This window comes from Paenibacillus sp. EB106-04-04-XG159, from assembly GCF_058791835.1.
Genome location: NZ_JBYTDY010000002.1, coordinates 151,126 through 208,796, shown reverse-complemented (window position 1 = coordinate 208,796; position 57,671 = coordinate 151,126). Strand labels below are relative to the sequence as shown.

The window sequence follows — 57,671 nt, the reverse complement described above, 5'->3', positions numbered from 1 at the left end:
TTCGCTTGCTCGAAGAGCTCGCCAAACTCGTTCACGACGCCGACCAATGTCTCCATCACAGGCGCTATCTGATGCAATTCAAGTAGAAATTGCTCCGGTGCTCGCTGGAACAGATCATCCTTGAGCTGGGCAAATTTAGCTTTCGCCTGATCGCGAAGTCGCTTCGTCTGCTCCTGCATCGACTTATCGTATTGATCTCCGCGGCATGCCGGCAGCCTGCCGAAGCCAAGCTGTTCGAACACGGCGGACATCTCATGCCAAGGCAGCACCTGAGCCTGCTCTTGAATGGCTTTCGCTGCAACCCATTCAGATTCGATCAGCTGCCCATACGGCTCTGGCCCTCCGGGTGAGGTCGCAAGCATTGCTGCTTGCCTTAACAGTTCAGCAACTCCAGACAGCCCCAGCCTCGTATCCTGCATAATGCCTTCCGCCCATGGCGAACGCGAGAGTTCCTCCACTGTTGATACACGGAATGCAGCAGACATCTGTTCCAACCACAGCTCCGGCCATGGATGGCTTCGCGAGAAATCATACAGCCGTTGCACGAGCTTGAATGCAGCCTCGTCGTTCCGCTCGCCGCTGAACCAATCCACAAACCGACGGAACGGTTCATCCTCATTGCCGTAGCGATCCTCGAATACACCCTCCAGCACGTCCTGGCGCATCACTTCCGTCTCCGTTTCATTCGCCACGCGGAACGCCGGGTCTAAGCCGATCGTTTGAAAATGCCGCTGAATCACCTCTAAGCAGAAAGAGTGCAGCGTCGTAATCGATGCGCGGTTCAGCAGTGCGAGCTGCCGCTCGAGATGCTCTGACTCCGGATTCCGCTCAAGTGCTTGTTCCAAGGCGATGCGAATCCGCTCGCGCATCTCCGCTGCAGCCGCCTTCGTGAACGTGGCCACTAGAAGCTGGTCCACATGAATGGGCTGCTGCTCATCGCTTATTTTGCGAATGATTCGTTCAACGAGAACCGCAGTCTTACCTGAGCCTGCAGCCGCGGCAACGAGCATATTGGCTCCGCCGTCAACGACAGCCCGCCATTGATCATCCGTCCATTTGGACCCTTCGGGCTTCGATGGAAGGGCTTGCTCCTCACTGACGCCATGCGCTTGTGTGGCAATAAGCTCCGCCGCTTGTTCCCGCTCCGGCAGAGGCTCAGCTGTTAATGGATTATTGTGCTGTGTCACGTGAGTTCACTCCTTCCTGCATCTTGATCCACGCCTCATCCTTGCTAAGCCGCGGCAATTGATTGTATTGATTGCCCTCTATCAGCTCATCGAACTGGCAGACCGGCTTATAGGAGCAGAAATCACACGCCTTGCTGGTACCCATACGGTACGGTTCAATATTTACGTCACCGTTCGTAATGCGCGTACCGATCTGTTGAATGACTTGACGCGCTGTCGTCCGCAGCGTATCCCACTGCTCCTTCGTCGCAACGCTGGCGTTGCTGTAGAAGGTGCCGTCCTGCTTAACGGCAACAGGGAGAATGTCGGAGTACCCCTTTTCAAGCGGTCCGTCCATCTTGGCAACAGCCTCTCGGTCAGCCAGTACAAGTCCCTTCATCTTGAACTTCTTCAACAGCTGCTCTGCTGCCTGATCGGCAGGCATTCCGTTCGCAGCAGCTAGCAGTGGATTATGCACATGGAAATACAGCGTCCCCGCAGGCAGAGCTTCTTGACCGATCCACTCCTCCGCATTGGACAGCAGCACATCAAGATAGGTCAGCATCTGCAGCGACAAGCCGTAATACACCTCATGCAGCTTCAGATCAGTCGCGCTCGATTTATAATCGATGACGCGCAGCAGAATGCCTTGATCGCCATCTGCGCAATCCACACGGTCGATACGGCCGACAATCTCCATCGTGCAGCCGTTCTGCAGCGTGAAGCGCAGAGGCGGAAGCGGCTTGTCCGGCCCAAAATCCATCTCCAGCGCAAGCGGCTCGAATTCCCCGCGCTTCGAATGCTCGCCGATGACTACTGCAGCCCGCTCCACGATCTGTTTGAGCTTGCGAGAGATGTGCTGATAGCGCTTCGTACTGAGCAATATTTCACCCTGCAAGCGAGGAGCCAGCAGGTCGACGATTCGGTCAGCTTCTGCCCGGCATTCCGCAGGCGTCAACGCTGCCCATGTACGACCGTCATCCTTGATGTCAGTGGCGAAGCGGCTTAGAGCCGCGTGGAACAGCTGCCCGATATCAGGCGCTTCCAGACGATACATCTGGCGCTCCTTCAGCTTCAATCCATGCGACGCAAAGTGTGAGAACGGACACGCCACGAATCGTTCCATCCGAGATACGCTCGTTCGCAGATTGCGTCCATACAGCTTGCGGCTCGTCTCCGCATCTAGGCTTTGCACTTGATTGCGATATTCCAATGAGCCTATCAGCGTTCGTAAGCGATCATGCCATACGGGCTGACGCTGAAACCAATTGTATACGTCCCACCAGAGCGGATCGATCTCTCGGCCGCGCTTCCATTCACGCAATTGCGCGATCAGATGCCGAAGCGCAGCTTCTGGATGAGCTACATATTCGAGCTGCAGCTCCGTATTCATAAATTCATTCGGCTCCGCCATTATGAGCTGTTCCTGAACATGCGGGAACATCGTACGCACCATACGAATAACCTCGGACGGCAATAGAGACTTGCCTTCTTCATCCGCCAGCGCATAGCTCACCCATAGGCTCTGACTTGGAGCCGTTAAGGCGTTATAGATCAAGAAGCGCTCGTCCAGCAGCTTGCGGCGAATACCGGGAGCCATCTCGAGTCCCATATCCATAAGCGTATCGCGTTCATTCTCTGTCAATACGCCGTCCTCCAGCGGACGCGCTGGAATGACTCCATCATTAACACCTAACATATAGAGATGCTGGATCTGACCCGAACGGGAGCGATCCATCGACGCGATCAGCACCTGATCCAACGCCGCTGGAACGAGAGCAAGCTGGATACTTTCCAGTCCGGTCTCCAGCATGCCGGCGAAGCGCTCCATCGACATCGCTTCGTCTCCAACCATTTCGACCATTTGGTCTAATATGTCCAATAAAGCGCCCCATATCTGACGATGCTCGCGCGCGCGTTCTACGTGCCCGCTGAGCATAGCCTCTGCGCTCATCCGTTCCAGCTTGTCCGACACCTGCAGCGACATCCAGAACTCATATAATCCTTCGCACATGCCGCGAACATTTTCGGCTTGAGATAATGCGCGTTCCAATCCACTAATCGGCTCAACAATTCGTCGTCTGCAGTCTTCTACCCACGCAGGAGCATGCTTGCGTCCTGTGTCCTCACTCTCTGGCGCATCAGCTTCTAACGATAAAGAAGGAATGTTCGGCCACGGCTTGCCGTTCGTCCAGCGGTAACCCTCGATACCGGTCGCCAGCACGATATTTTCCAGCTTATCGAAGTCCAGTCTTGTAACTGAACCATCCTCTGGAATAATAAATTCCGTCTTGACGAAGCGGAATACAGCGTCCGCCTTCCAGAATCCAAGCAGGATGTCGAGCGCGGCTCTAGTCATTTCCACAAATGGATGATGCAGCACTCCACGCTTCTGATCCATAAAGTGCGGAATGCCCAGATCGGTGAATACGGTACGAATAATATCTCCGTAATCCGCGATGTTGCGCACCATCACAGCCGAATCACGCCATCTTGCTTCACCGCTCTCCATCCGCTTCAGCATGTCGCGTGCAGCAGCCTCAACTTCTACACGTCGATTCACGGAGGCGTGCAGAGTGATCGCGTTCTGCTGTTTCTGCTGCTCGGTAGCACCGTTCCACACTTTGCGCCGCTCATATCCTCGCTCCATATGCCCAAGCAGCGGGGAGCTCATATAACGCGGCAGCTCCTGTTCTGCTGCAGCCCCCATTTTCGTAATCTCGCGAATTGGAACTGATAACGTATCCGCCATCTCGCGCAGCTTCATAAACGTAGTTGCTGTCGGATGGAACAGATTGAGCTCATGAGGCTCATCTCCTTGCTCATAAGCGCGATCCAGTGTTAAGGCTATGCGGACTTCACGTGCATGTACCAGCAGCGCGCCGATGACCGACAGCTCCTGCGGCGTAAAGCCGTGGAAGCCATCGATCCAGATCTCTGCGTTGCGAACATACTCGGAATGAGCCATCTGCTCTGCCAGCCGCATCAGCACATCTTCGCCGTCAAGATAACGTTCCGCGAGCTCAACTTCGAACTCCTGCATGACTCCCGCAATATCATGAAGCTTCGCTGTCAGCAGCGACTGACTGCGCACGCCCTCCAGAAAGGACAACTGCTCTGCCACATCCGATGCTTGTATGCGGTAACGCTTCATTTCGTCAAACAAGCTGTTCAGCTTGTCAATGAATCCGAACTGATCCGCCGCCCCTGCAAATAATGGCAGATCCGGCTTGCGACGCTGCAATATTTTGTAGAGCAGCATCTTCTTGCCTTCCTCCGTGATTGGAGTCAATGCGGTTCCACCCGTTTCCTGCATAACACGGTAAGCCAAGCGGCGAAACCCCAACACTTGAGTCCGCAGCATGCCATCCAAGCCTTCAGAACGCACAAGCTCATGCTCGACTTGAAAGGTGCCCTGCTCAGGCATCAGCAATATAATCGGGGACCCGATAGGCGCTTCTTGCATCTGACTGCGAATGCTGTCAAGTATATGGGCTGTCTTCCCGCTTCCAGAGCGGCCTATGATAAACGTCAATCCCATGACTTCGATATCTCCTCTCACATTTCCCACGATCCAACACACTGTATATTCACATCGTATCCAGATCAATTGCTCATCAATTGATCCAGTTCGATAATTCACCAAAGTTAGCTTATCGTAAGCTCCATTATACCATGCCAAACACGAGAACACACGTTTGTAAAATGGTCACCAGTGTTGTCCTGATTTCTCTCTGTATTAATTGACATTTCTGCTGTCACTTCTCACTTTCAAGAGCATTTGTCCCTCGATCGCCTCGGTCTAAGGCTGAGACTCACTCGGCGTGGCTCATTTTGCGGTTGAGACGTTAATTTACGACGTCTCAGCTGCTTTTTTGCCTTGTTCGAGGGCTGAGACGCTATTTTTCGACGTCTCAGGCCCTCCGACTCTCTCTACGAGGCGCATTTTGCGGCTGAGACGTTAATTTACGACGTCTCAGCTGCTTTTTTGCCTCGTTTGAGAGCTGAGACGCTATTTTTCGACGTCTCAGACCCTCAGACTCTCTTTACGAGGCGCATTTTGCGGCTGAGACGTTAATTTACGACATCTCAGCTGCTTTTTCACCTCGGCTGAGGGCAAAGACGCAAAATCGTTATCTATAAATATGAGAATACGGATTGACTACTCATTGGTAAAAATAGTATTCTTGCATGCAAGATCAAACTCTGAATGGTATCAACTGTGTCTAATATTACTTTTAAAATCATTAGGAACGGAGTGATTTAGATGAAAAAGGTATTGCTGCTCGGCGATTCCATACGGCTTGGCTACCAACCTTACATTCAAGAAGGGTTGAAAGGAGAGGCACATGTATGGGGATCTGAGGATAACGGTCGCTATTCCAAATACACATTATGGGGTGTAAATCTGTGGATTAAAGAGTTCGGAACTCCTGATGTCGTTCATTGGAACAACGGTCTATGGGATTTGCATCATGAAGCGCCGATGGTCGAAGCCTTAACTTCACTGGATGAATATGTGGAAAATTTAAAGCGAATTATTAACGAGCTGGAGCGAACTGGAGCTAAGATTATATTTGCCACTACCATTCCCGTACCTCCTGATACCGTCGTCAGAAGCAATGCTGAAATAGACCGCTACAACGATGCTGCGGTTGCTTTAATGCAATCGAAAAACATCGCGATTAACGATCTGAATCAATTGGTTCGAACGGACATGGAAGCCCATATCTGTGAAGATCGCCTTCATCTGACAGAGCTAGGCTACAAACGATGCGCGGATCAAGCAATCGCCATGATCAGACCATATTTATAGAAGCTCGGAGTAGACAGAATGCAAGGCTAAGATGTTTCATACCGCCAGAGATTCATCACACGATGTCCATGTAAAATGAAGAGCAACATTCCACGACAAACCCGCGTCGTAAACTGCTGCTCTTCATATCGAGTCACTATTTGCTTCTTACTTCGAACACGGCAAACTTCAGATAATGCCCTTCGTCCACACCCGCAATCTGCGGATGATCCTTGCCTGCTGCGCGCCACTCGATCAGGCGCAGCACCTTACCCGCATCCTGTGCCGCATCCAATATAGCTTCCATGAACTTATCCGGGCGCATATGGAACGAACAGCTTGCGGTCACCAGATATCCGCCTTCGTTGACGAGCTTCATCCCGTGCAAGTTAATATCCTTGTAGCCGCGATAAGCACCTTCAACCGCGCTGCGTGTCTTAGCGAACGCAGGAGGGTCGAGGATCACGACATCCCACGTACGTCCGCCGCCAGCGGTCAACGCTCTCGAGGTATCGATCTTCTTCTTGCCTTTTCCTTCTGCGCTGCCGCCCTCGCGCAGCACTTCAGCGCGCTCCGAACGCTCATCCTGACCACGCACCTGTTGACGCAAATAGTCAAATGCATCCGCTACAACGAATTCCACGCGATCTGTGAAGCCATTCAATTCCACATTGCGCTTCGCACTTTGAATCGCATGATCAGAGATGTCGAGGCAGGTTACTTTCTTCGCACCGTACTTGCAAGCATGCAAGGTGAAGCTTCCGGTATGAGCGAAGCACTCCAGCACCGTCGCGCCATCCCACCAAGGAAAGGTTACGGTCTTGCCATTCGCGTTCACTGGCAGCTTCTCGATCACACCTGCATCCGTCTCTACGTCCTGAAGCTGAATCCCACTTCTAGCTCCCCAGCCCGTCATCAACGGCGCGATCGAAGCTCGATTCTCACGCTGATCGAAGAAATATCCCGTCTTCTGGCCTTCCTCAATATCGACTTCGATAAGAAGCTCGTTCTCTCTCACCTGAACATGACGCGGGCATTCCCCGTACAACACGCCAGTGCGCTGCTCAAGGCCTTCCCGCTCACGAATCGGCACATCGCTGCGCTCATAGATTCCCTTCGGCTGCATCACCTGTACAAGCGCCTCTACGATCGCTTCGCGATGGACATCCATGCCGAGCGTGACAATCTGCACGACCAGCACATCGTCAAATCGATCCACAACGAGGCCCGGCAAAAAGTCTGCTTCACCATAAACAAGGCGATATGCGGTAGCACCAGGAAGGAATCGATTGCGTTGCGCAAGACAGTCTTGAAATTTCTTAATAAAGAACTCCGTATTCATTTCAATATCCGGTTCATAAGAAACAACTCGTACCGTTATTTGAGATGCCGCATTGTAATAGCCAGTCGCGACATACTTTCCTTTTTCATTCTGAACATCGACAAGCGAGCCTGGCTCCGGCTCCCCGATGACACGTTCAATTTCTGATTGATATACCCATGGATGCGAACGCTCAATCCGCTTCTTGCGCGATTTGACGAGCACCACTGCAGGGCGCTGTATATTGCTTTCGATAAGTTTCCCCTCCGCTCAGACTCCTGTCTGCACTCTGCCCAGAAAGGCTTGTCATGGTTGTCCCATGGAGCGCATACATATGTAACAATATCCTACTCAGTATACCTGCGGTATATCTAAGCACTATCTCTGTTCTTGAAGATATTTGGACAAGGAGCCTGCTATGTTTAAAGAACTGCTGCTGCCCATGTTGAGCGGCTTAACCCTGTTTTTATTTGGCATGAAAACGATGGAATTCGCACTGCATCTGTGGGCCGGTCCCTACCTTCAGCGCATGCTCCATCATTCAACCCGCACTCCGATTCGCGGTATGGTATTCAGCTCGATTATGACAGCTGTTATGCAGAGCAGCACAGCGATAACCGTCATCGCCATCGGACTCGTGAATGCTGGTCTCATGACCTTTCCACGAACGCTTGGCATCATCCTCGGAACCAACGTAGGAACGACGCTCACAACCGAATTGATCGGGCTTAATATTAATCAATACGCCGTTCCATTGATGATAGCTGCCGCTGCCTTATGGATATGGGGCGTCATCGCAGACGACATCGTCCCTAATCTGATTCCGCGCATGCAGCATTGGTGGAAGCCGATGCAATATGCAGCAATCGCAATCGCCGGTTTCTCGTTCATCCTGCTCGGAATCGAGTGGATGAAGATGGTGAGCGAACCGCTGCAAGCGCGCGGACTGTTCACCTGGTTCCTAGAGCGCTCTCAAGTCAGCTTGCTGTGGGCGCTCGCGGCAGGGATGGTCATTTCCGCCGTCGTCCACAGCAGTGCCGCTATCATCGCGCTTGCGATGGGATTGGCCGCTACCGGCGCGATGCCGGTCGAAGTCGGCATTGCCATCGTCATCGGTTCCAATGTAGGCACTTGCTTCACCGCGATCATTGCCTCCATCGGAGGTTCACGCAGCGGGCAATTCGTCGCCTGGAGCCATGTTGCGCTCAATGTAGGCGGCGCATTGATCTTCTATCCCCTGCTGCCGCAGCTTCATGCGGTTTCCTCATGGATATCCAGCAATGAAGCGGCTCAGGTCGCTCATGCGCAAACGATCTTTAATATTGCGAGTTCTCTGATTGCGCTCCCGCTGTGCTATCTCCAGGTGTGGAAGCGTGTCCGCTGACGATCTGTACGCCAGAGCTTGCTCCGATTCGGTTCGCGCCCGCTTCGATCATCGCCAGCACTGTTTCACGATCACGAACTCCGCCAGAGGCTTTAACCCCGATGGAAGGAGATACACTCGCGCGCATGAGACGAATATGCTCAACCGTTGCTCCGCCTTTACCGAAGCCGGTCGAAGTCTTCACGAAGTGCGCGCCGGCTGCTTCAGACAGGCGGCAAGCTGTTACAATCTGCTCATCTGTCAGCATACCGGATTCAAAGATGACTTTAACAATTGCTTTGCCTTGCACCATGTTAACAACTGCGCGAATGTCGTCTTCCACCAGCTTGTGATCGCCAGCCATCAATGGACCAATCTGCAGTACCATATCAATCTCTTCCGCACCGTCTTCGACCGCACGCGCAGCTTCAAACGCTTTCGATTGAGTTGAATTTGCTCCCAGCGGGAAGCCGACTACAACAGCGATCTTAACGCCTGATCCTTTTAGCAGCTCTGCACATGTGCGAACCCACACCCCATTTACACATACGCTATAAAATTGATGCTCGATCGCTTCCTTGCACAATTGCTCAATCTGCGCCTGATTCGCATCCGCCTTCAACAAGGTATGGTCGATATAAGAAGCTATTGCCTTCGGTTCCATCGTTGATCATCCCTTCACATTCAATTGTAATCGTTCGAATGCTTGTCGAACGATGCTATCGTTATTATCATACCCGAATTCCCTCTGTTGTTTCCATGCTTCTTCCGGCGTGAACCAGCTTACACCGCGTATTTCTTCAACCTGCGCCTGCAGATCGCCGCCCTCAGCTTCTACCAGAAAGTAGTGAACCTCTTTATCTACTGTGCCGTATTCAGGATGTACATACTCATACCGAATGACGTCGATCGGCGCGATAATGCGGCCGCGAATGCCTGTTTCTTCTACGATCTCACGGAGCGCCGTCTCTTCCACAGTCTCTCCTGCTTCCATCTTGCCTTTTGCAAGCGACACTTTGCCGTAACGATCCTGAATCAACTGAATCTCGACAGCACCTTCTCTTTCACGGTAAACGACACCGCCTGCTGATATTTCCTTCCGATTCATTCCGAATACCTCCTATCATCGATATGTATATCGTAACCGAACAGAAAGAGGATTTCATCGAGTCTCTCACAAGACAGCTGAAATCCTCCCCTTATGATTACATATTAACAGCTTGATCCATGCTCGAATCGAGAACGCGCACAAGTACGCCGCGATTCTCATTAACGCCTGACTCGGTTATCTTCACGCGGCACAGCTTACCGACCAATGACTCATCGCCTTCAAACATGACCTGCAAATAGTTGTCGGAGTGTCCCATTACATGGCCGGCTGGCAATGTTCCTTTGGAATTGCGTTCTGGTATGACATCCAGCACTTCTCCTACAAAATGCTTCGCATAATCGAGCTGCATCTTTTCGGAAAGCTCAATCAGCTCCTGAACATGCGCATGCTTCAGATCTTCATCAACTTGATCTTCCATACGTGCTGCAGGTGTGCCTGTACGCTTTGAATATGGGAATACGTGCATTTCAGAGAATCCGACACGCTTCATATACTCATAGCTCTCGCGGAACAGCTCTTCCGTTTCACCTGGGAATCCGACGATAACATCAGTTGTAATCGCCACATCCGGCATGGCCTCACGAATACGCGCCAATTTCTCAGCAAATTCTGCAGTCGTATACTTGCGTCGCATACGCTTCAGCACTTCATCCGTACCCGCTTGCAGCGGAATATGAAAATGGCGGCACATCTTCGAAGACTTGTTCAGCACCTCGATCATGCGCTCATCAATCTGGCTTGCTTCAATCGAGCTGATACGAACGCGCTCCAGGCCTTCAATCTTATCCAGATCCCAGAGAAGATCCGTCAGATCATAATTCTCGAGATCATCCCCGTACCCGCCAGTGTGAATACCAGTCAATACGATCTCCTTGTAGCCTGCAGCGACTAATTGTCGCGCCTGCTTGAGGACGCTCTCCGGTTCACGGCTGCGGGACAAGCCGCGCGACCAAGGAATGATGCAGAAGGTGCAGAAGTTGTTGCAGCCTTCTTGAATCTTCAGGAACGCACGCGTATGCTCCGCGAAATCCGGTACATCCAGCTCTTCAAATGCGCGCGTCTTCATAATGTTGCGCACCGCATTAATCGGTTGACGTTCCGCTTGAAGCTGACCAACATATTCCATAAGCTTATCGCGATCCTGAGTGCCAATTACGAGATCGACACCTGGAATGTCCATAATCTCAGCTGGAGAAGTTTGAGCGTAGCAGCCAGTTACCGCAACGATCGCGTCAGGATTGCGGCGAACAGCACGGCGAATGATCTGTCGGCTCTTCTTATCTCCTGTATTGGTAACGGTACATGTATTGATTACATATACGTCCGCTGTTTGTTCAAAGTCGACCTGCTCATAGCCAGATTGCTTGAACAACTGCCACATGGCCTCTGTATCAACGAAGTTAACTTTACAACCTAATGTATAAAATGCTACTGATGGCATTTGTTCACACTCCCCCCATTTCTCCAGATTCGTACAGCAAACAAGCGAGTGCCAGCATGCCTGCTGTTTCAGCGCGGAGAATGCGTCGACCGAGACCGACGCATATTGCGCCCGCTGCTGTTATTTCTTCTACCTCGCGCGGTGCGAACCCGCCCTCCGGTCCAACGACGATCAGCACGCGGCTATCACGCGCTTCTGCCTTGCGTTCGGCGACGAACGGCGCCGCCACATCGCGCAGCATCGTCCCTCGCTCATCCTCATAGCAGAACAACACTAGATCGAATTGCGCAGTTTCTTGCAGCAGCTGCTTCCAGCTCATGCAAGAATCGATAACAGGTACGCGATTGCGGTGCGACTGCTCAGCCGCTTCCTTCGCGATCTTGCTCCAACGCTCAATACGCTTGGCTTCCTTCTTCGCATCGTACTGCACGACTGTTCGTTCAGAGATGAACGGAATGAAGCCAGCCGCTCCAATCTCTGTGCATTTCTGAATAATAAGCTCCATCTTATCGCCCTTCGGCAAGCTCTGGGCAATGACGATATGATACACAGGCTCTCGGTCCCATGCCTTTATTTCGACGATTCGCGCTTTGACCATCTGATCCTCAAAGGATTCCAATTCTACCAGCGCTTCGCGCGTTTCCCCATCACTGACGAGAAACTTCTCGCCCGGCTTGGCGCGCATTACATTCTTCAAATGATGGGCATCTTGTCCCGTTATCTCAATCCCATGCTCTCCGAACTGCTCGGGAGCAACAAAGTATTTTTGCATCGTAATCAACATTCCTCATCATACACGTTTTGCACTGCCATCGCTACCATTGACATCTTTTTTCCAATTATAATTATCATCCACCGACCAAGAAATAAGCAGCCTTGCTGAAATTCATGTAGATCGGTTGAATGAGACTGAACAGTGGATCAAGCGTAACACTCCGTAAAGGCGGTATAAACACAATTAACATAAAGATGAAAATAGACCATTGCTCAAACTGTGTCAGCTTAGCTCGAATGCGGCGCGGCGCCAAGTCTTCGATAATTCGGTAACCATCCAGCGGCGGAAGTGGAATTAAGTTAAACAGAAACAGCAAGATATTGTATGTGATAAAGTAACTAAAGAATATATCCAACGCTTCCATCGGTCGAGTCATGGCAGCGAAGTCAATCCAGCCAAACTTCAAACATACATGAAGCAACAGTACACCAATAAAAGCCATCACGAGATTGCTAAGTGGTCCTGCCGCCGATACGACGATACTCATCCAACGCTCGTTCTTGAAGTTCGAGCGATTCACAGGAACTGGCTTAGCCCAACCGAATCCTACGATCACGAACAAGAGCGTCCCTAATACATCCAGATGCTTCGCCGGATTCAACGTCACGCGCCCGAGCATCTTCGCTGTCGGATCGCCAAACTTCCAAGCGAAGAAGGCATGTGCGAACTCATGCACCGTAAACGAGATCATAAGAACAAGCAGCAAGAAGGGAAGCGTTTCTAATGGGACAGCCAAAAAGCGATCCAAATTATCCATAATGTCAAGCCCTCCTATTATGGTTTACGAGCAATGAATGCCACCCAATTCTCTTCGCGCAACGTCTCTTCCATGATGAAGCCATGCTCCACCAGAGCATCATGCACGAGCTGTTCTTTGTTGTTGTAGATCCCAGACGTTATATAAAATCCGCCCGATTGAAGCGCAGCGTAAACATCATCAATGAACAGAACGATAATCTCCGCTAAGATGTTAGCTACCACGATCTTTACAGGCAATTGCACACCAAGCCCAGCTTCTGCGCTGTTCTCGCTAGTGTTCAAGATATGCAATAGATCGCCTTCGTGAACGGTTATAGAATCTTTCAAATGGTTTAACTCGACATTAGTAGAAGCACTTGTTACAGCTACTGGATCGAGATCAATCGCTAATACATGGCGAGCGCCAAGAAGCATAGAGCCAATCGCGAGCACGCCTGAACCTGTACCTACATCGATAACGTCCTCTCCGCCTTGAATAACGGATTCCAACGCCTTTAAGCACAAGGACGTAGTTGGATGGGTTCCGGTTCCGAACGCCATGCCTGGATCGATCTCAATGATGCGCTCATCCTCGGATTGCGCCGTATACGATTCCCAAGTCGGCTTAATCGTCAAGCGGTCCGTAATGCGCATCGGTTTAAAGTATTGCTTCCATGCAGATGACCAATCATCCTCGTTCACCGTACGCCAGCTCAATCTGCCTTCACCTGGATCAATATCATAGGTACGAAGCTCCTCTATGCGCTCCTTGATCTCGGCTTCGATTGCTGCTAGATCGGAGCCATCGGAGAAGTAGCCTTGCATCACCGCATGACCTTCCGGGATATCATTTAGAGGCGTATCATACAATTCTCCGTATGTTGTATCGCGCTGTTTGTTCAGCGTTCCTGATTCTTCAATACTTACACCGCCGGCTCCCGCTTCTAGAAGAAAGTTAGAGATCATCTCCGTCGCTTCTTCCGTCGTATGTATCGTTAATTCATGCCAATGCACGTGTGCATCCCCCTTCATCACTATAACTTGTTCTCTGTGACGCCTCTAGACGCAGACGTACCCACATCCTTACTATTGTACACAAAAAACAAACTCCTTACAACGACAGGAGTTGGCACCTAACCACCATCCAGCCGCGCAATGAGTTTGTATCGTTTCAAGCTTATTTGCTACCACTGTCCAGCATGGTCCGTAATGATAGCCTGCGCTATCGGCAGCATTCCAGCAGGTACATCTGCATGCAGAATATAGCCGCTCGCAGAAGCCGCTGTGTCTTCCGTCATCTCTACATGTGGAATCCGCAAGGCCTGCAGCTTTCTCTCGCAAGTCCTCGCTTCGTCAACGCCCGCAAATCTCGCTTCGAAGTAACTCATTTCTGCTCCGCGCGCGCATCCGCCGACTCTGCACGTTTCAAGGCGATCAGGTCTTCCGCGTCAGCAAGCTCTGGTGAAAACTCAACATCTTCCGCTTTCCCAATAGGCAATCGCCCCGCCGCCGGCTGGCCTTTCAAACCCGCTTGTGATGGAAGGTCTTGTTTCGGTCTGTTCATTGCTGATAAATACCTCCTTCATGTATGTTCTGAGTTACTTTGTGTTGTTCTGTTCTTTTTATTCTTAACTATAGGGCTGTCCTCGATCCTCACGAATACTTCCTGCATACTCCAAGGTTTTGTCTACCAACGGAAAGGGAATACTTCTTGTATTCGCAAAAAGATGCTGGAAGGGGATCACTATGGTTTTTATCATATCGACTATCATCATACTAGGTTTCGTAATCTGGGGGTTCCTAGAGCCTCAAGGCTTAGCTGAAGCTGCAGCTATTGCGCTTGCCTTTACAGCTAATCGCTTCGGCTGGTTCTATCTCATTACTGCGTTGATCGTACTGGTCTATATGCTATTTCTCGCATTCAGCAAGTATGGGTCAATTCGGTTAGGAGATGACGATGACGATCCAGAATATTCGAATGTATCTTGGTTTGCCATGCTATTTAGTGCGGGAATGGGAATAGGGCTCGTCTTCTGGGGAGTTGCTGAACCGATAAGCCATTTTATGAATCCGCCTGAAGCTGAGCCCTTCACCGTCGAAGCGGCGCGAACAGCTATGCGCTATTCCTTTTTTCATTGGGGACTGCATCCTTGGGGCATATATTCGCTCGTTTCGCTGGCGCTCGCCTATTTTACATTCCGCAAGGGCTATAGAGGATTGATAAGCTCAACCTTCCAGCCGCTGCTCGGTGATCGTATCAACGGACCAATTGGCAAAATGATCGACATATTAGCCGTTATCGCAACAGCCTTCGGAGTAGCTACTTCACTTGGTCTTGGAGCGATGCAGATCAATGGCGGACTAACGCATGTATTCGGCATTCCGAGCAATACAGTGGTTCAGCTCTGCATTATATCCGTCGTGACTGTCCTGTTCCTGATATCCTCTATATCAGGATTGGACAAAGGGATTCGGCTCCTGTCCAACATCAATCTTATCATTGCCGTTGGATTGCTGCTCATCACGTTGCTGCTAGGCCCAACCTCGTTCATTTTTGATATGTTTACAACTACGCTCGGAACGTACCTGCAAGAAATTATACAAATGAGCCTGCGCCTGACTCCCTTTGCCGATGATCTATGGATCGCGGAGTGGACCCTATTCTATTGGGCATGGTGGATCGCATGGGCTCCATTCGTCGGTTCCTTCATTGCACGCGTGTCTCGCGGACGAACGATTAAGGAATTCATACTCGGAACACTGCTGCTGCCGAGCGGCTTCAGCTTCGTGTGGTTCGCTGTATTCGGCTCCACCGCGCTATATCTGGAGGTATTTCAGAAGGCCCCTATCGTAGAAGCTGTCAAGCGCGATCTGACATCTGCTTTATTCATTACACTAGAGCAGTTGCCTGCTGGTACGATGCTTTCGATTCTTGCGATTGCTCTGATCGTCACCTTCTTTATAACATCTGCTGATTCAGCCACCTTCGTGCTCGGCATGATGTCCTCTCAAGGCAATCCGAATCCAAGTACGGCGATTAAGCTGACATGGGGTATCTTTACATCCCTAATCGCTTCCGTACTGTTACTGAGCGGCGGCCTAGATGCCTTGCAGACCGCATCGATTATGACTGCGCTGCCGTTCGCTGTCATCCTGCTCTGCATGATTGTCTCGCTCTCCCGTGCGCTGCGGGAAGAAGATCGAGAACGACGCAAGAAGGAGAAGATACGTCGCAAGCAGTTGGAGCGATTATTGCTGGAACGCGAGGATCAACAACAGATGTGAGGCGTTGTATGAAAAAGAGGAAGTCCTACGTCATAAACATGACGGTAGAACTTCCTCTTATCTTGTTATTCGCCTCGGAAAGCACGCTTCATACGTTCAAAAAAAGATTGCTCATGAGCGCCATTCGTTGCTTCTCCGCCAAGAGCCGCATATTGACGCAGCGCTTCCTTCTGCTCTTCGTTCAGCTTGGTCGGCGTGACGATGATAACCTTAACATGCTGATCGCCATTGCCATTGCCGCGCAAATGAGGAACACCCTTGCCGCGCAAGCGGAATTGCGTACCTGTCTGCGTGCCTGCAGGAATCTTCAACTTCACTTTGTCGTGCAGCGTCGGAATCTCCAGCTCATCGCCAAGCGCGGCTTGAGCAAAGGTTAGCGGCACCTCGCAATAGATATCATCATCCTCGCGTTGGAAGAATTCGTGCGGCTTCACTCGAATTACAATATATAGATCGCCCGCAGGACCTCCACGCTGACCGCCTTCGCCTTCACCGTTCATTCGCAGCTGCGCGCCGTCGAATGCACCTGCAGGAATCTTAACATGAATCTTGCGGTTCTTCTTCACAGCACCTGAGCCATGACATGTACCGCACTTTTCACGAACAATCTTCCCTTTACCTTGACAAGTCGAACAAGCGCGTCGATTGACCATACGTCCGAATGGCGTATTTTGCTCAACCTGCTGTTGACCGCTGCCATGACAAGTTGAACACGTCTCCGGCTTCGTGCCTGGCTTCGCACCGCTGCCGAAGCAGGTATCGCACTGTTCCGTGCGCGGAATCGTGATGTCCTTCTCGACACCGAACGCCGCTTCCTTGAATTCAACCTGCATCGTATATTGCAGATCTCCTCCGCGCTGCGGAGCGTTCGGATCGCGACGGCCGCCACCGCCACCGCCGAAGAACATATCGAATATATCACCGAATCCGCCGAAGTCGCCGGAGAATCCGCCGCCTCCCATACCTTGATTCGGATCAACGTGACCGTATTGGTCATACATCGCACGCTTCTGACCGTCGCTTAGAACGTCATAAGCTTCTTTTACTTCTTTAAATTTATCTTCAGCATCCTCAGCTTTATTGACATCCGGATGATATTGGCGCGCAAGCTTACGATACGCTTTCTTGATCTCATCCTCGTTAGCGCCTTTGCCTACGCCAAGCACTTCATAATAATCGCGCTTATCTGCCACTGTTCCACCTCTCTCTCCATACCTCTATGCCAGACAAAAGGAAAGTCAAAGCCGAGTATGATCCCGGCTTTGACTATTAAGGCGACGCTTATTTCTTATCTTCGTCTACGACTTCGTAGTCCGCGTCAACCACATTGTCTTTCTTAGGCGCGCCTTCAGCTGCGCCTTGCTCTGCTTGCTGTGCTTGAGCAGCCTGCTCATACAGCTTTACGGACAGCTGCTGAACAACTTCCATCAGCTCGTCAGTTGCCGCTTTGATCTCGTCAGCATTATCGCCTTCAAGCGCTTTTTTCACTTTCTCTTTAGCTGCATTAGCCTTTTCAACTTCAGCCGCATCAGCCTTGTCTCCAAGATCCTTCAGCGTCTTCTCCGTTGTATATATCATTTGGTCGGCGCTGTTCTTCACTTCGACCATTTCTTTACGTTTGTTGTCTTCTTCCGCATGCAGCTCAGCTTCCTTCATCATGCGGTCGATTTCTTCATCCGTCAAACCGGAGGAAGAAGTGATCGTGATGTTTTGGCTCTTGCCTGTTCCTTTATCAAGAGCAGAAACTTTAACGATACCGTTCGCATCAATATCGAACGATACTTCGATTTGCGGCACACCGCGTGGAGCCGGTGGAATGTCGGACAGGATAAAGCGGCCTAGCGTCTTGTTGCCGGAAGCCATCGAACGCTCACCTTGAAGGACATGGATTTCTACGCTTGTTTGGCTATCTGCGTATGTCGAGAACACTTGTGATTTCTGAGTAGGAATCGTAGTGTTGCGTTCGATCATCTTCGTGAATACACCGCCTGCTGTCTCGATACCGAGGGAAAGAGGCGTAACATCAAGCAGAACGACGTCTTTCACGTCACCAGTCAAGACACCTGCTTGAACAGCAGCGCCAAGCGCTACAACTTCGTCAGGGTTAACGCCTTTATATGGATCTTTACCCGTCAGCTTCTTGATTGCTTCTTGAACAGCCGGGATACGAGTGGATCCGCCGACAAGAACGATCTTGTCGATTTCAGCTGGTGTTAAGCCAGCATCTTGCATCGCTTGACGAGTTGGTCCAAGCGTGCGTTCAACCAATTGATGAGTAAGCTCGTCGAATTTAGCACGAGTCAAGTTCATTTCCAAGTGCTGAGGTACGCCGTCTACTACTGTAATGAACGGAAGGCTGATTGTTGCCGTCAATACGCCGGACAATTCTTTCTTCGCCTTCTCTGCAGCATCCTTCAGACGTTGAACAGCTGCTTTATCCTTGCTCAGGTCAATGCCGTTCTCTTTCTTGAACTCTTGAACCAAGTATTCCATAACCACATCGTCAAAGTCGTCGCCGCCAAGACGGTTGTCGCCGCTTGTAGCTTTAACTTCGAAGAAGCCGTCGCCAAGTTCAAGAATGGATACGTCGAACGTACCGCCGCCCAAGTCATATACGAGGATCGTGTGGTCTTCACCTTTGTCAGCGCCGTAAGCCAACGCTGCCGCAGTTGGTTCGTTCACGATACGCAGCACTTCAAGACCCGCAATCTTACCAGCATCTTTAGTCGCTTGACGTTGGGAGTCGTTGAAGTAAGCAGGAACGGTAATAACCGCTTGCGTTACCGGTTGTCCCAAGTACGCTTCCGCATCGGACTTCAGCTTTTGAAGAATCATCGCGGAAATTTCTTGTGGAGAATACGACTTGCCTTCGATAGATTCCGAATGGCTAGTACCCATATGACGCTTGATAGAGCTGATCGTACGATCAGGGTTCGTGATCGCTTGACGCTTCGCTGTTTCACCGACGATGCGTTCACCGTCTTTCTTGAAGCCTACAACGGAAGGAGTTGTACGCGCACCCTCTGGGTTAGGAATAACAACCGCTTCGCCGCCTTCCATAACTGCAACGCAAGAGTTCGTTGTACCTAAGTCAATACCAATTACTTTGCTCATGAAACTAGAGCCTCCTTAATTCTTCAACATATTATATGTTAGGGATAGATTCTCAATCTGTTACGCTTGCTTGTTACATACTTACTTTAACCATGGCCGGACGCAGAACGCGGTCCTTCAACATATAACCCTTCTGCACTTCCTCTACCACGAAGCCTTCTTCATACTCATCACATTCCACCTGCATAATCGCTTGGTGGAACTCTGGGTTAAATGGCTGACCGACAGCGTTCATCGCGGTCACACCTTCTTGCTCCATTACTTGCTGGAACTGGCGATATATCATATCGACACCCTTGGCAAATGACCCTAGATCGCCTTCCGCCACGTCTGCCGCTAATGCGCGTTCAAAGTTATCCAGCACGGGTACAAGCTCGGTTACAAGCTTCGTGGATGCATACTTCGCGAGATCTTCCTTCTCCTTCATCGTGCGGCGGCGGAAATTATCAAAGTCCGCTTGAACGCGCAAATAGCGTTGGTAGTTCTCATCGGCCAATGCTTTCGCAGCATCGAGTTCGGCTCCAGCAGCATCAACATGTGCTTCACCAGCTGGTTGATCCTCTGTGATCACTTCTTCCATGATTGGAGTCTCTTCATTCACAGCTTCGTTGGTCTGGATATCTTGTTGTTCTGATTTCAAACTTCTTCACCTCCCCTAAGTGGTTAACGATCGTATTGATCTATATGAATAGATGCTTATTCACATCTTCATACATCTTCTCTCATCTTGATCACAGTGTGGATGCGAAGCACAGCCGCAGCCACTTCGCCTGCGGCGGCCAAGGCATGCAGCTTGACCTGCGCCGGATCCATGATTCCGGCATTCCGCATATCCATTAAGCCGCCGCTGTCGCAATTGATGCCGATCGAGTCGGAGCCCGACTGGATCATGGCGGAACGCGCTTCCTCGAGCTTCTCCAGCGGGTTGAAGCCGGCGTTCAGCACCATCTGCGCCATCGGCTTGCGCAGCGCCTCGGCTACCGCCGCGATGCCGAACGCCTCCATGCCGCGCACCGTATCGCGCACGCGCTCGAGCGCATACGCTACGGCGAGCTCGGCGGAGCCGCCGCCCGGCAGCACGCCGCCGCGAATGGCGGCTTGCAGCGCTGCCGCCGCGTCGCCCGCGATGCGCGCGCGCTCGCCGACGACTTCGCGCGTGCTGGCCCCAACAAGCAGGGTCACCTGCTTGTTGGAGTCGCCGCGCTGCGCGGAGCCGCTCGCGTACGGCGGCGCGTACAGCCGCACGCGCTCGAGGCGCTCGTCGTAGCGCACGCCGGCGGCGCTGCCGAGCATCTCGGCGAGCGCGGCGGGCGGCTTCGCCAGCGCCGCGCGCTTGAGCGGCCGCGCCCCTGTCATGCGCGCCACGCGCTTGACATCCTCGCGGCTTACACGCTGTACGACCATCATATCATGGTCGAGACAGAATTGTTCCGCGTCGGGATGTATGCCTCGCTCGAGCACGATCAAGCCGACGTTCAGCTCCTTCAGCACATCCAAGTGGCCGATAAAGCTCTCACGCAGCAGCATGTAGCGCTGGAAGCCCGCTTCCGTCGTTAGAATCTGCTCATCCAATTGCTCGGGCTCCAGTGCATCCTGGAGTACGAGCACACGGCAGCTTCCGCGTTCAGACAGCCACTCGCGATGCAGAGGCATCTGCTTAAGCAGCAGTCCTTCGAACCATTCGTTGCTTGCCTTCTCATGAGCCACGATAGATTCCGCAAATCGATAGCTCGGATCCAGCATACGAGCCCAACCCACCGCGCGTCCGGCTTCAAGCACAAGCTGCACGATATCAATCTGTTCTCTGCCAGCTATATGTACAACTTGACGCAGCCGAGGGTCGTCCCAGCCTTCGAGCTGTTCGGCCCGCTCCTGCAGCCTAGCTCTCGCCTCATCTACGCCCTGCATAATGCCCGCAACTACCTTAGCCGCAGGCACGCCGCGCAGCACCTGATCCAACCCGGCTTGTACAAGCGCGCCAGCTATTACAGTAGCGGTCGTCGTTCCATCGCCAATCTCCTGCTGCTGCGCCCGCGCCACTTGAATGACAAGCCGCGCGATGGGATGACTGACGTCCATCATATCCAGGATCGTCACGCCGTCATTCGTAATCACGACGTCGCCCTGCGGTCCTACCAGCATCACATCAAGACCCTTCGGCCCCAAGGTGCCTTCCACCGCGGAACAGAGCGCGCGCACCGCTTGCGCATTATTCTGGAGCGTCGCAAACCGCTCATCGCTTTCTTGCCAACTATTCACACTTTGAGACATGGCGACGCCCCTCCTTCATTAGAACTTAGCCTTTCGGCTTAACCCTTCACGCTACTTATGCCATCGCTGTAGATAAGCCGCTAACTGCGCGGATACATGATGCATCATATTCATGACCTTCGCATAGTCCATTCTTGTCGGACCCAACAGTCCGATCGTGCCGAGCGGCGTACCGTCAAACGAATAGGTCGCGGTAATCAAGCTGCAGTTTGCGATTGCTTCATGAGTATTTTCATTGCCAATGCGCACTTGCACACCTGTCGACGCTTCCCCCATCACCTTAATCAAGGTTGGCGTCTCTTCCAGAAGGTCCCATATCGTCTTAATCTTATCGACATCCTTGAATTCCGGCTGAGACAGCATGTTTGTCGTTCCGCTCAAATATATTTCACGATGATCTTCATCACCGCTCATTATATTCTCAATGAAGGCAACCATCTCTTGTGCATGTGCCACATACTTCGATAATTCCTGCCCAACCTCTGTGTAGAGCTGCGCACGCAGCTGAATGAGCGGAATACCTGTGAGCTTTGCATTCAAGATGTTGACGACCTTTTCCAGCTCACTCGCAGAAACACCCGGCGGAATGGGAACCGTCTTATTCTCCACATGGCCCGTGCTCGTCACGATAATCGCTACTGCTGTATTCTCATCGAGCGGCAGCAGCTGAAAATGGCGCAGCGACGTGTTGAACATCTCTGGTCCAAGCGCAATTGAGGTATAGTTCGTCAACTGCGCCAACACACTGGACGTATGCTGGACAACCTGCTCCATAGCTGTTATTTTTTCCGCAAACATCGATTTGAGTCGCTTCACTTCTTCAGCTGACAAATTGTCCAGGCGAACCAGATGATCTACATAGTAACGGTAACCCTTCTGAGAAGGAATGCGGCCTGCCGACGTGTGCGGCTGTTCCAAATATCCGAGCTCTTCCAAATCCGCCATCTCGTTGCGGATCGTAGCAGGACTGAAGCCTACATCTCCCCGCTTGGAGATCGTTCTCGAGCCTACAGGTTCAGCAGAGCTGATATAATCATCTATAATCGCTGTCAATATAAGTCGTTGGCGCTCCGTCAACATGTGCATCCCTCCTCTGATAAGTAACTTTCCCTATGCTAATCGCAGTGCCCATTTGTCAAAACGCTAATGTAACGATATAAACAGGCTGCGCCCTAACTGCTCATCAGCAAGCTACGGGGCAACCATCATTTCGAAGATCATTAGCACTCATCTCAAACGAGTGCTAACCAGTAATACAAAAATACCAAACGGACGAGATGATTGTCAAGTCAGTTCGGTACTTTATGCATCTCTATTTCATCGTAACGCTACCGTTTGCTGAAATTTTCGCATTTCTTTCATTTTCACGTAGCAAAGTCCTTGTCTGAATCTAGTTCTGATGCGTGCTGCCACCGATTCAATTCAAGCGATAAGAAGGGTTATACGATGTTAAACATGGCAATAGATAAATTATAAATTTCAATACAAGTACCGGATTAGGATGATGACAGCTGAACCCTATTATTGAGATCGCGTTAAGATCTATACTGGCATTTGGCGTGATGATGGTCATCACTCGATTACTTGGCAAAGCGACCATCACACAAATGACCTATCACGACTTCGTGGCTGCCATTACACTGGGCGCTATAACCGGAAACCTCGCTTTTAATATAAAAATGAGCATGTGGCAGCTGCTGCTTGCTTTAATTGTATTTAGTGGAATTGCATATGTATTAATGCGCTTAGCCATGAGCAGCAGACCTATTCGCAAATGGGTCTCTGGTCAGCCCACTATCCTTATCCAAGAAGGAAAGATTCTAGAGAACAACATGCGCAAGCTGAAGTTTACGCTAGATACGTTAAACCAAGAGCTGAGAGAGAAAAACATATTCAACATCGAGGAAGTTGAGTATGCCGTGCTGGAGCTGAACGGAAAAGTCTCAGTACTACGGAAGCAGGAATTCCTCCCTGTAACACGTAAAGATCTGAACTTGCCGAGCAATACGAAGCAGGTGTTTCCGATCGAGCTGATTATGGACGGTGTAATCATTGAAGACAATCTGCAAGCGAACCATATCGACAAAGACTGGCTGCTCAAGCAGGTCAAGAAGCAAGGCCTGTCTGTTGAAGATGTTAACTATGCGGTAAAAAGCTCAAACGGACATGTGTATTTTGATCCTTACAAGGACAAGATCTCTCATTCAGTGGATCAAGAATAAGACCGCATCTTATATGAAATAGGGCTTCCTTTCGTCATGGACATGACCTATGAGGGGAGCCCATATTCAAGAGTTCAGTACTTTAAGCACAGCTATCTCGTCACAAGCGTGACGTTTATTGCAGTATACGCAATCCTTCCACACCTTCTCTGGGAAGATCTCCTTCTCAACGACTTCAAAGCCATTCTTCTCAAAAAAGCCTACCGCATACGTTAAGGCCATTAAACGCGGAACCTTGCGCTCACGCGCTAATTCAAGTAATTCATCAATGATGAGTGTGCCGATGCCCTGACCTTTATATTCCGGCGAAATGCCTAATGAGCGAATCTCTACGAGATCCGTCCCCAGATGGCAAAGAGAGCCACAGCCGATTAATTGTCCATCCTGCTCAGCCACGATGAAATGTTCTAGCTGATCCAACAGCATCTCACGCGTTCGCGGGAGCATAATGGACTGTTCCGCATAGTTTTGTATTAATTCAAATAAAGACTCAATATCATCCTCAGTCGCTTTTCTGCATCTGGTCTGCATCATTCTGCCCCCCGCCCCAGCTGTTATGGTTTAAATTGGTACAATATAATATGAATGAATATACATCAGACCGTATAGTTTTGCAATAGACAAATAGAAAAATGTTCTTGTCGCCATCCACGGCTTGCGAGTATCGTGCTTTAACAAGAGAAAGAGCCGATACGCTATATTCAGCGCTTCGGCTCCTCTAGGGGTTGTCGTACAAGATGAAGTTGTGTGTATTACTTAACCTGCTCCGATTCAGGGCTTGAAGATAAAGCTCCGATGAAGCTGCCAAACACATTGTTGCCAAACAGAATGCCCCGTTCAGTTAGACGATAGCCATCTGCGGTTTCCTCAATCAGCTTATCGTCAAGCAGCTTGTTCAGCTGCACAGCAAACAGCTCTTCCGGCTTCTTGCCGTCGAACTGTCGTATGAAGCCTTCACGGCTGACCCCCTGCTGCATACGCAAGCCCAGCATCATGAAGTCTTCCATAGCTTCAGCTTCATCCACCTGAGAGGCGTCTATTCTCGGCAATCCTTCACTGCATGCATTAATGTAAGGATTCACACCTTTTACGTTAATATGACGATGGCGCTGAACATAGCCATGCGCCCCCGCACCGAGGCCATAATAATCCTCATTGCGCCAGTACGTCTTATTATGACGGCTTTCGAAGCCCGGCTTAGCAAAGTTGCTGATCTCGTATTGCACGTAGCCGGCAGCCTTCATTCGCTCCATAATGAGCAGATACATATCCAGCTCTTCATCCTCGCTCGGCAGCGGCAGCTCGTTGCGATGATACATCGTGTGGAACAGCGTATTCTCTTCCACCTTCAAGCTGTATATCGAATAATGAGGCAGATCAAGCTCCAGCGCTTTATCGAGGCTATGCTCCATCATCGCCAGCGTCTGTTTAGGCAAACCGAACATGAGGTCAATGGACATGTTGCTGAAGCCTACCTGCCGCGCATTATCAATGCTGCGATAAACATCATCCGTATTGTGAATACGACCTATGCCCTGAAGGAGATCGTTATTGAATGATTGCACCCCGAAGCTGATTCGGTTGACGCCTCCGTCACGCATCACTCGCAGCTTCTCTGCATCTGTCGTCCCCGGATTAGCTTCCATGCTGAATTCAATCGTTTCGCTCCAGTCAGGGAAATGCTTGCGGACGGTTTCGAGAAAGTATGCCATCTCATCCGGCTTCAACACGGTCGGTGTACCGCCGCCTACGAAGATGGTGTCAATTGTTCCTGGAGGATGCAGCTTCACCGTATCCGCCATTTCCTGATTCAGCGCATGCAAATAATCCATAACTGGCTGTCCCTTCAACACATAGGAGTTGAAGTCGCAGTAGAAGCATTTATTGGTGCAGAACGGAATATGAATATATACCGCGCGCGGTGCTCGCTGTAACGTCACGCTTATCCCTCCTTCTTCTGAGATGAACTGTGATGGAAGTTGATGAAAGTCATTCTCACTCATACAAGCAGGAAATGGGGGCATCAGCCCCCATTCACATTAGCTTATTTGGTATCGTCTATCTTCAAGACAGCCATGAAGGCTTCTTGCGGAATCTCTACGCTTCCGACCTGCTTCATGCGCTTCTTACCTTCCTTTTGCTTCTCGAGCAGCTTCCGTTTACGCGAGATGTCACCGCCGTAACACTTGGCAAGAACGTTCTTGCGCATGGCTTTAACCGTTTCGCGGGAGATAACCTTTGTCCCGATCGAAGCTTGTATCGGCACCTCAAACATCTGACGAGGAATAAGCTCGCGAAGCTTCTCGCAGATCGCTCTGCCGCGATAGAAGGCACGGTCGCGATGCACGATAACGGACAGCGCATCTACCTGTTCGCCGTTCAGCAGGATATCCATCTTCACGAGGTTGGAACGGCGGTAGCCGCTCAGCTCGTAGTCGAAAGAGGCATAGCCCTTCGTGCTCGATTTCAGTTGGTCGAAGAAGTCATAGACAATCTCGGACAATGGAACCTGATACGTAATCGTAACGCGAGTCGTATCCAGATACTGCATATCTACAAACTCGCCCCGTTTATTCTGACACAGCTCCATGATCGCGCCTACGAAGTCATTTGGCACGATGATTGAAGCTTTAACGAATGGCTCTTCCACATATTCAAGCTTACCCTGTTCCGGATAGTTGGACGGATTATCGATCTGAATCGTTTCCCCATTCGTCAAGGTGACGCGATAAATAACGCTTGGCGCCGTTGTGATCAACGGAATGTTGAATTCACGCTCAATGCGCTCCTGGATGATCTCCATGTGAAGCAGACCCAAGAATCCGCAGCGGAAGCCGAAGCCAAGCGCTGTCGATGTTTCTGGTTCAAACGTAAGAGAAGCGTCGTTCAACTGCAACTTCTCTAGCGCCTCACGCAGGTCATTATAGTCCGATGTCTCGATCGGATACAGACCGCAGAATACCATCGGGTTGATCTTACGATAACCCGGCAGCGGTTCAAGTGTCGGATTCTTCGCATCTGTAACCGTATCACCGACACGTGTATCGCCAACATTTTTAATACCTGCTACGATAAAGCCGACATCCCCGACATTCAATTGGTCGACCATTGTCATGCGAGGCATAAATGCTCCGACTTCAATAACCTCAAACGTCTTGTTCGTGCCCATCATCTTAATCTTGCTGCCGGCGCGAATCGATCCATCCACAACGCGTACGTATACGATTACACCCTTGTAAGGATCGTAATGAGAATCGAAGATAAGCGCTTTGAGAGGTTGATCCGGAGTCCCAGTAGGCGAAGGCACCTTCTGTACGACTTGCTCCAGTATTTCATGTATTCCTATTCCAGCCTTAGCCGAAGCAAGCACTGCATCAGACGTATCCAAGCCGATAACATCCTCAACTTCCTGCTTGACTCGATCCGGATCTGCGCTCGGCAGGTCGATCTTGTTGATAACCGGGATAATCTCAAGATTGTTATCCAATGCCAGATAAACGTTCGCCAAGGTTTGCGCTTCAATCCCTTGGGCAGCATCCACTACGAGCAAGGCTCCTTCGCACGCAGCCAAGCTTCGAGATACCTCATACGTGAAATCGACGTGCCCCGGTGTATCAATCAGGTTCAAGATATACTCTTCACCGTCATCCGCCTTATAGTTCAAGCGAACGGCTTGAAGCTTAATGGTAATACCTCTCTCACGTTCCAGGTCCATCGTGTCAAGCACTTGAGCTTGCATTTCTCGATTAGACAGCGCACCAGTATACTCCAATATACGATCGGCTAACGTTGATTTACCATGGTCAATATGTGCAATGATGCAAAAGTTGCGAATCTTCTTCTGTCGCGACAGCAGTTCTGTCATTCGTAATTCATACCCCCACTACTGAGCCAATATTCAATTTATCTATTATACCGAAAATAGCTCCCGCCAGCAATGGCAAGGACACACCACTGCATAATTCTAATGATGTGCCCCGTGAATATGTATTAAAATAGCCCGCTAAACAAACCAACAACCGCTTTCATTCCCGCTTCCGACAGCTGCGAAAGCATACCAGCCGCCTTGTCTGCCAATTGATTAACCGGGGCATCTTCGACTGGCTGCAGGCCAAGCGTAATCGGAGGTTCGACTGTATGCTCCTGCTGCGGAACAGTGTCATCGTCAGCCGGCACGTAACGCACCTGTTGACGGTCAACATCAATCCAGATTTCTTCCGGACGCGTACGGTCTGCTGTACCCTGCTTCTGATCATTCAATTCCTTCGCTGCATTCACCGAATCCACACGATTATCTATTCGTTTGCCGGCAGCATCCGCATCCATCGGACCGTATACGCGCTCAATACCTGACTGAGTCCACTCTATCCCCACAAATACACCAACCATCAGAATGATAACGAACGCCATCATTTTCGGAGCTAGTCGCTTCATCGTATCACAACCTCCTCGCCGCCTCTGCAGCAGCATATGATCAAGCTATCCACGCGTTTTCGATGTTTGCCTCTGAACAGAGCCGCTTTCCACGTTCGACAAGTCCTGTTCCTGCTTAGGCTGGTTTACTGGCTGCACGCCCTGCTTCTCATGCACCAGATCCGCAATCAGCTCGGATAGAACCTCTGCGGTTCGATAGCTTTCTTCTAAGGTATTGTCGACCCCGCCAATCTCAACAACTACGCTGTTTGGCGATAATGATTGGTTGTACTCTCCATTGCCTGTAGAAGCATTCTTGCCATATATCCCTCTGGAAATGCCCGGATATCGCTTTTCTAGCTCATTATGGAGAGATGCCGCGAACTTTTCATTCTGCTTCCAGTTCGGATTAAGCTGTCCGATGATAAAGAACACCTTTGCATAATCCTTGCCATTTATCGTGACCGTTGAATTCTTCCGTCTGGCAGCGTCGCGATGAATGTCAAAGAAGAATTGAAGGTCATCATTTTTGTTCATCGCCTCTTTTACGCTCTCACCAGAATACTTATAAGAGAAGTTCCATGAATAGCCCTTAACGGAGGATGCATAATCCTTATCGGAATGTACCGCTCCGATCCCGCGCTTTTCGAGCTGCTCCTGCAAATGTTTGCCCACCTTCGTAATGTTGTCCTTGGCATCATTCGGATTAGTAGACTTCTTATCTATTTCTGGATTCCAAGACTCGCGATTGTGAGAATGATAGATATATACGACCTTATTCAACTTGTTGTCACTTGGGGAAGCATCATTGGGCTGTCTGCCCGAATTCGGGTCAACCAGTTCAAACCCTTCGTTAACCGGAGTCAGATCTTTCGAATCCGGAACGCCGCCATGATCTCGGTCTTCATCTCCCGGAAGCGGTGTAAAGTCAGCAGGGCCTGAAGAATTCAGATTACCGCTTCCTGAGCGCAGCAGCACCGAAGAATCGGATGCCGCGCCTGGAAGCTCACCCGCGAGCATCGTTTTCGGATCCGACGGATTCACATTCGTCACTAGGCGGAACAGCATGTTTGCCACATCGCGCTTAGTTATCGAGATTTCTTCGCCGTCTTCGACTTTCATCGTCGGTAATTCTAACGCCAGCAGCTGTACAAACCACTGCGCCGACAGATGCGAGGCTAGCCCTTTCATTGCAGACGCTGGTGAAGTCTGCAGCTGCTGCCCTACGATTCCGCCGATGCTAATCACGATAATGAAAATAGCCGTAGTCACCGTCATCCACAGGAAGGTTCGGCCGGCTGTTAATAGCTTTGCCCATTTATGCTTCCATCTGGCAATATTAATAGTGCGAAAAGTAGATTTCATCGAATCGTCCCCCTTACCTGATGTTGAGCGCTTCAGGAATAGAATCTATCACATCACACTTTCATAAGCATGCTGTTACTAGAATCTATGAGGACAATGGAAATGATAGAACCAATTTTGTATATGAAAGATCATCTTCATGTACAAATCTTAAAGACAAGGTACTCTGCTCATCGACAAAAAAGGGCCGTTCCAATGGTCATGAATCACACATCAGTCCGCCCCTTATCGTTAATGCGTATATGCCGATACATTGCTCGTATCGACTGCTTCATGCAGCGCAGCGTTCAAGCCGCTGGCGATAATATTCGCTATATCTTCAACGAATTCATCAACTTCCTTCGGTGTCACGATCAGATCATGACCTAGCGGCTCCAACACTTCTTTAACGAGCTGAAGTCGTTCGTTCTCCCCGATCTCATCGAGCATACCTAATATATCGCGTGTCTTATCCGTTTCTTGTTTAAAATGGTTGCTCATCATCTCAATCGCATTGTTCACAATCGTAGAAGCGTAGCACACCGTCGGTACACCGATCGCGATACATGGTATTCCTAAAATTTCACGAGTAAGTCCTTGCCGCTTATTGCCGATGCCAGATCCAGGATGGATCCCGATGTCAGCGATCTGAATCGTCGTATTCACTCGTTCGAGCGCCTTGGATGCGAGCGCGTCAATCGCGATGATGGCATTAGGCTTTGTTTTCTCCGCGATACTCTGTACGATCTCGCTAGATTCGATGCCTGTTATACCTAACACGCCTGGCGCTACTGCACTTACCTCACGATAACCGGGACTTACCTGCTCCGGCATGAGCTCAAAATAGTGCCTTGTCACCATGATATTCTCTACTACTAGCGGTCCCAGCGCATCCGGTGTTACATTCCAATTGCCTAATCCGACGATAAGTATTTTATCTGACGGTTTAATACCAATATCCATCAAGAAGGCTTCAAGCACCTGAGCAAGCTTTGTTGCGACACGATCCTGCAAATCAGAATCCTTGCGACGCAAGCCTGGCACTTCCAACGTTACATATCTGCCGGGCTGGCGGCCGATCGCTCTTGAGCCTGCCTCATTCTGCACATGAATGCTAGTAAGCTTAATTCCATCCTTCTCCTCCGTATGCTCTGCAACACCCGGAATCGCAGTCTGCATATCAGGCTCAGCAAGCTCGCGAGCCTCGAGCGCCAAGTCGGTACGTACGGAGTAATGCTGAAGATCGGCTGTCATCCTTATTCCTCCCGTATTTCCATTATTCACACTTTCCTATTGTGCACTCGGAATTCTATAGTTATGCGACTATATGATGTATTGCTTTTTACTAGCTGTCATGATAAACTACTTTAAGTTGTGAATCATTTCAATCGGACCCGTCTGTGAAATTGATTCTCTAGTCGCATTACGATGCAACGGAGGTGAAAGCAATGCCAAACATTAAATCCGCTATTAAACGCGTAAAGACTAACGACAAGCGTCGTATGCTTAACGCTTCTCAAAAATCAGCACTTCGCACAGCTGTTAAAGCCGCTGACGCAGCTTTGGCTAACAATGAAGTAGCAACAGCTCCTGCAGCTGTAGCGCTCGCTTCTAAAAAATTGGACAAAGCCGTAACTAAAGGCTTGATTCATAAGAATGCAGCTGCTCGTAAGAAATCTCGCTTGGTAACGAAATTGAACGCTTTGCTTGCGCAAGCGTAAGCAAGCCTTTCATACTTAGCTTGAATCGAAGCAACCCGAAGATATACGCCATGGCGTCTACCTTCGGGTTGTTTTTTGTTCATTGCGCGGCGACCCTGCCGCAATCCGCATTATAAACAGCTCCAAGCCGAGCGTCTTCTCTACCCTGCCTGTCTTCATCTCATAATCCAGCTCTGCCGCTTCTGCCAGCCATTGGGCTAATGAGCCGGCATCATGTCCCCTGCCCTGTTCTGCCGCTACCTTCACCGCGTACGGATGAAGTCCCAGTTGGGAGGCCGTCTGCTGTTGGCTGAAGCTCTGACCTGTCAGCTCCTTAACCTGCAGCATAATACGCAGCTGTCGGATGATCAGCGCGATAATCTTAATCGGCTCCTCCTTCTGCTTCAAGAGATCATGCAATGTGCCGATTGCTCGATCCGCGCGCTGTTGAATCACATCCTCCACTAACTGAAACACGTTCTGCTCCGTATTTTTAGCTATAAGCTGGTTCACGGTCTCAACGTCGATAACACCGCCATTGCCGACATATAGGCTCAACTTCTCCAGCTCCGCTGATAAGGTCTGAAGCTGCGTTCCCGCACTATTCAGCAGCGCTTCAATAGCCGCATGGTCAATTTGGGAGTTCAAGCTTTCCGCCTGCTTCTTAACCCATTGGATCAGCTCGTCTGCACTGAACGGCTGGAATGACAGCACTGCGTCCGCCGCTTTGACAGCTTTCACGACCTTCTTGCGTTCATCCAGCTTGTCTGCCTGTACTAGAAAGACGAGAACGCTCGTCTCATTAGGAGACTCCATGTAAGAGAGCAGTCGATCCACGCGATGCTCCAGCTTGCCCTCTTTGCCAGAGGCAAAGATCGTCTGATCCTTAACGAGGATCAGCTTGCGCTCGACTAGAAACGGCAGCAGGTTCGCTTCCTCCACTACAACATCGATCGTCGATTCGGAGGTGTCCATTTTCATAATGGCCAAGTCACGATGTTCCTCCGGTAGAATCGTCTTAATCAAATATTGCACGAACTCATTCATGCGATACTTTTCCGTGCCGTACAACACATATATAGGGCGTACATCGCCTTGCTTAATCGCTTTCGCTGCTGATTTCATATCCACACGAATTCCTCTCCTTCCGTCCATCATCATAACAAAGATCAATACAAAAACAAAGGGACTGCGCGACATTCATCACACAATCCCTTTGTACCCAACATCTATGATAAACGTCAGCGACAACGGCCTAGGTCCGCTGCGCCAGCGATTACACGACATTCGGTAACGATATCTTAAATTTCATCCTACTTAATTATACGTATCGGAGCTCAAAAGTGTGCATCCACAACGAGCCTTTTTATTGCAGTATCGATTCGGTATCATCCATACAGATCTTACTTGGAAGAAGCCACTGTCTGATCTGCAGTCTGTGCTAAACCCTTGTCACTAACTCCAAAGGTCGTTTCTACCCTGTTGCCATCTTTATCCGTTGTCACAACCACAACGAATGTACTGTCTTCAGACCATATCAGCTCAATCGGCTGATATGTCCACGGTATACTTTGAATAGCGGCAATCTTATTGCCATTAACCGAGTTCAAAGTAAGAACATGATCCTTCCAGATCACCTCAAAGGCATGATCCGGTGAAAACGCAGCTACATGATTCATAAACGTTATCCCTTTAGGGACTAATCCTGTTTCCTGCTCACCCTTAGTCTTGACATCCGTTGTTCCCTGACCGTTTAGCGAATTTTCGGGATCATCGGCTTGCTCCTCCACTTTAACCGCGTCCTTCTTTTTTTGTTGCTCCTTATGAGCTACGGCTTCAGGTTCATTAGTAGTCTTAGCTGACGGCGATTCATCGCTCGTCTTGTTGTTTCCAGGAGCTGGCGTTTGAACCTCATTCTCGTTCTCTTGATTAGGAGCGATGGACTTCTTGACCTCTGGTTCAGAGCCGCCAGTGGACTGACCCACATCCGCTTCAACAGTTGCAGCAACTGGAGTCTCGTCGGCAGCTACCTGCGGTTCCACCGCTTTCTCTTGCTTCGCCGAATTCGTATCCAGCTTCTCAGCTTGATTAGATTGTGTATCCATCATTCGACTGTCCTGCACCGATTGTTTGTTCTCTGACTTTAATTCTCGGAAATCAGCGCTCTCTTGCACTTGCGCTCCTTCGTAATTAACCATAAACAGACCGAATACAAGGCCTGCCGCGACGACCGCGCTTGCGGTACGCCAATTAATTCGATCGAACCAACGATTGCGAACAACTGGCCGTACATCCTCTTGAACTGGGAACTGTTCAACATTCGAATGTGTGCTGTTATTCGGCTTCAGTTCAGTTACATCTGCTCTTGCATCCTGCTTAGCGCTTCCATCTGCCGATGAGTTCAGCGCGTTCAAACGATCAATCTCATCCAATTGTGGTAATATGGCATCAACTAAGCTTACCTTAGGCATTACTTTTGGAAGCTGCTCTAAACCCTCATTCAGCAACTTGAGTCGTTCAAACATTGCGGTGCATGCGGAGCAAGAATGTAAATGTTCTGTCAGCAGGCTTTGTTCCGATTGGTCCAGGTCGTGATCCATCTGTCTTTGTATCAGTTCCATCACCTCTGAACAGTTCATCCTCGCACACCACCTTTCTCATAATCATGTAGCAGCGTTTGCAATTGTTGACGCGCGCGGAATAAGTATGATTTAACTGTGTTCAGCGGCAAATTAAGACTCTCCGCAATCTCGTTGTAAGAAAAATCCTGCAAGTAGCGCAATACCACAACTGCGCGATGATGCTCAGGCAGTTGTCCAATCGCTTCATGGATATCTTGCGCCGCATAAGCATTAAATACTTCTTTCTCTACACTTTCATTGCCATGAAACACGAGATTGTGCTCATCAATTGAAACGGTTGGTTTGGCTCGGCGGAATTTATCAATAGCGATATTGGTGACAATCCGCTGAACCCACGTCTTGAATTGAGCTTTCTCCTCGTACGAATTAATCTTCGTATAAATTCGAATCAATGCTTCTTGGGACGCGTCCATAGCATCTTGCTCATTGTGCAGCAAATAGAACGCTGTACGATACACATACGGTTCTATTTCTCGCAAAAGGGTGATGAGCGCTTCGCGATCACCGGATTGAGCGGCTCTGATGAGCTCTGACTCTATCACTAAGATCCCCCTCTCTTGCATATCCATTAACGAGTCAAACCCGAAAATGGTTGCAGCTATTTTATTTTTTTCGCGATATTTCTCGTTTGTTATGTAGGTTGAAGCCATTAATAGGTAATGTAAATAACCAATAAAGCTATTATAGTTCCGTTTGTTTCCATATTATCAAAAAAGGAGCGAACGCTGGACAGCGCCCACCCCCCTATCTTATCAGACGTTATGAACAATGTCTTTGTCTCATTGTCAACACAAGAAAGTATTTTGCTAACTTTTTCTATATAAATGCTGTCTACCCCTCACAGTGCAATCCTAACATGATTCCGAGCCGTCTTCAAATCTACCTCTCCGTTCTACTCAGATGTCCCCCTGCAACCCTTACTTTTGTCCTATTGGACATAACTTTGAATTGTATCTCTCCATCGAGATCTGTACGATAAATCAGACTTCCTGCCTGCTCCAATCGTCTCAGTACATCAGGACTTGGATGACCGTAACGGTTGCCGCGGCCAGCTGATATCGTGCTCACAACAGGTCTCCACCTCTCCACCCATTCCAGCTGGATCGAGGCCTTGCTGCCATGATGCGCTACCTTAAGCATATGGATTTGCTTAGGTAGCATCGCCATGTTCAGCTTCGCTTGATCGAGTTGAAGAATAGCTCTTTCCTCAGGTATTCCAATATCCCCTGTAAACAGCATAGTAATCGGCTCTGAATGAGACATAGCTTGGCTGGACGACTGGTTCTGCCCTTGATTCTGCTCAATGGTCAGCAGGAGCACGAGCGAGGCGTCATTCTGACTGTTTAGCTCAGGCAGGCTCGTTGATGCTAAGCTGTTGGTATCCGCTGATGCCGACTGCATCGGGAATAAGACGTCCAATCGGATCCGCTCGTCCAACTGCCAGTTATCACCTTTCTTCCAGCTCACGATCGGGATTTGCTTATTCAACGCAATCTGATACAGCTCCTCAAGCACGGCCGAGTCTTTCCAAGTACCATTCATCACGAGCCGATCTACAGGAATGTATCGCAATACAGCTCTCAACCCTCCAGCGTGATCGTTATCCCCGTGCGTCACAATTACGGCGTCCAGATGCCGTACGCCGCGCTGTTTGAGCAGCGGTACAAGCCTGTTTTCACCTACATCATAAGGTTGACGTCTCTGCTTCCATTCATCTCCCGGCTTGGCGAACGATATCGTTCCTCCGCCATCAATCAGCAGATTGCGTCCACTGGCAGTACGAATAAGCGTGCTGTCCCCTTGCCCGACATCAATGATGGAAACGATCGTGTTCGCAGGTTGGCCATAGTTGTATCCCACCAGAAGCAAGCACGCGAACAAGCTTAGCAGCCCGCTGATTCTCAAGCCCCATCGCCGCTTGCTCCCTAACGGCACTAGCATGAAGTCATCAAGCGGAGCTGTATCATCATTCTTCGCAGCGGCTGTCTTGAGTCGCGTTTCCTCCTCCCATCTAAGCCTTACTAGAAGCAGCATACCTAGAGTGAAGTAATAGGCCAGAATCCACCAGAGCGGTACTTTAGGCCATATTACCGTCGTCCCCTCAATCTGGGCCAGCCAATCAATTATCGAGAAGGTCCATTCATTGCACTGAGACGTGAGCCACGCTAGAGGCTTGGCAAGATCGATTGATACAATTGTTAACGGCAATATCAAGCTGGCAAGCGGCAGAACGATGAAGCTGATAAAGGGGACCAGGGCAAAGTTAGTTATTAGCGATAAGCTGGATATCTGGTTAAAATAGTAGATTGTTAGCGGAAATGACACGAGCTGTGCTGTCACCGTTACGGCTAGCGAAGATCGAAGCCACACTGGCCATTTGTTAGGCAATAGACGAACAACAGGCGGAACACCGATGATAAGCCCTGCAGTTACTGCAAATGAGAGCTGAAAGCTGACATCAAGCGCATAATAAGGCTCCCACCATAGCATGAGCAGCAGTGCTGCTGACAGCAGATGCAGCCCATCCTTCAGCCAGCCCTGCCGAAGGCCGATTAGACCGAGCATCGCCATCACTCCAGCGCGAATGACAGATGGCGAAGCTCCTGTGAACAGAACGTAGACCGGAACCAGACAGATCACGATCGTCAAGCCGGTCTCTCGAGTTAGCCGAAACAGCCGCAGCAGCAGCAAACAAGAGGCTGTGAACACTCCTACATGAAGTCCAGAGATCGCTAAGACATGAGTAAGCCCTAATTGAGCAAAGGATTGCTCAATTTCCGGGTCCAGCCCGCTTCTTAAACCCAGCACCAGCCCTTCCAAATAAGAGCTCTCATGAGGCGGAAATAGTTTATGATACACTTCTGCCGCCTTAATCCGCAGCTGCTCTAATTGGTTCATTATCCCGCTTGGCAACTCACTTATCCGCCACTGATCTTCTTCGCTAACCAAGGATAATGACTTCGCGCCTTTAGCCTGCAGCAGCCAGTATATATGCTTAGTCTTTAAAAATTGACGATAATTAAAGGCACCGAAGTTCGTCGCCTCTGCCGGCTGCACAAGTTCTCCCGCAATCTGGACACGGCTCCCTTTCTGCCAAGCGGGCAGCAATTCCAGTTCACGCTCCGCCGACAGCCTTAATTGGACGAACACCAACTCAGATTCTTTGAGTGATACAGGGACTTTGTTATCTGCGTCCCAAGAGTACACTTCCATCTGGAACTGTACACGATCTCCGTCTCGCTCCGGCGTCGTATGAATCTTGCCGATTGCTGTTCCTTGAAGCAGAGGGTCTCCTTCACCCGATTGCTCAGTCACAGCCTGCCCCATTGTGTTAACGCCTGCTGGCAAATGTGTAACCTGCTGACTGTCATAGAGAGTGAAGCTGAATAATGCCGCTGCCATGAGCAAGAAGTACACCACCGCCAGCCGCACTGTGATTAGACCACGCTTCAGCAGAAGAGGCGTGAATGCGAATATGCCCAGCATCATGAGGAGCGCATGCTCCACTTGCATGCTCACAGCAAGATATATCCCAATCACCCAGCAGCAAGCGGCTGCTACAATCGGTCTCTGTTTCAACACGACTATCACTCTCCTTTCTCCATTTAAATGCACATAACCAAAAAGAACCCTTCAGACCGCACACGATAAACGTGCAACAGTCCGAAAGGTTCTTCCCTCCGTAACCTATATTAGTAATGACAAGGTAAGAGATTAGTTAATTGTCTCCATCATGGTTTCAGCAGGCGGCTGATAGTGTTCGAGTTGTCGGAATACGATGCCTTTCTGAGCCATCATGTCGCTCACTTTATCTTTATCCTTCGGATAAAGGCGATGGAATACAATCTCGGATACACCGCTGTTCGCCAACATATTAGCGCATGTCCAGCATGGCTGATCCGTCACATATACAATCGAGCCTTCACGGTCCGCCCGATCGGTAAACAGCAGCAGGTTCTGTTCCGCGTGAATGGTTCGGATACAGCGCTGCTTCTTGACCATCTCTTCTCTGCCGTCCGGATGAACGACCAACTCAAGCTGCTCAGCGATCATGCAGCCTGCTTCACTGCAATCAGGCACTCCCATCGGAGCTCCATTGTAAGCTGTACCAAGCAGTTTCTTGCCCTGCACAAGCACGGCTCCAACATGCCGACGCGAACATTGCGAACGAGTTGAAACCATATAAGCGATATCCATAAAGTATGTGTCCCAATCTTTACGAATCGTATCTGTCATCTACCATTGCTCCTATCATCTTCGCTCCTAGGCTCTGCAGCAAGCGGTGAAGCTTATTATTTCTATTGTAAACAGGCGCATGCAAGCGTGCAACCTATTGTATAACATCAAGCCTCGATTTGAATGTATGGTTTTAGCTTGTCCAGCACCTTCGGTCCAATGCCTTTGACTTCCAACAAGTCTTCCAGCTTCTTATAAGCTCCATTCTTCTCGCGATACTCAATTATTGCTTTTGCTTTCGACGGCCCTATTCCGGGCAGCTGAGTCAGCTGTTCAGCGGTAGCTTCGTTAATATTCATCTTGGACACATCGCTGCTGTCAGGACTAGCTTCCGGCTTAACTGCTGCCCCATCAGCCGCTTTTGTCTCCGTATTCGGTTCTACGATCGCGTCAGTCTTCTTATCTGATTTACTCTCTGATGTCGTATCAGCGTATGCAGGAACTGTTTTAATATTGGCTTCTATCGATGATATATTGGAGCCCTGAGCGTTCATACTATTTTCAGTTAACGTGCTATCTTTATTGTTTTGTACGGACGTCTCAGAGGAGAAGATCTTCTCGCCTTCCTTAAGCTCAAGCAACGTTTGAACTTCTTGACTCACATCCTGCCAAGCGCTTTCGCTCTGCTCCTGCGGCAGAAGCCATACGACTGCAATTAATCCTGCTCCAATTAATGCGCTTACTGCAACGAATAGCCATGAGTGGAATGAGCTCGATCCATACCGATTTCGTTTCATCCTATCCCTCCAACATCATATTTTCACTTCAAGTCATGCTTTATAGGAAACACGCATATTGGCCAACCTTTTCACCATATAGTTGGTTAATGATCTGAGCGTGAGCTTGACACACTATTTTAATATTTTCATAAGATACGCTATAAAGCTTTAATACAGTATTTCAACAAAGGAGGGAGACCCATGAAGGTAGGATTTGTCGGAACTGGGAGCATGGGTACGATCTTGATCGAATCCTTCATTCGATCTGGGGCGCTTCTGCCCGATCAGATTGCCATCACCAATAGGACAATCAGCAAAGCACACAATCTTGCTGCTCGCTACCCAGGATTACAGGTAAGTGCCACTGTATCGGAAGTGGCATCTGCTTGCGATATCTTGTTCATATGCGTAAAGCCATTAGAATTTAAGCGCGTCATAGACGAGCTTATTCCCGTCGATCGCCCTGAAATGATTACCGTATCGATTACAAGCCCCGTGTTGATTGAGCATCTGGAAAATAGTCTAAAGAGCAAGATTGCAAAAGTTATTCCCAGCATCACGAACTACGTGTGCAGCGGAGCATCAATATGTATGTATGGCAGTCGAATAGAGGATAATGACCGTCTCATGCTCGAACAGTTGTTAAAGCCTATCAGTAGGCCGATTCATATTGCGGAAAAATACACACGTATGACAAGTGATTTATCGAGCTGCGGCCCGGCGTTTATCGCTTTCTTTATGCAGAAATGGGTAGATGCTGCGGTAGAAATGATCGGCATCGATCGAGAAGAAGCCTCGCGGCTTGGAAGTGAAATGCTATTGGGGACAGGCAAGCTGCTGACAGAAGGCAGCATGTCGCTGGAACAGCTGCAACAGCGCGTAGCCGTCCCCGGCGGAATTACCGCCGAGGCGCTGCGCTTGCTGGATAATAAGCTGGATGGTGTATTCCATCAGCTCATTCAGGTAACTCATGCTAAATATGAAGAGGACCTTGAGAAAGTTAATTCCCTATTCTACGGTCCATTGCAATCTACGAGCGCTAACCCACCACAATGTTGATGAGACGACCTTTGACAGCAATGACTTTGCGGACGGTTTTGCCGTTAATAGCGGCTTGAACGTTCGCTTGGCTCATTGCTTTTTCTTGCATAGCAGCTTCATTGTCATCAGCTGCAACCATGATGCGTTCAACGATCTTGCCGTTTACTTGCACGACAATCTCGATTTCAGCGTCAACTGTCAATTTCTCATCATATGTCGGCCAAGCGGCGTAAGTAATCGTCTCTTGATGGCCCAGACGCTCCCACAGCTCTTCAGTGATATGCGGAGCAAGAGGAGACAGCAGTTGTACGAAGTTCTCCATCGCTTGACGAGGGAGTGTGTCTTTCTTATATGCTTCATTCACGAAGATCATCAGCTGGCTGATCGCGGTATTGAATCGCATACCTTCCAGATCTTCAGTAACCTTTTTCACTGTCTTATGCCATGTACGTATGAAGTCTTCATCGCCGCCATCGTCTACGATCTTGGCTGAAACAGTTTGATCGTCCGAAATGAACAATCTCCATACACGGCTCAGGAAGCGGTGCATGCCTTCTACGCCGTTTGTGTTCCAAGGCTTAACTGCTTCAAGCGGTCCCATGAACATCTCGTACATACGCAGCGTATCTGCGCCATATGTGTACACAATGTCATCCGGATTAATAACGTTGCCGCGCGACTTCGACATCTTCTCATTGTTCGTACCCAAGATCATGCCTTGGTTGACGAGCTTTTGGAATGGTTCCTTCGTCGACACTACTCCGATATCATACAGCACCTTGTGCCAGAAACGTGCGTACAGCAGGTGAAGCACAGCATGCTCTACTCCACCAATATACAAGTCGACCGGCAGCCACTTCTCCTGCAGCTCTTTGGAGCAGATCTCCTCGTTGTTAGTTGGATCGATATAACGCAGGTAGTACCAGCTGCTTCCCGCCCATTGCGGCATTGTGTTCGTCTCACGGCGCGCCTTCATGCCTGTTTCCGGATCAACGGTTTCAACCCACTCCTTCACATTGGCAAGCGGGGATTCGCCTGTTCCGGATGGACGGATCTGATCGACATCCGGAAGCATAAGCGGCAGCTCGGATTCAGGTACTGTCTTCATCGTTCCATCTTCCAGATGCAGAATCGGAATCGGCTCGCCCCAATAGCGTTGACGACTGAACAGCCAGTCACGCAGACGGTAAGTAACCTTGCCTTGGCCGACACCCTTCTCTTGGAGCCATTCAATCATGCGCGCGATGGCAGCCTCGTTGTTCATACCGTTCAGGAAGTCGGAGTTTACATGCTCTCCATCGCCATCATAAGCTTCTTCGTTCACATTGCCGCCGGATACGACTTCAATGATCGGCAGCTCAAACTGCTTCGCGAATTCCCAGTCGCGTTGGTCATGACCTGGCACCGCCATAATCGCGCCTGTACCGTAGCCAGCAAGCACATAATCCGCAATCCAGATCGGTGTCTTCACGCCATTTACCGGATTGATCGCATATGCGCCTGTGAACACGCCTGACTTGTCTTTTGCCAAGTCAGTACGCTCCAGATCGCTCTTGCGAGCCGCTTGCTCTCGGTAAGCCTTAACCGCATCAAGCTGCTCCGCAGACGTGATTTTCTCCACCAGCTGATGCTCAGGAGCAAGTACGCAATAGGTTGCGCCGAAGAGCGTGTCTGGACGAGTTGTGAAGACGACGAGTTCCTCCGCATCGCTGTGTCCTTCGATCGCGAAGCGCACTTCTGCGCCCGTTGACTTGCCGACCCAGTGGCGCTGCATATCCTTAATGCTTTCTGGCCAATCCAGCTCATCCAGATCTTCCAGCAGACGCTCAGCATATTCCGTAATCTTCAGCACCCATTGGCGCATCGGCTTGCGAATAACCGGATGGTTGCCGCGTTCTGACAAGCCGTCGATAACTTCCTCATTAGCAAGCACGGTTCCAAGCGCCGGGCACCAGTTCACCGGTACTTCGTCAACATACGCCAAGCCCTTATTGAACAACTGGATAAAGATCCACTGCGTCCATTTGTAATATTCCGGGTCAGTCGTACTGATCTCGCGGTCCCAATCGTAAGAGAAGCCGAGCGACTTGATCTGACGACGGAAGGTGTCGATGTTAGCAATCGTAAATTCGCGCGGGTGCTTGCCTGTATCTATCGCATACTGCTCCGCTGGAAGACCGAACGCGTCCCATCCCATTGGATGCAGCACGTTATAACCGCGCATGCGCTTGTATCTGGACACGATATCCGTCGCTGTGTAACCCTCTGGATGACCGACATGAAGTCCTGCTCCAGACGGGTAAGGGAACATATCAAGCGCGTAGAACTTTGGCGCGCCTTCCTGTTCTGTCGTCTTGAACGTCTTATGCTCATCCCAGTACTTCTGCCATTTTGGCTCAATGGTGAGCGGTTGATATCCAACTGGTTGTTTCTCTTCAGTACTCATGTGAAACTCCTCCATTACACTTCTATAATCAGCTTATTGCTCAGTACATACAGCTTGCATGTGAGCTCGTTCGACACCCCGTAACGGGGTAAAACCCTGTTAACTCGCGCGAGACTGCTTCGGTGCGACTGTTCTGGGGCGCGTAAGACGGGTTTTACCCGTTACAGCTCTCCTGCGAGCTCGTTTGACACCCCGTAACGGGGTAAAACCCTGTTAACTCGCGCGGGGCTGCTCCGGTGCGACTGTTCTGGGGCGCCTAAGACGGGTTTTACCCGTTACAGCTCTCATCTGAGCTCGTTTGACACCTCGTAACGGGGTAAAACCCTGTTAACTCGCGCGTGACTGCTTCGATGCGACTGTTCTGGGGCGCCTAAGACGGGTTTAACCCGTTACGGCTCTCATGCGAGCTCGTTCGACACCCCGTAACGGGGTAAAACCCTGTTAACTCGCTCGGAGCTGCTTCGGTGCGACTGTTCTGGGACGCGTAAGACGGGTTTTACCCGTTACGGCTCTCATGCGAGCTCGATCAACACCCCGTAACGGGGTAAAACCCTGTTAACTCGCGCGGGGCTGCTTCGGTGCGACTGTTCTGGGTCGCGTAAGACGGGTTTTACCCGTTACAGCTACCCGCTGGCTCATCAGACATTCTGTAACGGGGGAATTCCCCTGTACAGAACTCGAGCCTCGCCGCAGGACTGCATAAATGCAAAAAAGCCCCTCATCCTTAGCGAATACGCTAGGGACGAGAGACTTGGTTTCTCGCGGTACCACCCTAGTTAGCGACTGACATGCCTTGTCAAGCGCTCCCTCAAGACCCTTAACGCGGGCTAAACGGCACGGTCTACTTCAAATTCAACCGCGCGACTCAGAGGGGAGTTCACCTGCATTCATCACCGACTCACACCTGCCGTCGGCTCTCTGGGGATGAGCTGCAATGCTACTGATCCTCTTCAACGTCTACCTAGAATATAGAAAATGCTACTATAACAGTCCAAGACTGTGAGAATTACATCCATCATATGAAAAAACAAGCGCATTGTCAATGGATGTAACAACATGTCTGATCTTTACTTGCGCGCTGCGATAAACAGCCTTCCCGTCGTATCAACCGGTGGCTCCAACTGGAACTCGCCGTACAGATCCACATCGCGGAAGCCAGCAGCCTTCAGCTCCTGCACGACCCATTCTGGAGAGTACACACGCTGCGTGTGTATTTCGTCGATCCGGTCATACCGCCCGCTCTCCTCATCCTCGACGAATATCGCCAATTGATGCTCAATCTGCTTGCGTTTCTCATCATATTCACTGTACCAGATATAAGCGATGTCTCCTTCATCCAGCGTAAATGGCTGCTCAGCCGCATATTGCTCAAACTGCCGTTCAAGATGCATGTCGAGCAAGAACAATCCGTCTGGCCGCAGCTGATTGTACGTGCGTTGAATAACCGCTCTGACGTCCTCTGGTTCTGTTAAATAGTTAATGGAATCGCAAAATGAAATGACAGAATCGACCGGCTCCGGCGTTTCCCATTCCCGCATATCCTGGCAGACCCACTGCACAGATCCGCGCATGCGACCCGCACGCATCTCCTTCTCGCGTGCGATCGAGAGCATCGTCTCGGACAAATCAATCCCGATCATGCTGAACCCTCGCTCTGCAAGCGGCAGTGCTACACTTCCCGTGCCGCAGCCAAGATCGACTACCGTACGAGGTTGAAGCCCATAACGCTCCCATGCTGCTAAGGCAAATGCGGTCCAAGCTTCATAAGGCATTTCCGCCATCAACCGATCATATACGAGTGCAAATCGGCCATATGCTTCCATCACTGTCCGCCCCCTCGTTATCGCTGCGGACGACGCTTGTCCGATCCTGGACGAGAGTCAGGGCGCTCGCCTCGGCGCTCTTGATCGCCCTTGAATCCAGATGGGCGATCCGATGCCTGGCGCGGCTTCGCTTGCGTGCCCCCGCTCCACGGTTGGCTGTAGGTCTTGACATCCTGATTGCCGCTGCGGTTGTGGCCGCCTTCATGCGGACGCGGCTTCCCGCTGCCGCGCTTTGATGCGCCTTGCCCTTGCGACGGGCGCGCAGGCGCATGCCCAGCCTTAGGCGCAGCAGATGAAGACGCAGCCGCTGGCTTGCGCCACTCGGACGGCAAGCTGCCAAGCGTCTGTGCCGCGACGGCAGGATCAACGGTCGCGCCGAGCTCAGTCAGCTTCGTCCAGCTGCCCTCCTGCGTGCAGTAGCCCGCCTTCATCAGGCGACCCATCGCGCGCTTGAACGCCGACTTCGACATCTCGAAGCGCTGCTTCACGATGTCGGCAGGCGTCTCGTCCGAATACGGCATCGCCCCATTCGGACGCTCCTTCAGGAAGCCGAACAGCTTCACGGCATCCTGATCCATGCCCACTTCCTTGCGCTCAGCCAGCGTCACGTTGACGCGTCCATCCTCGCGAACATGCGAGATGCGGACGCGGACCCGCGCGCCGACACGCAGTGCCGTCGGACGCTCCGACTCATGGAGCAGTCCGATCGCGCCGAAGCCGAGCGGGCCGCCTTCGACGACGAAGAACGTGCCCTTGCGCAGCGCGCGATAAACGACCGCTTCATGCCAAGTGTTCAGCCAGCTCTGCGGCGCGTGGAACACCAGCTTCTCCAGATCTTCTTCGCCAGCCATCTTGGCGACCAGTCGCCCTACCTTATCGTGAATAAGCTTCACGTAGATGCTGTCGCCAAGCTGTGGGCGCAAGGGCTTGAACTCAGGCATCTCGCTCATAGGAAGCAGCAGCTGGCGTCCGATACCCATTTCCAAGAACATGCCGTAACGAGGATGAACATCAGCCACTTTCAACGCTGCTACCTCATTCAAGGTGATAAGCGGCTTCTTCATCGTTGAAGCAAGACGATCCTCAGTATCGAAGAACAGGAATACGTCGATCTCCTCATCAATCTCGATAGGCCGCGTCAGCTCTGTATAGTGCAGGATCACGTCCTGCTCCTCATCCGTCATAAAATATCCGTAAGGTGACACTTCACGTGCCACTCTCAGCCGTTGTATCGTACCCGCTTCTAATGTCATGCCAACGTCACGACTTTCGCGTCAGACCACAGCTTCTCAAGATTGTAATACTCTCGCTCTTCACGATGGAATACGTGAACGATCACGTCACCTAGATCAAGCAGCACCCAGCGGCCTGAATTCAGTCCTTCGGTACCGCGAATAGGAGTGCCTGTTTCATGTACACGCTTGCGAATTTCGTTCGCTATCGCTTGTACTTGTGTATCGGAATTACCGTGACAGATCACGAAATAGTCCGCGATCAACGATATCCCTTGCAGATCCAGCGCAACGAGGTCCATTGCTTTTTTCTCTTCTGCCGCATCAACGCAAATTTCAAGTAATTGTTTAGGTGATATTGCCATTATTCAGCCTCCCAAGCTTCTTCATCTATCGTCCGGTCAGTAACCGAGTTTGCCGGAACAGAACATTATGATACTAGTGTTGTCCCTTCGACCGCTCTTCAATCAAGCTGTTGCGGGCCATGATCGTGAGCGGGAAGATACGTTTATGTTTCAATAACAGGAAAGAGATCGTGGAATCAAAGCCCGCAATCAGGCTTTCTTCCAGATTATGTTTAGCTAGCTCGCGAATATGATCGACTCCGGGAAAGTCGCGGCCAGGCTCGATATAATCCGCCAAGCACACGATCTTATCCAGCTTCGTCATTCTTTCGCGCCCGGATGTATGATAACGAATAGCGTCCAGAATCTCCATGTCAGTGACGCCATATTCCTTCTCTGCGATATATGCGCCCACAGGCGCGTGCCACAGCGACTTGTCATGTTCAAGCAGCTCGCTAGGAAGCCCCTGCTCTCGGATAATTCGCTCCATCTTGTCTGTGGACCAATACTTCACAACATCGTGCAGGAGCGCCGCTAGATCCGCCTTAACTGGATCTGCCCCGAATCGGTCAGCCAGCTCCACTGCTGACTTCATCACGCCTTCCGTGTGACGCCAACGCTTCTCTGGCATCTGCGAACGAACAGCTAGCATTAATTGCTCACGGCTAAGATTCATACAATCCCCACCTTTGCGAATATTGTAATACCGCTTCCGGAACTAGATAGCGTATGGAAAGTCCCTGTTCAATTCGCTCCCGTATATCCGTAGAGGAGATATCAATCTGCGGCATCGGTGCAGGAACGACGCGCGATCGCCACGTTTCAGGAAGCTCATCAATCTTCCAAGTCGCGCCCGGACGCTGAACGCCGATGAACCGAATACGTTCCATCAGCTCTTCAATTCCGTTCCAGTTGGGCAAATAATGCACCATGTCCCCGCCGATTATCCAGAACCATTCGGTATCCGGGTACTCGGACTGCAGCCATTTTACCGTTTCCAAGGTGTAAGAGACGCCTCCGTGTTCCATTTCCCAAGTGCACAAATGAAAGGAATCATTCTCCAGTATAGCCAAGCGAACCATCTCGACACGCTGTTCCGCTGTTACTGCAGATTTCTTCTCCTTATGAGGCGGCACGTGAGTGGGCATAAACCACACCTCATCCAGATGTATCGCTTGCTTGGCCGACTCAGCCGCAATGAGATGACCTACATGAATAGGATCAAACGTTCCGCCCAGCACACCGATCCGTTTCATCGGCACTGTCATGCCGTTGTCCTCCTCTTTCGCGACTAATTAGGCAGTACAATTTCCTTATGGTCACGGGACTCTTTGTACAAGACGATCGTCTTGCCGATGACTTGCACCAAGTCGGAACCGGAGCCCTTAGCAAGCTCCTCCGCGATCTCATTGCGGTCATCATCGCAATTGTTCAGTATAGATATCTTGATCAGCTCGCGAGTCTCAATCGCTTCCTCAATATGTCGGATCAACTGATCATTGACTCCGCCCTTGCCGACCTGAAAGATCGGAGTAAGATGATGCGCTAGTGAGCGCAGATGACGTTTTTGTTTGCCTGTTAACATGTTATTCTTCCTTCCCTGCTCCATAGTTGTCCTAGGGAGCCACTCGTTCTACAAGTATTGTTTTATGATTCTGACATAGCCTTCAGTACAGCGTCACGCATAACACTGACAGGTGCGGATATTCCTGTCCACAGCTCAAAGGCGATAACACCTTGATATATAAACATTCCCAATCCGCTGTGAGTCACAGCGCCCAAAGTACGGGCTTCTGCCAACAGATTCGTTTCGAGCGGATTATATATGATATCGCTGACGATCATATGCGGCTTCAGATAGGATGCCTGTATCGGCATCTCATCCGGATAAGGATGCATTCCGAGCGATGTGGTATTAATGACGATGTCCACATGCGCGTCGCCTGTTTGCGGCAGACGATCCACAAGGCCTACGGCTTCAATGGACCCCAGCGGCTTCAAGTCCTGTGCAATCCGTTCTGCCCGTTCTATAGTCCGATTAGCAATATATATATGCTTGACGCCTTCACGCAGCAAGCCAAATGCTAATCCTCTCGCAGCGCCGCCGGCACCGATAATAAGCACGGTCGCTCCTGTCAGCTGCACCGCGGTTTCCTCTTTTAATGACCGCACATAACCGGACCCGTCCGTATTATACCCGATAAGCTTGCCTTTGTCGTTCACAATCGTGTTGACTGCACCGATCATACGGGCGCTCTCATCAATCTCATCGAGACATTCCATCACATGTTCCTTATGCGGAATCGTCACATTGATCCCTCGTATGCCGAATGCGCGCATTCCAGCTATCGCATTCGTCAACTGTTCCGGTTCTACGTGAAATGCCGTATAGACTCCATTCCATCCACATGCCGCAAATGCCGCATTATGCATGAGCGGCGATTTGGAGTGGCCCACCGGGGCTCCGATAACCGCAAATACGGCTGTATCGCTCGTCACTACGGGCGTATTTGCTGTCAGCTTATTATGCATCCATATCGCTTCCCCTTGATTGGATTAGATTAATGAAGGGCGCAGCAGCACCTTAACGCCTTTAGGCGCATGAACTTTCAACAACGCCCCAGCAGTGCCGTTGCAAGTAACCCAGCCCAAGCCTGAAATGAACACATCCATCTTCTCTCCGCGCGGTACGCGCAGCTCGTGCTTCGTCCAGGCCGGAATGCTGTCCAATTGTTCACGTGTCGGTGGCGCAAGCATCTCGCCAGCATGCTCCTCATACAGCTCATCCGCACGATCAAGCTTCGTACGATGAATATTGATGCCGTTTGAAATGTAGCAAGTAAACGACTGCCGTTCTCCCTCAACGAAGTCGAATCGAGCTAATGCGCCGAAGAACAGGGTCTGCTCCGCGTTCAATTGATACACCATCGGCTTCAATGGCTTGTCCGGCAGCAGCGCTCCCAAGACCTCACGATCCACCAGCTCTGTTAAACGGCTGCTGTATACAATTCCCGGCGTATCAATGATGTAGTGACCATCATCCAACGGGATGTGCACCAGATCAAGTGTCGTCCCCGGATAACGAGACGTAGTCAATTCCCGTTCCAGATCACTGAAATCGCGAATCAATCGGTTAATGAGTGTAGACTTGCCCACATTTGTTGCGCCAACTACATATACATCGCGATTGCCGCGGTAGTGGTCGACTTCCTCGACCAGGCGGTCAAATCCGAGGTTGCGCTTGGCGCTAACCAGCACGATATCTACGATGCGGATACCGTGTTCCTTCGCACGGCGCTGCACCCAGTTCATGATGCGGTTCCAGTTCATCGCTTTTGGCAGCAGATCCACCTTGTTCACGACGAGCAGCACTGGATTGCTGCCCACGAACCGCTGCAAGCTAGAGATGATGCTTCCGTCGAAGTCGAACAAATCGACGATATGAATGACCAACGCGTCCTCTTGTCCGATCTTTCCGAGCAGGCGAAGGAAATCGTCCTGATCCAGCGCTACTGAACTCGCATCATTATAGTTCTTAATTCGGAAGCAGCGCTGACAGATGACCGGGTCACGTTCGAGCGCGCTATCCGGCACGTATCCGAGCTTACTTGGACTTTCAGTTTGAACCTTTACTCCGCAGCCGCTGCAATTCTTAATGGCTTCCATGTTGTTATGTCCTCCTCTGGTAAAACAGATCTTGCTCTCATACTTACTCCTGCCGCATATACGAATATATGTAGATACCGTTATCTTGGGCAGCTTCATTCGACCTGCTCCCTAACGATGAACCGCTTATGCTCGGCACAAGCATGCATGAATGAACTTATTTCCACTTTCCTTGCTTGCGCAAACGCGCGGTAACGAAACGTTCCAGGCGACGATTAATACGTGTAGTCCATCCTTCGTCCTGCAGCGCAATCGGCTGTACGAGTATCGTATACATCTTCATCCGATTTCCGCCTAATACATCGGTCATCAATTGGTCCCCGATAACAGCCGTTTCCTCCGGCTTCAAGCCCATAATTTCCATCGCTTTCTGAAATGGCTTCTGGGACGGCTTGCGAGCAGCGAAGACAAATTGAATATCAAGCGGCGAAGCGAATGTAGATACGCGAATAAGATTATTATTCGATACGATGACCAGCTTAAAGCCTTCACGCTTCACTTCCTCGATCCATGCTTCAAGCTGCGGGGTTGCCAGCGGGTCCTTCGCTCCGACCAACGTATTATCTAGATCCGTAATGATACCTTTTACTCCTTTAGCTTTCAACTCTGCTAAGTTGATATCATATACCGTACTCACCCGTAGTCGCGGAATAAATCCTTTAAACAAAACGTTCACCTCGTTTTCATACGAAAAACTATACCATATCACCTTGTTGTATGCACGTTTTTGAACATGCTTGATAATTATACAGATTTGTCTGCATTACAAGCATTCTAAATGATCATTTGCAATGCGTTCGCAAATTATTGGCATCACGAGCGGTATCACATCTTTAAAAATCAATTAAGCCTCGGAATATTCCGAGGCTTTTAATCTTATTGTTCTTGGTTTGGATTGTTCCCATTCAATAAACCATTTAAGCTTTAGTCCCTTCGCGGACATCATTTTATCATAACATACCAGCATATCCAACAATCCCTCTAGTAAAGGGATTAACGTAAGCAACTCTTTCATTAAATCCATACATCGGATTTGAAAGCGGAAAAGTAACTTTATATACCACATTTCCGTTTAAGAAAAGTGATCGTTGATTGATTTTTTGAGAGAAATTCGAGTTTATTATACTCGGGACGTCCTTTAAGTTAACTTTTTCAACTTTAAAATAGCGCCAAGCGCGGTCCCCGAGCGCTTCTTGTTCCTCTTTCGGCAATGAACGAAATACAGCCTGTTGAATCGCATCATTGCTGATATATGCCGTACTCAACTGTATATAGAAAAATCCGATCAAGAGAAGGACTGCAGCTCCCACCAGCCACAGTCTCCAATGTTTATTCTTACCATTGTCGGTTTGGAGTAGCAGTTGCGTACTACTGTGAATAATCATCTATGCTCCCCCCTTCATCTGCCTGTCGCAGAATTATTAAACTCCTCAACTGCTAATTTTCCATACCTCTCATGCACAATTGTAAAGACTTTCTTTATTCATTGATTTACGTGCAAAAAGGCCGTATTCGTCGTTATTCTTGCGAAAACGAATACGGCACTCGCTTGATATAAGGTTTTCACACTTCTAATTACTTCATTCCTCGCTTGAAATTACTTATCATGACCTTCAATTGACCGCAATCCTGTTCAGACATCATCTCCGCACCATACTTTGCCCGTTCAAACTGCCGAACAATTGAACTTGCTTCATTCCGTCTATTGGAATCGTCATGATACCAGCGTTCAATCGCTTCGCGTACTGTCTCGTCAGGTGCGCGCTGCAACCCGCGCCAACGGCAATAGCTTAACCAGAGCTCCGTCTCAACGATCATGCGCTGATTCGGCGACAAGCTTCTGCTAAACAAGCGGATCCAACGAAGGGAAAAGCCTACAGCCTGCCATCGCTTAATGAGATAAGCAAGCACCAACAGCACTGCTAACGCCAGCACGATCTGCGCTGCTGTTCCTACCCACGATGGCAAGGAAAACGACTTCTCTTCGTTCTGAGGAGTCTCTGTATTATCTTTACTAAGCTTCTGCGGATCCTTAGTAGCATTAAGTTCTGCCTCTGGTTCCAAACGAGGCATGGTGAAGCCCGGTGTCGGTTCAAATGCCACCCAGCCATAATCTCCTAAATATACCTCAACCCACGAATGCGCATCCGCATTGGTTACCCGGAAGACACCCCCTGCGTTCGGATCAGCCATCCGTTCGGTTAATTCCTGAGGCATAACGCCATCCACTATATCATCCCTGCTGCCTGGCGCATAGCCTTTTACCCAGCGAGTTGGGACTCCAATGCTGCGCAGCATGACCGCCATTGCAGAAGAATAATAATCACAGTAACCCTCCTGAATCTCGAATAGGAAGGAGTCAACGAAATCAGGGCTCTCTCTCTTCGAAATATCCGGCTTATTCGTATACCTAAATTGAGTGCGCAGATAGGTTTCGATAAACAATGCGCGATCATAATCGTTCGTCGCATTCTCGGTCAGTTGCTCGGCAAGCTCTTTGACTCGATCAGGCAGAACATTAGGCAGCTGCAAGTATTGCAGCATTACCTCTGACTCATCTGAAAACTTACGCGTTTGAGTAGCTTCTCTCATCTGATCCGGAGTAGCTTCAATTACGTTGGAGATAATGGTATAGGTTTTCGGGTACTTCTTCGCCCCTATAGCCATATACTTTAGCTCGCCGTCTCTCGCGTTCCACAACACAGCCCCTTCATTCGTTTCATCCAATTGCTCATAAGAGCTTATAGACGCCATTCCGAATAATACTGGGTACACCTTGTCATCTAGCATGGTAAAGCTCTGCTTCACCACTCGAGTAGGTATGTCAGGAGCGCGTAAATATCCATCCTTAACCTGTGTGGCAGACTGCGCTTTCTCTGTCATGCTGAATTTATTATTGTCAACCCAACCATCGCCTAAATAGGTCACCTTCGATTCGCCGCGCCAATATCCCCGATAATCGGAATGCACCGTCATAACCGGCATAAAGTTCATCTCGAAACCGCCGCCAAGATCATGATCATTCATACTGTATCCCGATAAGCTTCCCGTTCCGCCAGGTCCTTGCCCATTCTTTCCAGAACCTGCACCTGCTTTCCCAGATTCAATCCATGACGTATATGGATCTGTCAGCAAAGGTTCCAGGCCGGGAACACTGACCCCTGTCGTAATGATCAGCGAAACGAGTACGATCGCGCTAATGATCATCTGAAGCGCATACCGCTTCGAGCGCTTCCACTTGGTGGGATATTGAAGCCCGACATTCCTGAAATGGAGTGCAATCAGCCAGAGCAGAGATGCTGCCATAATCCATGCCACCTGAACCCATAAGATCGCGGGCGTGAAGGAATCTAGAATACCGAACATGATCAATTGAATGATCATCAGCAGCAGAATATGCCCGCCTGTATTGACCGCTCTCATAAATATTTCATAAGTGAGCCAGATGAGTCCAACCAGCCATATATAAGGATGATAAAGTGACATGCGTTCAAGCCAAGTGACATGCTCTGCATCAGGAGCAATCCAAAGTCCCAGGTCAGTAAGCTCTCGGAATACAGACCAAAATACGAGCGCAACGCCGATCGGTATTCGAATGTGCGGAACGGCTGGCATCAGTAATCCGAGAAATAACATGCCAACGAGCATCCGATCGGTCATGCTGATGGTTTCTTCATACCAATAGGGAACTAATGCATCCACCCATTGTGACAACAAGACGAACAAGCAGATCCATATCAAGCGTTCTTCCCAAAATACTCCTTTGAAGCGAAAAGAGAATCGCTTCTCTCTCATCAGGCCGTTCCCTCCAATCTTGCGGGGAGCTCGTGCAGATCCGATATTTTCACATATTGATAGCGATATTTCATAAGCACAGCAGACGTCTCAGCCACACTTTCCTGAGCAGCGGCAGTATACTGATCTACATGCAGATAAGTTCCGTGCCAATTGCGTTTGGCCAGCGCGGATATTGAGATGAGCTGGCTCCGCTGCACACGTCCTGATATCCATACGACAACGCCGCCTCTCCTTAGCTCTGGATGATTAGACCACTTGTCGATCCAGATCGGTTCTGTCCGCTTATCGCTCAGATCCCGCTCCCGCTGCACGGAAGCTAGCCATTGGCGGTAAGGCAGCGATTCATAACGAACCGCATCATCTGTCCATATCTTCGGTTCTTCGCCCATGCCGATCACGACAGTTCGCCGCTGCTGCGCGCGTGCATAGGCAGCAAGCGAAGCAACTGCTGACACGGCCAACTCGAATTGATCTGCTAGATCATACGCAAATACAGATTGATCGAGTACAAGCACCAATTGCGGAAGCCCTTCCGGCTCAAATTGCTTCGATTTCATCATTCCGGTCTTCGCCGTCGCGTTCCAATGAACTCGCGAGAGCTTATCACCGTACGCATATTCGCGAATCCCATTAAGATGGGTGGATTCTCTGCGATCCCTCGTTAGTGCGTGATCTAGATGGGATAAGCCGTTCCAAGCCCTGCTCTGTCTCCAGCTTGAGATAGGCACTGTTTGCGGCAGCACATATATGGATTGCGTCGCTTGAAATACGCCTCTATGTTCGAACAAGCCGAATAGATCCTTGGTTCGGCAGATCGTATTCGTGAACTGATAACAGCCGCGTGGAAGCGGCGCTGTATGATACTGCACCTCGGCTTGGCGATGGGCGTCTATCGTGACGATGGATTCATATTGCCCAACCAGCTTGCCGAAACGGTATAGTTCATCGTTGACAATGATATAAGGCAATGGAAGCCAGCCAGGTATGTGAATACTTAACTGAACGGGAATGTTGCTGTCCGCCACGAAATGCTTGTGGCCATCTCCGCCCACTATACGTTGACCGTTGACACGTCGAATTCCTCCGACGGAACCGGCAATCCAATAAACTCCGAGCACGGTTGCCATCACCAATAGCATGAATGATGTCTTTCCACCCTGAAACAAAAAGTAAAAAATGAGTGCGACATAGATCAAAACAGCGACAATCCACATCTTAATCATGGACTGTCTACGCGGCTGCGACTGGCTGCTCCCTGTCATCTTTACATCTCCAGCCGCACGGGCACAGCGATCTTCTTCAATACTTGCTGCAGAATCGTGTAAGCTGATGAACCGTCGATCTTAGCATCAATGCCCAGCACCATTCGATGAGCGAGCACATAAGGCACAAGCCGTTTCACATCGTCAGGCGTTACGTAGCTCCGGCCTTGCAGCCATGCATACGCCCTGGAAGCCTGCATCAGCGCAATGGAAGCTCGCGGACTTGCTCCAAGCAGCACCTGCGGATGCTCCCGCGTCTCACGGATAATATCAACCATATAGGAAACGATCGCTTCATCCATATGGACAAGCTTAATATCACGCTGAACTTCCTCAATCGTCGATATGTCGGCAACTTGATCAACTCGTTCAGAAGGAAGTCCCTCAGCATGTCTAGCAAGAATGCTCCGCTCGGTTTGTTCATCGGGATATCCGATGCGCAGCTTGATCATGAAACGGTCTAGCTGGGCTTCCGGCAGAGCATATGTACCTTCAAATTCGATCGGGTTCTGTGTGGCAAATAGGATAAATGGAGTCGGCAGATCGAAAGTTTCTCCGTCAATGGTGACGTGGTGTTCTTCCATTGCTTCTAACAATGCGGATTGTGTCTTCGTGGTGGCTCGGTTAATCTCATCGACTAGCAGGAAATTGGTCATCATGGGACCGGGGCGAAATACGAATTGTTGATCTTTCGGGTGATAAATAAACATGCCGGTTATATCAGTCGGCAGCAAGTCCGGATTGCACTGGACACGGCGAAACTGTCCATTCATCGACCTGGCAAGCGACTTAATCATCTGTGTCTTGCCTGTGCCTGGCACATCTTCGATCAGTACGTGCCCGCCCGCCAGCATCGCGGTAAGCAGCAGCTCAATCTCGGCTTCCTTTCCTAATATGCAACGCTCCATTGTGGAACGCAATTGTTGAATGACATCGAATAAATGATTAGTTGATGACATGAATGCAGCCTCCTCGCGAATAACTAGGATAGTCGTATTCCTGGGATAACGGTTACATGTTCTCATCTTACACCATATTCTGCCAGTCGTACATGCAGTAAAATAATAAAATGATTCATATACTCCAACGAAATATTCGCTGCACAGCAAAAAATCCTCGCATTCCGTTACGGAAGCGAGGATAAGCAAGCTGAACTTAACCTTTAGGACGACACAGTAAAGCCGCAAAGAAGGAAAACACGATAGCAGCTGATATTCCCGCGCTCGTCGTCTTGAATATTCCCGTTACAGCTCCGATCCAGCCATCCTTCTGCAGATCGGTAATCGCTCCGTGTACCAGGGAATTGCCGAAGCTTGTGATCGGGACAGTCGCTCCTGCCCCAGCAAAATTGACTAACGGCTCATACCATCCGAAGCCGTCGATGATTGCCCCTGCTACAACTAGCGCCGCCATCGTATGGGCGGGGGTTAGTTTGGCTACATCGAACATGAGCTGACCAATTACACAGATCAAACCGCCTACTACAAATGCCCAAAAATAGATCATAGTTATGCTTCCTCCATTTCCAACGATACCGCATGGGCTATGCATGGAATCGATTCGCCCTGCTGATAAGACAACGGTGACAAGAGCGCTCCAGTTGCGGCAATCAAGACTCGCTTCAGCTCGCCTTTCTTCATTCTCTTCAGGATATGTCCATACGTCACTACCGCTGAGCAAGCGCACCCGCTTCCCCCGGCTTGCACACCTTGCTTCTTAAGATCATAGACCATCAGGCCACAGTCGCTGAAGACGGTGCCGTTGAGAGATAATCCATTCTCCTTAAATAAATCCTTTGCAATAGCATGTCCAACCGTAGCCAAGTCCCCTGTCACGATCAAGTCATAATCTGCAGGCGTGCGATCTAGATCCGCGAGATGCGTTTGAATCGTATCCACCGCAGCTGGCGCCATCGCTGCTCCCATGTTGAAAGGATCTTTAATCCCCATATCGACGATCTTACCGATAGTCGCTGCATATATCTTTGGTCCAGGACCATTCTTCGCCACGATCGCCGCTCCAGCACCTGTAACCGTGTACTGTGCTGTCGGAGGTTTCTGCGAGCCGTATTCCGTGGGATAACGGAACTGCTTCTCAGCCGTACAGTTATGACTGCACGCACCGGCAAGCGCATAATCCGCGTTGCCGGAGTCCACTAGAAGCGCCGACAGAGCCAGCGTCTCCATCGATGTCGAACATGCTCCGAACACGCCGATATAGGGAACACCAAGCGCACGGGCAGCGAAGGAGCTGCTGATGATTTGATTAAGCAGATCGCCGCCGACATAATACTGAATCTGATCTTCCTTCAGCTTCGCATGCAGCACGGCAAGCTCGACGGCTTGCTCCATCAGTCTGCGTTCTGCCTTCTCCCAGCTCGGTTGCTGCATGTACATATCTTCATGTATATAATCAAATGTACTCCCAAGCGGCCCTTCCCCTTCATCAGGTCCGACCACCGTTGCGGTGCTGAGAATGACCGGCTTGTTCTTGAACAGCCAGGTCTGTCGTCCAATGTGCATGTCGCTGCCTCCTTATCGCTTCATCATCCGTGTTTGATATTGATGCCGAAGATCAGGTATACCAATGCAACTATAAATGCGGCAACTGTACCATACACGATAACGGATCCAGCCAGCTTAAACATGTTGCCGCCAACCCCCAGCACCATGCCCTCGCTTCGGTGTTCAAGCGCTGCGGAAGACATCGAGTTGGCAAAGCCCGTAACTGGAACTGCGCTTCCTGCTCCAGCCCATTGCGCGAGCTTGTCATAAACACCGAAGCTTGTCAGTATAACCGAAATAAGTATGAGCAGAACAACAGTTGGACTGCTCGCCTGTTCCTTGGTCATATTGAAAAATTTCATGAACATATCTTGGAATGCTTGCCCGATGAGGCAGATGATACCGCCCACGAGAAATGCACGAATGCAGTTCTGGAAGATGGCACGGGCTGGTTCACGCTTTTGAGCCATCTGCTTGTATTTCTGCTCGGATAAATTCGTCTTTCCCGTCTTCCAAGCGGGTTTCTGGGGTTTGCCTGATGACGTCATAGATACTCCTCCTGCTTCAATATAACGTACATCCAATCGTACGAAGGATAATGTGTCAGTTACATTATTTGTTGGGAGAAGCTTGTTTATAAGTAGGTTATTTTTGGGGATAGCAGCAGTTAGAAATATAGCGGTATCACCACTGACAGCTGAAACTCGCGGCCTTGGAGGCTGAGACGTAATTTTTCTGCGTCTCAGCCCCTAAGCGGGGCTTTTTTTAGCCTGAGACGTATTTTTTCGACGTCTCGGGCTGGTTCCGCCGCTCGGTGAGACCGCCTTGGAGGCTGAGACGTAATTTTTCTGCGTCTCAGCCCCTAAGCGGGGCTTTTTTTAGCCTGAGACGTATTTTTT

50 protein-coding genes, 1 pseudogene and 1 other annotated feature (1 of these 52 running past the window's edge) are annotated in these 57,671 nt (G+C 50.1%); of the genes and pseudogenes, 6 read left to right on the top strand and 45 right to left on the bottom strand.

Going from position 1 to position 57,671, the window contains the following annotated elements; all coding sequences use genetic code 11:
• Both addA and addB read right to left on the bottom strand, forming a co-directional pair.
• Positions 1-1,187: the beginning of a helicase-exonuclease AddAB subunit AddA gene (gene addA, locus AC3WTP_RS03130; RefSeq protein WP_492393121.1), read on the bottom strand. The gene continues 2,902 nt to the left of window position 1, outside the view; only the first 1,187 of its 4,089 coding nucleotides appear in the window; it begins with the start codon at positions 1,185-1,187; its stop codon lies beyond the left edge, outside the window.
• Entirely contained in the window at positions 1,171-4,707 is a 3,537-nt protein-coding gene (gene addB / locus AC3WTP_RS03125) for a helicase-exonuclease AddAB subunit AddB (protein ID WP_492393120.1), read from the bottom strand. The genes addA and addB overlap by 17 nt, the downstream gene beginning before the upstream one ends.
• A gap of 726 nt (positions 4,708-5,433) precedes the next feature.
• Between addB and AC3WTP_RS03120 the strand changes: the two genes are divergently transcribed.
• A complete protein-coding gene (locus AC3WTP_RS03120) occupies positions 5,434-5,982 on the top strand; it encodes an SGNH/GDSL hydrolase family protein (RefSeq protein WP_492393119.1) in 549 nt (182 codons plus the stop codon).
• A 136-nt stretch (positions 5,983-6,118) separates the two neighbouring features.
• On the opposite strand, the gene AC3WTP_RS03115 is transcribed toward AC3WTP_RS03120, so the two are convergent.
• On the bottom strand, positions 6,119-7,510 hold the full coding sequence (locus AC3WTP_RS03115) for a class I SAM-dependent rRNA methyltransferase (RefSeq protein WP_492393118.1): 1,392 nt from the start codon (positions 7,508-7,510) through the stop codon (positions 6,119-6,121).
• 190 nt (positions 7,511-7,700) lie between these two features.
• Here AC3WTP_RS03115 and AC3WTP_RS03110 point away from each other — a divergent pair, with 190 nt between their 5' ends.
• Entirely contained in the window at positions 7,701-8,666 is a 966-nt protein-coding gene (locus AC3WTP_RS03110) for a Na/Pi cotransporter family protein (RefSeq protein WP_492393117.1), read from the top strand.
• Here the strand turns inward: AC3WTP_RS03110 and deoC are convergent.
• From deoC to AC3WTP_RS03070, 8 genes are all read right to left on the bottom strand, one after another.
• Positions 8,599-9,309: a deoxyribose-phosphate aldolase gene (gene deoC / locus AC3WTP_RS03105; protein ID WP_492393116.1), complete on the bottom strand. Its 711-nt coding sequence runs from the start codon at positions 9,307-9,309 to the stop codon at positions 8,599-8,601. The two genes, AC3WTP_RS03110 and deoC, sit on opposite strands and share 68 nt — an antisense overlap.
• A 6-nt stretch (positions 9,310-9,315) precedes the next feature.
• The gene (locus tag AC3WTP_RS03100) at positions 9,316-9,753 is read right to left on the bottom strand and encodes an NUDIX hydrolase (RefSeq protein WP_492393115.1); all 438 of its coding nucleotides are present in this window, start codon (positions 9,751-9,753) and stop codon (positions 9,316-9,318) included.
• Positions 9,754-9,850: 97 nt separating this feature from the next.
• Complete coding sequence (mtaB, locus tag AC3WTP_RS03095) at positions 9,851-11,197, bottom strand: tRNA (N(6)-L-threonylcarbamoyladenosine(37)-C(2))-methylthiotransferase MtaB (protein ID WP_492393114.1); 1,347 nt, start codon at positions 11,195-11,197, stop codon at positions 9,851-9,853.
• A 4-nt stretch (positions 11,198-11,201) separates the two neighbouring features.
• A complete protein-coding gene (locus AC3WTP_RS03090; RefSeq protein ID WP_492393113.1) occupies positions 11,202-11,969 on the bottom strand; it encodes an RsmE family RNA methyltransferase in 768 nt (255 codons plus the stop codon).
• Between the two features lie 76 nt (positions 11,970-12,045).
• Positions 12,046-12,729: a site-2 protease family protein gene (locus AC3WTP_RS03085; protein WP_492393112.1), complete on the bottom strand. Its 684-nt coding sequence runs from the start codon at positions 12,727-12,729 to the stop codon at positions 12,046-12,048.
• Positions 12,730-12,746: 17 nt separating this feature from the next.
• On the bottom strand, positions 12,747-13,724 hold the full coding sequence (gene prmA / locus AC3WTP_RS03080; protein ID WP_492393111.1) for a 50S ribosomal protein L11 methyltransferase: 978 nt from the start codon (positions 13,722-13,724) through the stop codon (positions 12,747-12,749).
• Positions 13,725-13,894: 170 nt separating this feature from the next.
• Positions 13,895-14,098, bottom strand: a complete 204-nt coding sequence (locus AC3WTP_RS03075; RefSeq protein WP_492393110.1) for a hypothetical protein — start codon at positions 14,096-14,098, stop codon at positions 13,895-13,897.
• The gene (locus AC3WTP_RS03070) at positions 14,095-14,274 is read right to left on the bottom strand and encodes a YfhD family protein (protein ID WP_458568625.1); all 180 of its coding nucleotides are present in this window, start codon (positions 14,272-14,274) and stop codon (positions 14,095-14,097) included. The genes AC3WTP_RS03075 and AC3WTP_RS03070 overlap by 4 nt, the downstream gene beginning before the upstream one ends.
• A gap of 182 nt (positions 14,275-14,456) precedes the next feature.
• Here AC3WTP_RS03070 and AC3WTP_RS03065 point away from each other — a divergent pair, with 182 nt between their 5' ends.
• On the top strand, positions 14,457-15,995 hold the full coding sequence (locus AC3WTP_RS03065; protein WP_492393109.1) for a glycine betaine uptake BCCT transporter: 1,539 nt from the start codon (positions 14,457-14,459) through the stop codon (positions 15,993-15,995).
• 65 nt (positions 15,996-16,060) lie between these two features.
• Here AC3WTP_RS03065 and dnaJ read toward each other — a convergent pair whose 3' ends face one another.
• The 5 genes from dnaJ to hrcA form a co-directional block, all read right to left on the bottom strand.
• A complete protein-coding gene (gene dnaJ / locus AC3WTP_RS03060; protein WP_492393108.1) occupies positions 16,061-17,188 on the bottom strand; it encodes a molecular chaperone DnaJ in 1,128 nt (375 codons plus the stop codon).
• Positions 17,189-17,276: 88 nt separating this feature from the next.
• On the bottom strand, positions 17,277-19,109 hold the full coding sequence (gene dnaK / locus AC3WTP_RS03055) for a molecular chaperone DnaK (protein WP_492393107.1): 1,833 nt from the start codon (positions 19,107-19,109) through the stop codon (positions 17,277-17,279).
• 73 nt (positions 19,110-19,182) lie between these two features.
• A complete protein-coding gene (gene grpE / locus AC3WTP_RS03050; protein WP_492393106.1) occupies positions 19,183-19,749 on the bottom strand; it encodes a nucleotide exchange factor GrpE in 567 nt (188 codons plus the stop codon).
• 68 nt (positions 19,750-19,817) lie between these two features.
• Complete coding sequence (locus AC3WTP_RS03045) at positions 19,818-21,380, bottom strand: TCP-1/cpn60 chaperonin family protein (RefSeq protein ID WP_492393105.1); 1,563 nt, start codon at positions 21,378-21,380, stop codon at positions 19,818-19,820.
• 51 nt (positions 21,381-21,431) lie between these two features.
• Positions 21,432-22,460, bottom strand: coding sequence for a heat-inducible transcriptional repressor HrcA (gene hrcA, locus AC3WTP_RS03040; protein WP_492393104.1), 1,029 nt, complete (start codon positions 22,458-22,460; stop codon positions 21,432-21,434).
• A gap of 431 nt (positions 22,461-22,891) precedes the next feature.
• On the opposite strand from hrcA, the gene AC3WTP_RS03035 reads away from it, so the two are divergent.
• On the top strand, positions 22,892-23,602 hold the full coding sequence (locus AC3WTP_RS03035) for a DUF421 domain-containing protein (protein WP_492393331.1): 711 nt from the start codon (positions 22,892-22,894) through the stop codon (positions 23,600-23,602).
• Positions 23,603-23,668: 66 nt separating this feature from the next.
• Here AC3WTP_RS03035 and AC3WTP_RS03030 read toward each other — a convergent pair whose 3' ends face one another.
• From AC3WTP_RS03030 to gpr, 6 genes are all read right to left on the bottom strand, one after another.
• Complete coding sequence (locus AC3WTP_RS03030; RefSeq protein ID WP_492393330.1) at positions 23,669-24,133, bottom strand: N-acetyltransferase; 465 nt, start codon at positions 24,131-24,133, stop codon at positions 23,669-23,671.
• Between the two features lie 221 nt (positions 24,134-24,354).
• Entirely contained in the window at positions 24,355-25,605 is a 1,251-nt protein-coding gene (hemW, locus tag AC3WTP_RS03025) for a radical SAM family heme chaperone HemW (RefSeq protein ID WP_492393329.1), read from the bottom strand.
• A gap of 41 nt (positions 25,606-25,646) precedes the next feature.
• Positions 25,647-27,467 carry a translation elongation factor 4 gene (gene lepA / locus AC3WTP_RS03020; RefSeq protein WP_492393103.1) on the bottom strand — a complete coding sequence of 607 codons (1,821 nt, stop codon included), beginning with the start codon at positions 27,465-27,467 and terminating at the stop codon, positions 25,647-25,649.
• A gap of 125 nt (positions 27,468-27,592) precedes the next feature.
• A complete protein-coding gene (locus AC3WTP_RS03015; protein WP_492393102.1) occupies positions 27,593-28,036 on the bottom strand; it encodes a hypothetical protein in 444 nt (147 codons plus the stop codon).
• 45 nt (positions 28,037-28,081) lie between these two features.
• Positions 28,082-29,380, bottom strand: coding sequence for a stage II sporulation protein P (gene spoIIP, locus AC3WTP_RS03010; protein WP_492393101.1), 1,299 nt, complete (start codon positions 29,378-29,380; stop codon positions 28,082-28,084).
• Between the two features lie 231 nt (positions 29,381-29,611).
• Positions 29,612-30,613 (bottom strand): GPR endopeptidase, encoded by a 1,002-nt coding sequence (gene gpr, locus AC3WTP_RS03005; RefSeq protein ID WP_492393100.1) that lies wholly within the window; start codon positions 30,611-30,613, stop codon positions 29,612-29,614.
• A 194-nt stretch (positions 30,614-30,807) separates the two neighbouring features.
• Between gpr and rpsT the strand changes: the two genes are divergently transcribed.
• Positions 30,808-31,080: a 30S ribosomal protein S20 gene (gene rpsT, locus AC3WTP_RS03000; RefSeq protein WP_458568612.1), complete on the top strand. Its 273-nt coding sequence runs from the start codon at positions 30,808-30,810 to the stop codon at positions 31,078-31,080.
• Positions 31,081-31,137: 57 nt separating this feature from the next.
• Here the strand turns inward: rpsT and holA are convergent, their stop codons facing one another.
• The 6 genes from holA to AC3WTP_RS02970 all read right to left on the bottom strand — a co-directional run bounded on the left by holA (position 31,138) and on the right by AC3WTP_RS02970 (position 38,674).
• The gene (gene holA, locus AC3WTP_RS02995; protein WP_492393099.1) at positions 31,138-32,190 is read right to left on the bottom strand and encodes a DNA polymerase III subunit delta; all 1,053 of its coding nucleotides are present in this window, start codon (positions 32,188-32,190) and stop codon (positions 31,138-31,140) included.
• A 272-nt stretch (positions 32,191-32,462) separates the two neighbouring features.
• Entirely contained in the window at positions 32,463-33,698 is a 1,236-nt protein-coding gene (locus AC3WTP_RS02990) for an anti-sigma factor family protein (RefSeq protein ID WP_492393098.1), read from the bottom strand.
• On the bottom strand, positions 33,695-34,243 hold the full coding sequence (locus AC3WTP_RS02985) for an RNA polymerase sigma factor (RefSeq protein ID WP_492393097.1): 549 nt from the start codon (positions 34,241-34,243) through the stop codon (positions 33,695-33,697). The genes AC3WTP_RS02990 and AC3WTP_RS02985 overlap by 4 nt, the downstream gene beginning before the upstream one ends.
• Positions 34,244-34,580: 337 nt before the next feature.
• The gene (locus tag AC3WTP_RS02980) at positions 34,581-37,283 is read right to left on the bottom strand and encodes a DNA internalization-related competence protein ComEC/Rec2 (protein ID WP_492393096.1); all 2,703 of its coding nucleotides are present in this window, start codon (positions 37,281-37,283) and stop codon (positions 34,581-34,583) included.
• Between the two features lie 132 nt (positions 37,284-37,415).
• Positions 37,416-37,937 carry a deoxycytidylate deaminase gene (locus tag AC3WTP_RS02975; RefSeq protein ID WP_458568607.1) on the bottom strand — a complete coding sequence of 174 codons (522 nt, stop codon included), beginning with the start codon at positions 37,935-37,937 and terminating at the stop codon, positions 37,416-37,418.
• 107 nt (positions 37,938-38,044) lie between these two features.
• Positions 38,045-38,674: a ComEA family DNA-binding protein gene (locus AC3WTP_RS02970; protein WP_492393095.1), complete on the bottom strand. Its 630-nt coding sequence runs from the start codon at positions 38,672-38,674 to the stop codon at positions 38,045-38,047.
• A gap of 183 nt (positions 38,675-38,857) precedes the next feature.
• On the opposite strand from AC3WTP_RS02970, the gene comER reads away from it, so the two are divergent.
• Positions 38,858-39,715, top strand: a complete 858-nt coding sequence (gene comER, locus AC3WTP_RS02965) for a late competence protein ComER (protein WP_492393094.1) — start codon at positions 38,858-38,860, stop codon at positions 39,713-39,715.
• Here comER and leuS read toward each other — a convergent pair.
• The 17 genes and pseudogenes from leuS to spoVAC all read right to left on the bottom strand — a co-directional run bounded on the left by leuS (position 39,696) and on the right by spoVAC (position 57,320).
• Positions 39,696-42,143 (bottom strand): leucine--tRNA ligase, encoded by a 2,448-nt coding sequence (leuS, locus tag AC3WTP_RS02960; protein ID WP_492393093.1) that lies wholly within the window; start codon positions 42,141-42,143, stop codon positions 39,696-39,698. The genes comER and leuS overlap by 20 nt on opposite strands.
• Positions 42,144-42,878: 735 nt before the next feature.
• Positions 42,879-43,106: a binding site (T-box leader), on the bottom strand.
• A 104-nt stretch (positions 43,107-43,210) separates the two neighbouring features.
• Positions 43,211-43,966: a class I SAM-dependent DNA methyltransferase gene (locus AC3WTP_RS02955; protein ID WP_492393092.1), complete on the bottom strand. Its 756-nt coding sequence runs from the start codon at positions 43,964-43,966 to the stop codon at positions 43,211-43,213.
• A gap of 376 nt (positions 43,967-44,342) precedes the next feature.
• Positions 44,343-45,219 (bottom strand): annotated as a pseudogene (locus tag AC3WTP_RS02950) (CvfB family protein); the annotation flags it as partial.
• Complete coding sequence (gene rsfS / locus AC3WTP_RS02945) at positions 45,216-45,563, bottom strand: ribosome silencing factor (protein WP_492393091.1); 348 nt, start codon at positions 45,561-45,563, stop codon at positions 45,216-45,218. The pseudogene AC3WTP_RS02950 and the gene rsfS, both read right to left, overlap by 4 nt.
• Positions 45,564-45,636: 73 nt before the next feature.
• Positions 45,637-46,218 (bottom strand): bis(5'-nucleosyl)-tetraphosphatase (symmetrical) YqeK, encoded by a 582-nt coding sequence (yqeK, locus tag AC3WTP_RS02940; RefSeq protein WP_492393090.1) that lies wholly within the window; start codon positions 46,216-46,218, stop codon positions 45,637-45,639.
• Positions 46,208-46,810, bottom strand: a complete 603-nt coding sequence (locus AC3WTP_RS02935; RefSeq protein ID WP_492393089.1) for a nicotinate-nucleotide adenylyltransferase — start codon at positions 46,808-46,810, stop codon at positions 46,208-46,210. Before AC3WTP_RS02935 ends, yqeK begins: the two co-directional genes overlap by 11 nt.
• 23 nt (positions 46,811-46,833) lie before the next feature.
• The gene (gene yhbY, locus AC3WTP_RS02930) at positions 46,834-47,127 is read right to left on the bottom strand and encodes a ribosome assembly RNA-binding protein YhbY (RefSeq protein ID WP_492393088.1); all 294 of its coding nucleotides are present in this window, start codon (positions 47,125-47,127) and stop codon (positions 46,834-46,836) included.
• Positions 47,128-47,189: 62 nt separating this feature from the next.
• Positions 47,190-48,074 carry a shikimate dehydrogenase gene (gene aroE, locus AC3WTP_RS02925; RefSeq protein ID WP_492393087.1) on the bottom strand — a complete coding sequence of 295 codons (885 nt, stop codon included), beginning with the start codon at positions 48,072-48,074 and terminating at the stop codon, positions 47,190-47,192.
• A gap of 24 nt (positions 48,075-48,098) precedes the next feature.
• Complete coding sequence (gene yqeH / locus AC3WTP_RS02920; RefSeq protein WP_492393086.1) at positions 48,099-49,208, bottom strand: ribosome biogenesis GTPase YqeH; 1,110 nt, start codon at positions 49,206-49,208, stop codon at positions 48,099-48,101.
• Positions 49,209-49,365: 157 nt separating this feature from the next.
• Positions 49,366-49,914 (bottom strand): YqeG family HAD IIIA-type phosphatase, encoded by a 549-nt coding sequence (locus tag AC3WTP_RS02915; RefSeq protein WP_492393328.1) that lies wholly within the window; start codon positions 49,912-49,914, stop codon positions 49,366-49,368.
• Between the two features lie 244 nt (positions 49,915-50,158).
• Positions 50,159-50,593 (bottom strand): hypothetical protein, encoded by a 435-nt coding sequence (locus AC3WTP_RS02910; RefSeq protein ID WP_492393085.1) that lies wholly within the window; start codon positions 50,591-50,593, stop codon positions 50,159-50,161.
• Positions 50,594-50,783: 190 nt separating this feature from the next.
• Positions 50,784-53,003, bottom strand: a complete 2,220-nt coding sequence (locus tag AC3WTP_RS02905; protein ID WP_492393084.1) for a DUF4129 domain-containing transglutaminase family protein — start codon at positions 53,001-53,003, stop codon at positions 50,784-50,786.
• The gene (locus tag AC3WTP_RS02900) at positions 53,003-54,268 is read right to left on the bottom strand and encodes a DUF58 domain-containing protein (protein WP_492393083.1); all 1,266 of its coding nucleotides are present in this window, start codon (positions 54,266-54,268) and stop codon (positions 53,003-53,005) included. Before AC3WTP_RS02900 ends, AC3WTP_RS02905 begins: the two co-directional genes overlap by 1 nt.
• 2 nt (positions 54,269-54,270) lie before the next feature.
• The gene (locus AC3WTP_RS02895) at positions 54,271-55,227 is read right to left on the bottom strand and encodes an AAA family ATPase (RefSeq protein ID WP_492393082.1); all 957 of its coding nucleotides are present in this window, start codon (positions 55,225-55,227) and stop codon (positions 54,271-54,273) included.
• A gap of 196 nt (positions 55,228-55,423) precedes the next feature.
• Positions 55,424-55,774: a stage V sporulation protein AE gene (gene spoVAE, locus AC3WTP_RS02890; RefSeq protein ID WP_492393081.1), complete on the bottom strand. Its 351-nt coding sequence runs from the start codon at positions 55,772-55,774 to the stop codon at positions 55,424-55,426.
• Positions 55,775-55,776: 2 nt separating this feature from the next.
• Positions 55,777-56,790, bottom strand: a complete 1,014-nt coding sequence (gene spoVAD / locus AC3WTP_RS02885; RefSeq protein WP_492393080.1) for a stage V sporulation protein AD — start codon at positions 56,788-56,790, stop codon at positions 55,777-55,779.
• 23 nt (positions 56,791-56,813) lie between these two features.
• Positions 56,814-57,320 (bottom strand): stage V sporulation protein AC, encoded by a 507-nt coding sequence (gene spoVAC, locus AC3WTP_RS02880; RefSeq protein WP_492393079.1) that lies wholly within the window; start codon positions 57,318-57,320, stop codon positions 56,814-56,816.
• Positions 57,321-57,671: the final 351 nt, after the last annotated feature.

Coding starts and splice junctions, on each gene's coding strand:
- addB (WP_492393120.1), bottom strand. CDS start 4,707: ATGGGATTGACGTTTATCATAGGCCGCTCTGGAAGCGGGAAGACAGCC.
- AC3WTP_RS03120 (WP_492393119.1), top strand. CDS start 5,434: ATGAAAAAGGTATTGCTGCTCGGCGATTCCATACGGCTTGGCTACCAA.
- AC3WTP_RS03110 (WP_492393117.1), top strand. CDS start 7,701: ATGTTTAAAGAACTGCTGCTGCCCATGTTGAGCGGCTTAACCCTGTTT.
- deoC (WP_492393116.1), bottom strand. CDS start 9,309: ATGGAACCGAAGGCAATAGCTTCTTATATCGACCATACCTTGTTGAAG.
- AC3WTP_RS03100 (WP_492393115.1), bottom strand. CDS start 9,753: ATGAATCGGAAGGAAATATCAGCAGGCGGTGTCGTTTACCGTGAAAGA.
- mtaB (WP_492393114.1), bottom strand. CDS start 11,197: ATGCCATCAGTAGCATTTTATACATTAGGTTGTAAAGTTAACTTCGTT.
- AC3WTP_RS03090 (WP_492393113.1), bottom strand. CDS start 11,969: ATGCAAAAATACTTTGTTGCTCCCGAGCAGTTCGGAGAGCATGGGATT.
- AC3WTP_RS03085 (WP_492393112.1), bottom strand. CDS start 12,729: ATGGATAATTTGGATCGCTTTTTGGCTGTCCCATTAGAAACGCTTCCC.
- AC3WTP_RS03075 (WP_492393110.1), bottom strand. CDS start 14,098: ATGAGTTACTTCGAAGCGAGATTTGCGGGCGTTGACGAAGCGAGGACT.
- AC3WTP_RS03070 (WP_458568625.1), bottom strand. CDS start 14,274: ATGAACAGACCGAAACAAGACCTTCCATCACAAGCGGGTTTGAAAGGC.
- AC3WTP_RS03065 (WP_492393109.1), top strand. CDS start 14,457: ATGGTTTTTATCATATCGACTATCATCATACTAGGTTTCGTAATCTGG.
- dnaK (WP_492393107.1), bottom strand. CDS start 19,109: ATGAGCAAAGTAATTGGTATTGACTTAGGTACAACGAACTCTTGCGTT.
- AC3WTP_RS03045 (WP_492393105.1), bottom strand. CDS start 21,380: ATGTCTCAAAGTGTGAATAGTTGGCAAGAAAGCGATGAGCGGTTTGCG.
- hrcA (WP_492393104.1), bottom strand. CDS start 22,460: ATGTTGACGGAGCGCCAACGACTTATATTGACAGCGATTATAGATGAT.
- AC3WTP_RS03030 (WP_492393330.1), bottom strand. CDS start 24,133: ATGCAGACCAGATGCAGAAAAGCGACTGAGGATGATATTGAGTCTTTA.
- hemW (WP_492393329.1), bottom strand. CDS start 25,605: ATGAGTGAGAATGACTTTCATCAACTTCCATCACAGTTCATCTCAGAA.
- lepA (WP_492393103.1), bottom strand. CDS start 27,467: ATGACAGAACTGCTGTCGCGACAGAAGAAGATTCGCAACTTTTGCATC.
- AC3WTP_RS03015 (WP_492393102.1), bottom strand. CDS start 28,036: ATGAAGCGACTAGCTCCGAAAATGATGGCGTTCGTTATCATTCTGATG.
- spoIIP (WP_492393101.1), bottom strand. CDS start 29,380: ATGAAATCTACTTTTCGCACTATTAATATTGCCAGATGGAAGCATAAA.
- gpr (WP_492393100.1), bottom strand. CDS start 30,613: ATGACAGCCGATCTTCAGCATTACTCCGTACGTACCGACTTGGCGCTC.
- rpsT (WP_458568612.1), top strand. CDS start 30,808: ATGCCAAACATTAAATCCGCTATTAAACGCGTAAAGACTAACGACAAG.
- AC3WTP_RS02990 (WP_492393098.1), bottom strand. CDS start 33,698: ATGAACTGTTCAGAGGTGATGGAACTGATACAAAGACAGATGGATCAC.
- AC3WTP_RS02975 (WP_458568607.1), bottom strand. CDS start 37,937: ATGACAGATACGATTCGTAAAGATTGGGACACATACTTTATGGATATC.
- AC3WTP_RS02970 (WP_492393095.1), bottom strand. CDS start 38,674: ATGAAACGAAATCGGTATGGATCGAGCTCATTCCACTCATGGCTATTC.
- comER (WP_492393094.1), top strand. CDS start 38,858: ATGAAGGTAGGATTTGTCGGAACTGGGAGCATGGGTACGATCTTGATC.
- leuS (WP_492393093.1), bottom strand. CDS start 42,143: ATGAGTACTGAAGAGAAACAACCAGTTGGATATCAACCGCTCACCATT.
- AC3WTP_RS02955 (WP_492393092.1), bottom strand. CDS start 43,966: ATGGAAGCATATGGCCGATTTGCACTCGTATATGATCGGTTGATGGCG.
- rsfS (WP_492393091.1), bottom strand. CDS start 45,563: ATGGCAATATCACCTAAACAATTACTTGAAATTTGCGTTGATGCGGCA.
- yqeK (WP_492393090.1), bottom strand. CDS start 46,218: ATGAATCTTAGCCGTGAGCAATTAATGCTAGCTGTTCGTTCGCAGATG.
- AC3WTP_RS02935 (WP_492393089.1), bottom strand. CDS start 46,810: ATGACAGTGCCGATGAAACGGATCGGTGTGCTGGGCGGAACGTTTGAT.
- yhbY (WP_492393088.1), bottom strand. CDS start 47,127: ATGTTAACAGGCAAACAAAAACGTCATCTGCGCTCACTAGCGCATCAT.
- aroE (WP_492393087.1), bottom strand. CDS start 48,074: ATGCATAATAAGCTGACAGCAAATACGCCCGTAGTGACGAGCGATACA.
- yqeH (WP_492393086.1), bottom strand. CDS start 49,208: ATGGAAGCCATTAAGAATTGCAGCGGCTGCGGAGTAAAGGTTCAAACT.
- AC3WTP_RS02910 (WP_492393085.1), bottom strand. CDS start 50,593: ATGATTATTCACAGTAGTACGCAACTGCTACTCCAAACCGACAATGGT.
- AC3WTP_RS02905 (WP_492393084.1), bottom strand. CDS start 53,003: ATGAGAGAGAAGCGATTCTCTTTTCGCTTCAAAGGAGTATTTTGGGAA.
- AC3WTP_RS02900 (WP_492393083.1), bottom strand. CDS start 54,268: ATGACAGGGAGCAGCCAGTCGCAGCCGCGTAGACAGTCCATGATTAAG.
- AC3WTP_RS02895 (WP_492393082.1), bottom strand. CDS start 55,227: ATGTCATCAACTAATCATTTATTCGATGTCATTCAACAATTGCGTTCC.
- spoVAE (WP_492393081.1), bottom strand. CDS start 55,774: ATGATCTATTTTTGGGCATTTGTAGTAGGCGGTTTGATCTGTGTAATT.
- spoVAD (WP_492393080.1), bottom strand. CDS start 56,790: ATGCACATTGGACGACAGACCTGGCTGTTCAAGAACAAGCCGGTCATT.
- spoVAC (WP_492393079.1), bottom strand. CDS start 57,320: ATGACGTCATCAGGCAAACCCCAGAAACCCGCTTGGAAGACGGGAAAG.